The organism is Wenzhouxiangella sp. XN79A (genome assembly GCF_012272825.1).
GTDB lineage: Bacteria > Pseudomonadota > Gammaproteobacteria > Xanthomonadales > Wenzhouxiangellaceae.
Map to the genome: position 1 here is coordinate 1 of NZ_JAAWWS010000132.1, position 57,671 is coordinate 57,671.

Annotated in this window: 34 protein-coding genes (1 of these 34 running past the window's edge); 11 read left to right on the forward strand and 23 right to left on the reverse strand. The window is 67.8% G+C overall.

Annotated features, from left to right (window positions below; genetic code table 11):
• The 3 genes from HFP89_RS03085 to HFP89_RS03095 form a co-directional block, all read right to left on the reverse strand.
• Positions 1–335, reverse strand: a 335-nt coding sequence (locus HFP89_RS03085) for a DUF1566 domain-containing protein (RefSeq protein ID WP_168716180.1), incomplete at its 3' end; no start/stop codon positions are given.
• Entirely contained in the window at positions 332–1,789 is a 1,458-nt protein-coding gene (locus HFP89_RS03090; RefSeq protein ID WP_168716181.1) for a DUF1566 domain-containing protein, read from the reverse strand. The genes HFP89_RS03085 and HFP89_RS03090, both read right to left, overlap by 4 nt.
• Positions 1,786–11,457 carry a putative Ig domain-containing protein gene (locus HFP89_RS03095; protein ID WP_168716182.1) on the reverse strand — a complete coding sequence of 3,224 codons (9,672 nt, stop codon included), beginning with the start codon at positions 11,455–11,457 and terminating at the stop codon, positions 1,786–1,788. The genes HFP89_RS03090 and HFP89_RS03095 overlap by 4 nt, the downstream gene beginning before the upstream one ends.
• Positions 11,458–12,800: 1,343 nt before the next feature.
• Between HFP89_RS03095 and HFP89_RS03100 the strand changes: the two genes are divergently transcribed.
• Positions 12,801–14,081: an NADH:flavin oxidoreductase/NADH oxidase family protein gene (locus tag HFP89_RS03100; RefSeq protein WP_168716183.1), complete on the forward strand. Its 1,281-nt coding sequence runs from the start codon at positions 12,801–12,803 to the stop codon at positions 14,079–14,081.
• Between the two features lie 12 nt (positions 14,082–14,093).
• Here the strand turns inward: HFP89_RS03100 and HFP89_RS03105 are convergent, their stop codons facing one another.
• The 6 genes from HFP89_RS03105 to HFP89_RS03130 all read right to left on the reverse strand — a co-directional run bounded on the left by HFP89_RS03105 (position 14,094) and on the right by HFP89_RS03130 (position 21,936).
• On the reverse strand, positions 14,094–15,107 hold the full coding sequence (locus HFP89_RS03105; protein WP_168716184.1) for a TauD/TfdA family dioxygenase: 1,014 nt from the start codon (positions 15,105–15,107) through the stop codon (positions 14,094–14,096).
• A 129-nt stretch (positions 15,108–15,236) separates the two neighbouring features.
• The gene (locus HFP89_RS03110; protein ID WP_168716185.1) at positions 15,237–16,574 is read right to left on the reverse strand and encodes an FAD-binding oxidoreductase; all 1,338 of its coding nucleotides are present in this window, start codon (positions 16,572–16,574) and stop codon (positions 15,237–15,239) included.
• On the reverse strand, positions 16,571–17,701 hold the full coding sequence (gene cfa / locus HFP89_RS03115) for a cyclopropane fatty acyl phospholipid synthase (RefSeq protein WP_168716186.1): 1,131 nt from the start codon (positions 17,699–17,701) through the stop codon (positions 16,571–16,573). The genes HFP89_RS03110 and cfa overlap by 4 nt, the downstream gene beginning before the upstream one ends.
• Positions 17,702–18,233: 532 nt before the next feature.
• On the reverse strand, positions 18,234–18,650 hold the full coding sequence (locus tag HFP89_RS03120; RefSeq protein ID WP_168716187.1) for an IPTL-CTERM sorting domain-containing protein: 417 nt from the start codon (positions 18,648–18,650) through the stop codon (positions 18,234–18,236).
• Positions 18,602–18,985, reverse strand: coding sequence for a hypothetical protein (locus HFP89_RS03125; protein WP_168716188.1), 384 nt, complete (start codon positions 18,983–18,985; stop codon positions 18,602–18,604). Before HFP89_RS03125 ends, HFP89_RS03120 begins: the two co-directional genes overlap by 49 nt.
• Positions 18,986–19,140: 155 nt before the next feature.
• Entirely contained in the window at positions 19,141–21,936 is a 2,796-nt protein-coding gene (locus tag HFP89_RS03130; RefSeq protein ID WP_168716189.1) for a TonB-dependent receptor, read from the reverse strand.
• 268 nt (positions 21,937–22,204) lie between these two features.
• Between HFP89_RS03130 and HFP89_RS03135 the strand changes: the two genes are divergently transcribed.
• Positions 22,205–23,515 (forward strand): alkaline phosphatase PhoX, encoded by a 1,311-nt coding sequence (locus tag HFP89_RS03135; protein ID WP_168716214.1) that lies wholly within the window; start codon positions 22,205–22,207, stop codon positions 23,513–23,515.
• Between the two features lie 4 nt (positions 23,516–23,519).
• Entirely contained in the window at positions 23,520–25,811 is a 2,292-nt protein-coding gene (locus HFP89_RS03140; RefSeq protein ID WP_168716190.1) for a hypothetical protein, read from the forward strand.
• A 64-nt stretch (positions 25,812–25,875) separates the two neighbouring features.
• On the opposite strand, the gene HFP89_RS03145 is transcribed toward HFP89_RS03140, so the two are convergent.
• From HFP89_RS03145 to HFP89_RS03170, 6 genes are all read right to left on the reverse strand, one after another.
• Positions 25,876–31,884, reverse strand: a complete 6,009-nt coding sequence (locus tag HFP89_RS03145) for a choice-of-anchor D domain-containing protein (protein WP_168716191.1) — start codon at positions 31,882–31,884, stop codon at positions 25,876–25,878.
• Positions 31,885–32,086: 202 nt separating this feature from the next.
• Positions 32,087–32,758, reverse strand: coding sequence for a hypothetical protein (locus HFP89_RS03150; RefSeq protein ID WP_168716192.1), 672 nt, complete (start codon positions 32,756–32,758; stop codon positions 32,087–32,089).
• The gene (locus HFP89_RS03155; protein ID WP_168716193.1) at positions 32,759–33,274 is read right to left on the reverse strand and encodes a hypothetical protein; all 516 of its coding nucleotides are present in this window, start codon (positions 33,272–33,274) and stop codon (positions 32,759–32,761) included.
• Between the two features lie 458 nt (positions 33,275–33,732).
• Complete coding sequence (locus HFP89_RS03160; RefSeq protein WP_168716194.1) at positions 33,733–34,314, reverse strand: hypothetical protein; 582 nt, start codon at positions 34,312–34,314, stop codon at positions 33,733–33,735.
• 137 nt (positions 34,315–34,451) lie between these two features.
• Positions 34,452–34,799 (reverse strand): DUF6122 family protein, encoded by a 348-nt coding sequence (locus HFP89_RS03165; protein WP_346775179.1) that lies wholly within the window; start codon positions 34,797–34,799, stop codon positions 34,452–34,454.
• Positions 34,800–34,852: 53 nt separating this feature from the next.
• Complete coding sequence (locus HFP89_RS03170) at positions 34,853–35,812, reverse strand: SDR family NAD(P)-dependent oxidoreductase (RefSeq protein WP_168716195.1); 960 nt, start codon at positions 35,810–35,812, stop codon at positions 34,853–34,855.
• A gap of 160 nt (positions 35,813–35,972) precedes the next feature.
• On the opposite strand from HFP89_RS03170, the gene HFP89_RS03175 reads away from it, so the two are divergent.
• Positions 35,973–36,128, forward strand: a complete 156-nt coding sequence (locus HFP89_RS03175) for a hypothetical protein (protein WP_168716196.1) — start codon at positions 35,973–35,975, stop codon at positions 36,126–36,128.
• 608 nt (positions 36,129–36,736) lie between these two features.
• Here HFP89_RS03175 and HFP89_RS03180 read toward each other — a convergent pair.
• Positions 36,737–38,554 (reverse strand): tetratricopeptide repeat protein, encoded by a 1,818-nt coding sequence (locus HFP89_RS03180; RefSeq protein WP_168716197.1) that lies wholly within the window; start codon positions 38,552–38,554, stop codon positions 36,737–36,739.
• Positions 38,555–39,064: 510 nt separating this feature from the next.
• On the opposite strand from HFP89_RS03180, the gene HFP89_RS03185 reads away from it, so the two are divergent.
• A complete protein-coding gene (locus HFP89_RS03185) occupies positions 39,065–39,637 on the forward strand; it encodes a hypothetical protein (protein WP_168716198.1) in 573 nt (190 codons plus the stop codon).
• Positions 39,638–40,501: 864 nt separating this feature from the next.
• Here HFP89_RS03185 and HFP89_RS03190 read toward each other — a convergent pair.
• Both HFP89_RS03190 and HFP89_RS03195 read right to left on the reverse strand, forming a co-directional pair.
• Positions 40,502–41,587 carry an endonuclease/exonuclease/phosphatase family protein gene (locus HFP89_RS03190; RefSeq protein WP_168716199.1) on the reverse strand — a complete coding sequence of 362 codons (1,086 nt, stop codon included), beginning with the start codon at positions 41,585–41,587 and terminating at the stop codon, positions 40,502–40,504.
• Positions 41,588–41,888: 301 nt separating this feature from the next.
• Complete coding sequence (locus HFP89_RS03195; RefSeq protein WP_168716200.1) at positions 41,889–42,611, reverse strand: Crp/Fnr family transcriptional regulator; 723 nt, start codon at positions 42,609–42,611, stop codon at positions 41,889–41,891.
• A 159-nt stretch (positions 42,612–42,770) separates the two neighbouring features.
• On the opposite strand from HFP89_RS03195, the gene HFP89_RS15770 reads away from it, so the two are divergent.
• From HFP89_RS15770 to HFP89_RS03215, 5 genes are all read left to right on the forward strand, one after another.
• A complete protein-coding gene (locus tag HFP89_RS15770) occupies positions 42,771–42,959 on the forward strand; it encodes a hypothetical protein (protein WP_206212201.1) in 189 nt (62 codons plus the stop codon).
• A 44-nt stretch (positions 42,960–43,003) separates the two neighbouring features.
• Entirely contained in the window at positions 43,004–43,570 is a 567-nt protein-coding gene (locus HFP89_RS15920) for a transporter (RefSeq protein WP_240955905.1), read from the forward strand.
• Between the two features lie 20 nt (positions 43,571–43,590).
• Positions 43,591–45,462 carry an amidohydrolase gene (locus tag HFP89_RS03205; protein ID WP_168716201.1) on the forward strand — a complete coding sequence of 624 codons (1,872 nt, stop codon included), beginning with the start codon at positions 43,591–43,593 and terminating at the stop codon, positions 45,460–45,462.
• A 456-nt stretch (positions 45,463–45,918) separates the two neighbouring features.
• Entirely contained in the window at positions 45,919–46,467 is a 549-nt protein-coding gene (locus tag HFP89_RS03210; RefSeq protein WP_168716202.1) for a histidine phosphatase family protein, read from the forward strand.
• 593 nt (positions 46,468–47,060) lie between these two features.
• Positions 47,061–47,495 (forward strand): SRPBCC family protein, encoded by a 435-nt coding sequence (locus HFP89_RS03215; RefSeq protein ID WP_168716203.1) that lies wholly within the window; start codon positions 47,061–47,063, stop codon positions 47,493–47,495.
• A gap of 196 nt (positions 47,496–47,691) precedes the next feature.
• Here HFP89_RS03215 and HFP89_RS03220 read toward each other — a convergent pair whose 3' ends face one another.
• Both HFP89_RS03220 and HFP89_RS03225 read right to left on the reverse strand, forming a co-directional pair.
• Positions 47,692–49,437 (reverse strand): amidohydrolase, encoded by a 1,746-nt coding sequence (locus HFP89_RS03220; RefSeq protein ID WP_168716204.1) that lies wholly within the window; start codon positions 49,435–49,437, stop codon positions 47,692–47,694.
• 232 nt (positions 49,438–49,669) lie between these two features.
• Entirely contained in the window at positions 49,670–49,873 is a 204-nt protein-coding gene (locus tag HFP89_RS03225) for a hypothetical protein (RefSeq protein ID WP_168716205.1), read from the reverse strand.
• 554 nt (positions 49,874–50,427) lie between these two features.
• Here HFP89_RS03225 and HFP89_RS03230 point away from each other — a divergent pair.
• Complete coding sequence (locus HFP89_RS03230; RefSeq protein WP_168716206.1) at positions 50,428–51,945, forward strand: hypothetical protein; 1,518 nt, start codon at positions 50,428–50,430, stop codon at positions 51,943–51,945.
• Positions 51,946–52,409: 464 nt separating this feature from the next.
• Here the strand turns inward: HFP89_RS03230 and HFP89_RS03235 are convergent, their stop codons facing one another.
• The 3 genes from HFP89_RS03235 to HFP89_RS03245 all read right to left on the reverse strand — a co-directional run.
• Entirely contained in the window at positions 52,410–54,749 is a 2,340-nt protein-coding gene (locus HFP89_RS03235; protein ID WP_168716207.1) for a choice-of-anchor D domain-containing protein, read from the reverse strand.
• A 91-nt stretch (positions 54,750–54,840) separates the two neighbouring features.
• The gene (locus tag HFP89_RS03240; RefSeq protein ID WP_168716208.1) at positions 54,841–57,525 is read right to left on the reverse strand and encodes a serine/threonine-protein kinase; all 2,685 of its coding nucleotides are present in this window, start codon (positions 57,523–57,525) and stop codon (positions 54,841–54,843) included.
• Positions 57,518–57,671: the end of an ECF-type sigma factor gene (locus HFP89_RS03245; RefSeq protein ID WP_168716209.1), read on the reverse strand. The gene runs 434 nt beyond the window's last position; 154 of the gene's 588 nt are visible here — the last part of the coding sequence; its start codon lies beyond the right edge, outside the window; it ends in the stop codon at positions 57,518–57,520. The genes HFP89_RS03240 and HFP89_RS03245 overlap by 8 nt, the downstream gene beginning before the upstream one ends.

Genomic DNA, 57,671 nt, shown 5'->3' on the forward strand with positions numbered 1-57,671 from the left:
GCCAGCTCGTTGCGGTTCGGCACGCGCCAGTCGTCGAAGCCGGCCTGTTCGTGCGCCTCGGCCGCGGCCAGCGCCGCCGACCAGCTCAGCCGGGTCGCGGTCCCGGTGCAGGTCGTCCCGTCCCAACTCTGGCCCAGGGCGCAGCGCTGCCAGACGCGCCGGCTCGGGGTGTGGAGGACCGTGCCGTCGGCCTGTTCGCGGAAGTCCTCGCTCGGCGTGCTGGCCGGCACGAAGCCGTTCTCGTTGCCGCCGGCGCACTGGGCGAGGGCCGTCGGAGTCAGCGCCGCTGCAGCGAGCAGCAGTCCGAACTGCAGGGTCTTGTGGATGGTCATCATGGAATCTCCCGCACCAGCCGGACCTTCTGCCCGGTCGATTTCAGTTCCACCACCGCCGCGCCGTCGACGAAGTCCACCACCCAGGCCGAATCGGGCTGCGCGGCCATCGGCGTGTCGGTCCAGTAGGTCCCGTCGGTGAACGGGAAGTGGCCGATCGCGATCGCCGGATCGCGCTGGCCGGCGTGGACCAGGCCGGCCAGTTCCTCGCGGGTCGGCATCCGCCAGTTGCCCGAACCGCACAGGGCCGCGTCGTTGATCGCCTGCACCTTGCCTTCCGTATCGCAAGGCGCGCCGGCGCAGGTCCCGCCGTCGGCCGTACCGGCCAGGCCGCCGTCGGTCTGGCCGTCGGTCTCCAGCCAGCTCCAGCTGTGGCCGAAGTGGCGCGGATCGGACGGGTCGTCGACGTGGACTTCCCACATCAGGCCGCTGTGGTTATCGGCGACGCAGGTCCATTCCGTCGCCGAGGCCGGCAGGATCTCGCCGTCCGGGCCGATCCTGGTGAAGTCGAAGCCGGCGGGGCCGGAATCCAGCTTCTCGAGGATGCCGGCGCTGGCCTCGGCATCGCGGCCGGACTCGGCGTCCTGGCCCGGCAGGCCGGCGACCTCGCAGGCCCCGTCGACGCTGCCGGCACAGGCCGTGATGCCCGTGTCGCCCACCTGGCCCAGCGCGCAGCGCGGGATCGTACCCACGCCCCGGCGCGCTTCGAAGCCGCCGCGGAACAACTCGCAGGCGTCGGCGTTCAGCGGCCCGGGCGGATCGGGCGGCGGCTGCTTTTGCTCGACTTCCAGCACCACGTCGTCGATCGCAACCAAGGTCGTGGTATCGCTGGAGGCACCGACCAGCGCGGCGCTCAGGGTCAGCGCCTCGCCGGCGCCGATGCCGTCCAGCGGGATGCGCAGCGTAGCGCCGTTCAAGGTCACCCCCGGACCAAGGTTGAAGCCGCCCGGCACGGCGCTGGCGTTGGCCGCCGCCGAGGCGTCGGCCCGGAACGTGGCCGCGCGGCTTACGCCGGCGGCGCCCAGGACGTGAATATCGAAGCTTTCCGGGATGAAGCCGCCGTCGGAGGCGAACTGCGGCAGCTCGGCGAGCCGGAGCCGGAGCGCGACCACGCCGGCCGGCGCGTCGAAGGTCTGCGACAGACCGGCATGGAACGCCCCGCCCTTGACGATCCGCGCCGCGCCGCCGACCACCTCGACCGTGCCGGGCGGCGTGGCCGGATCGGGCGAGACTTCGACGGTCCACTCGGCCAGGCCGTTGGCGAAATCGCCGTTGGGCAGCGGTTGGTCGACGATGACGACGGTATCGGCGAGCGCCGGTGTCGCGCTCAGTGCCCAGAGCAGAGCAGCGATGGCTCGGGTCGACGCCGCAGCGCCGATGGCGTGATCGTTTCCGGACCGCCGGGTTCGATGGAACCTGCCGGACCGCGGCGCATTGAATCGTTCGATCGAGATCATTGTGCAAGCCCCGGTGCATTTCCCACTCCGCAGGGGAGCAACAACTTCGCGGCTATTTCTCCGCCCGCTTCCCTATCCTTGTTCGAGTTGCTCGTCGGCGCCGGCAGCAGCGAGAACGGATCGGCCGGCGCAACCTGCGCCCCTTGCAGCGCCTCCGCGACGTCTTCCAGCACCTCCTCGATGTTCTGACCCAGCGGATAAAAACTGATGACCTGACCGATGGCGCCACAGACCACGGAAACGTATTCGACCAGCGCCGACTCCCCGCGCGGATCGACGAACTGCAGCGGGTTGTTTTCCGCGTAGCGGTAATGGAACGGCCGCAGCGGATCTTCGGAGGTGAATCGACCGATGGCGGCGTCGTAGACGCGGGCACGATAGTCCCCGAGCCCGCCGGGCAGATCGAAATCGCGGCCGGTGAAGCGGATCGGATCATCGAGCGTCGGCGCTGGACCCCGGACCTGGCGTCCGAAGGGATCGTAGCCGTACTCGGCGAGCGGCTGGCCCTGCGCGTCGGTTTCCATCCACACGGTACCGACGTGATCGGTCAGTAGCCAGCGAAGCTGGCCGGCCCGCTCGACGGCGAACGGTCGATCGAGGACGCGACCGTGCAATCTGCGCCAGACCGGGTTGCCGACGTCATCGATCGCCACGACCGGATTCTCCGAGTCGTGCAGGTAGTTGCGAACGACACCGTCGTGCTCGGCACGCACGCGCCAGCCGGTCAGCGCGTACACATAGCTGGCGTTGGAAATCGGCTGACCCATGGCGTCCTCGGCGGTGATCGACTGCAATCGATCCAGGGGCGAGTAGGTGAATTCGAGCCGTTCGCCGGTGCCGAGATGCTCGCGCGATTCCAGCTGACCCGACGGCGTGTAGCTGTAGACGTGCGTTCCATCGGCCAGCAAGCGATGTCCCGCACCGCCTTCCCGGTAGGCGAGCGCCGCCGGTCCCGGGTCGTTCGGACGCGACAGCCAGTTGCCGACGCCGTCGTAGATCGTCTCGCCGCTCGGCAGACCGCTGGCCACCGGGTGCTGTTCGTCGATCAGCCGTCCCGCACCGTCCCACGCATAGCTGTGCAACCCGTCCGGCCCGTTCATGCCGGTGACCTGGCCCAGCGCGTTGCGGGTGAAGTCCAGTCGCAGGAGGATCGAATCGTCCGGGCGCCGGTGCGTGACTGCGCTCGGTCCCGAAGGACAGCTGGCGCAGTCGTACTCGTAGGTCGTCACCGGGCCCGGCTGCGTGCCGGCGAGGTCGGCGTAGCGGCGAACGACGAGCGGGTCGCCGGAACCCGTCGCCTCGATGTCGACCCGCTTATCCAGCACGCCGACCCCGCTCTGGCGGATCGAGACGAGCCGGTCGATGCCGTCGTACTCGTATTCGGTGATTCCGCCGGCCGAGTCCTCGACCCGGACCACGTTGCCGTTGCCGTCGTAGTCGTAGCCCAGCCACCAGGTCGGCGTGCCCGGCGCGCTGTGTTCGACGCGTGCGATCCGCCCGGCGAGGTCGTACTCGAAGTTCAGCTGGCTGTCGAGCGATGCGACCGACGTCACCCGGTTCAGGTCGTCGTAGGTCCACGTCGCGACCGTGCCCTGCCCGGGCCGCCGCTCCTCCACGAGCCGGTTGTCGGCGTCATAGATCAGTTCGCGAACCGTCCCGTTGCGGTCGGTGGCGCGCGTGACCTGGCCGAAAGCGTTGTACTCGAACAGCGTCGCGTTGCCCGTGGAATCGACTTCCTCGGCGATCAGGCCGTAGCTGTTGTAGACGAAGGACCGTTCCTGCAGCTCGGCATCGACGATGCGGGTCAGGAGCCCGTCGGCATCGTATTCGAAGCGGCGCACCTGGCCCAGCGGGTCGGTTTCGCTCAGCACGCGGCAGCTCGCGTCGTACTCCCGGGTGAAGCAATTGCCGAGCGGATCGCATTGTTCGATCCAGTCGCTGTCACAGTCGCCGTAGGCCCAGGTCCATTCGGAGCCGTCGGGCAGCACGCGACGGACCTCGTTTCCGTTCTCGTCGCGCTCGCGCGTGGTGATCCCGCCGTCGCGGTCCCGGTACTCGACTTCGTCACCGCGCTCGTCGTAGGTCCAGCGTTGTTCGAGAAAGTTCACCGCATCGAGGTAGTCGTGTTGCACGACCAGCCGGCCGGCGTCGTCGAAGAACCGGTCGGTGCGGAAGCCCCGCGCATCGAACAGCGATTCGACGCCGGATTGGGCGAAGTCGAACAGCACGCAGCCGTCCAGCGTGGCCGGATCGCCCGTCGGCGGACAGTGCGCGACCATCCGACCCCGGTCGTCGTAGATCATCTGCGCCATCGGGTCGCCGTTGGCGTCGCGGGAGGCGGTCACGTGGTGGGGGAAGTCGGGGTCGTCGTAGGCGTAACTCGACGAGCCGCCGGCGGCGTCGACGACCCCGGTCAGGTTGCCCAGCGCGTCGTAGCTGTAGCTCACCCGGGCCAGTTCGGTGCTGCCGTCCTCGTCGATCAGGACGATGTCGGTGATTCGGCCGTCGACGTCGCGCAGGTAGTCGACGCGTGCGCCCCAGCTGCTCTGCCAGCCGTCGGCGTCCACGCCGAGCACTCCGCCCTGCGGATCGCGCACTTCGAGCAGACCTTCGGCCTCGCTGATGCGGTAGACCATACCCTCCTCGGTCTCCAGCTCGTAGATCGTCGGGTTGTACGGGATCAGGTAGTTGGCGTAGCCCCCGCCGAGGGAGAACACCACGTCCGGCCAGTCGATCGCCCGCAGCGTATCGGTCACGCCCGAATCGGGTTCGTAGCTCACGTCGAACTGGAACGCCGCCGGAAAGCCCTTCGATTCCGCGGTGAAGGTGAATCCGACGCGCTCGCCGTTCGGCTTGGTCACGACCACGCGCGTCTCGTCGTTGAAGGCCTCGCCACCGAGGAAGGGACCGCCGAACGAATCCGCGGCGCTGTCCTCGACCGCCGCCGACAGCGCCAGTCGCCAGCCGGGACCGAAGTTGCCGTCGCTGCGGCCCAGCGGACCGGCATCGAGGCTGTCGTAGGATCGACCGATGACCAGCGGGAAGGCGCCCAGCTGCCAGACCAGGTCGCGCATCGTGAACGCGACCTGCCCGGGCTTGGCGCCCGTGCCGGCCGCCAGCGGAATGCGCAGGCCGCCGGTCTGCGCGCCGTCGCTGGCGACCACGTCGATCTCGTAGTCGCCGGCCTGCAGGACCGTCGGATCGAAGACCGCGACCTCGCCGGCGGTGACCGGACCGCTGCCGCTGTTCAGCACGACCGCGTCCTCGCCGTCCTTGCGGCGCAGCGTCACGTCCCAGGTCAGCACCGCCGGGGTGTTGTCGTCGATGTCGACGACGATCGGCACCGGCGCGTCGTGGACCGAGCCCACTGCCGGCGAGATCAGGGTCACCACCGGCGCCTGCTCGTCGTTGCAGTCGGCGACGACCAGCGTCTCGTTGGCCTGCGCGGTCTGGCCGCTGGGGTCGGTGGCCACGGCCACGGCGGCGAACTGGCCGGCGTCTTCGGGCGTCCACAGGTGGCAGCGCGACGAGTCCAGCGCGCGCGGCTGGCCGGCGATGTCCAGGGTGACGCTGCTCAGACCGACATCGTCGGCGGCGTCGACGCAGACCGTGACCGGCTCGGCCCGGCAGGCCGGGTCGCGCAGCATCCGGACACCCACCTCGGGCGGCTGGACGTCGTCCAGCAGATCGATCGTGAAGTTCAGCTCGTCGCGGCCGCCCCAGCCGTCGGTGACTTCGAGCGACACCGGGTAGCTGCCGGGCACGGCATCGGTGGTGGTCCAGTGCAGCCAGCCGAGACCGGCGTGCAGCGTCATGCCGGCCGGGCCGTCGAGCAGCCGCCAGGTCGGCGCGTCGCCGTCGGCGTCGGTGGCCAGCATGCGCACGCTGTAGAAGGCACCGAAGGTGACCGAGGTCGGCGGCACCGTGTCGATGACCGGATCGGAATTGGCGACACGGACCCGCACGACGAAGGCCTGGCTGGCAATGGCACCTTCCGGGTCGGCGGCCTGGACGACCACGTCGGCGTCGCCGGCCTGGCCCGCGCCCGGCGTCCAGGCGACCTGACCGGTGTCCGGATCGATGGTCATGCCGGCCGGCGCCGTGGGCAAGGACCAGGTCAACGGTTCGAACTCGGGATCGACGGCTTCGGCGGCGTAGGTGTACGGCGAGCCGATCCGGGCCGCGGAATCCGGCGCACTGATCATGTACGGCGGTTGATTGGGCAGCTGTGGCAGCACTTCGAGATCGAAGCGCTGCAGCGCGACCTGGCCGCCGGCATCGATCGCCTGCAGCTCGATCACGTGGCTGCCGAGGTCGCCGCCGCCGGGCACCCAGGTCAGGGTCCGGCCGGCCGGATCCAGCGTCATGCCGGCCGGTGCCTGCTGCAGGCTGACCGTCGGTGTGGATTGATCGAAGGTGGTCACGCGCCACGGATAGCGGTACTGGACACCCACCGCTGCGAAGGTCTGCGGCACGCTGGAAAAGGCCGGGCCCGGCACGGTCGTCGCCGGCTCGCCGACGAACAGCGTCCAGGCCTGGGTGGCCCGGCCGCCGCGGCCGTCGTCGGCCACCAGCACCAGGCTGTGCTGGCCCGGTGCCGTCGACGCCCATTCGACGAGACCGCTGGCCGGGTCGACGGTCACGCCGGCCGGCGCGGCCTGCAGGCTGAAGCTCAGCGCGTCGCCGTCGAGGTCGTCGGCCTCGGCCGCGTAGACGTAGGCCGCGCCGATCGGCCGCTGGGTTTCCGGAGACGACAGGAACACGGGCGGGCGGTTGAAGGCCGCGTCCTCGACCCTGACCACGAAACCCTGGCGGGCGGTCGCGCCGCGGCCGTCATCGGCTTCGATCACCACGTCGAAGCTGCCGGTCGATGCCGGCGTCCACTCGAGCCGCGTGCCGTTCAGCGCCATGCCGGCCGGTCCGGCGGCAAGGGTCAGCGAAACCGGGTCGCCGTTGCCGTCGGCGGTGGCGATTTCGTAGACCCACGACTGGCCCTGGGTGGCGCGCCCGTCCGGGATGCTGGTGAAGTACGGCGGCTGGTTGATCGGCGCCAGCAAGCGCGGCGTGAAGTCGATCGGCCGACGATTCGGGTTGCTGAAGGCCAGCGGGCGGACCGCGGACAACGCCCCGGCCTCGAGCACCTCGCCGCCGGGCACCATCACCACGTAGGGCTCGCCGGCCGGAGTGAAGCCGTCACCGGCCAGCAGGCCGACCGCCGGATCGACGTCGTTGCCGACGGTCATCAACACCGGCCCCGGCACGGACGGCCCGTCGTTGAAGACCTGCACGTCGACGAGCAGGCGCTCGCTGCTTCGGTCGTGCGTGGTGGCCGAGAAGCGCGCCTCGAGCAGCACGGAGGCATCGGCCAGGTCGGCCCAGGGGTCGGCCGCGTCGCCGCCGCCCTCGAGCACCAGCGTCGTGACCGCCTCGGCGCAGCGATCGGCCGCGCGCAGCTCGAAGCTGTTCGAGCCGGACGCCAGTTCGACCGCGCTGAAGAACGAGCCCGAGGCATCGAACAGGTCGACCGGTTCGCCGTCGAGGGTCACGGTGAGCAGCGGCTGACCGGCCGCTACCGGCAACACCCGGCCGCTGATCACCAGCGGCGCGTCGGCGGGCAGCACCGCGCGAGCAGCCGGCGACAGGTCGGCAAAGCCCGGCGGGACGGGGTTGCCGTCGAGGTCGAGCACGCAGTCCGGATCGCGGTTCGGGGTCTGGGTGCGGTAGGTGTTGTGCAGTTCCCAGGAGTTTTCCTCCGTGAACGGCACGCCCCAGTCGCCTTCGATGTTGTTGATGTGGTAGTTGTGCTGGTTCCAGACCGGACGCGCATCGACCCAGCGGCCCGTGTGGCCGAACACGAACAGGCCGTTGCGCCCGGCGACCACGACCTCGGCCTGGCCGTCACCGTCGACATCGCCCAGCGTCGGATAGTCGAGCACCGTGCCGGAACCGGTGAAGGGCTCGTTGTAGAGCCGCTCCCCGTCCGGCCCGTTGAACAGCAGCAGACCATCGACGGCGCCGTTCCAGAGAATCTCCCAGGCGCCGTTGCCGGTCAGGTCCTGGGCCGCGACACCGGAGGCCGAGGCGCTGCTGTCGGCGACGTTCTGTTCCCAGACCAGGCTGCCGGCGCGGTCCAGGACCATCAGCAGGTGGTTGCTGACGACCAACCCGGACAGGATCGCCGAGGCCGTGACCAGGTTCGGCTCGCCGTCGCCGGTGACATCGGCCACGGTGACGGGACTCGGCCGATACAGGTCCGTGCGGTTCGTCGGATAGCGCCACAGCAGCGTGCCGTCGTCGGTCAGCGCTTCGATCACATGGCCCCAGTTGATGATGACCTCGGCCCGGCCGTCCTCGTCGAGGTCGGCCACCGCCGGCGCGCCGAAGGCCCGGGTGCCGCCGAGGATCGCAATCGGATCGGGAAGTTCGCGCGTCCAGGCCACGGTGCCGCCGGCCTGCAGGTCGATCACCTTCAGGATCAGGCCCTGGGCCACGATCAGGTCGAGCACGCCGTCGCCGGTCAGGTCGGCCAGCACCGGGACTGTCGGCGTCGGCCCCGGCAGCGGATCGCTCCAGGTCACGTCGCCCAGGTGATCGAGCACGTAGAGGGCATCGTCCTGGGCCGCGATCACGATTTCCGGCTCGGGATCCTGGTCCAGATTGGCGACCGTCGGCCCGCCCCACCCCAGGTCCTCGCCGGCGTTGTAGGACACGATCGCGGGGTTGCTCCAGAACAGCTGGCCGTCGTGGTGGAAGGCAAAGGTGCCGTCGCGTCCGACCACGACGATCTCGGCGTCACCGTCCCCGTCGAGGTCGGCGAGCGCCGGTTCCGCGGCAGGCCCGACCAGGTCGCTGGTCCAGAGGATCGGCGAACCGCCGCCGGCGTCCTGGCCGTCGCCGCGATAGACGTAGAGGCGACCGTTCAGACCGGGAGCGACCAGCTCCACCGTGCCGTCGCCGTCGAGGTCGCCGATGCCGACGGTCGAGACGAAGCCGCTACCGTTCGCACCCGGCAGCACTTCCTGCGCCGTGGTGTCGAACCACTCGACGTTCGGCGTATGGCCGAAGGTATCGGGCGGATCGACGTTGAAGGCGTCCAGCCAGGCCACATCGCCGCCGCTCGACGACAGGGCCACCTGCACGCTGTGTGCGCCTTCGGCCAGGCCGGTGAAATGCAGCGCGCGGGGCTGGCCGCGGAACGGCGCGATCGGTGCCAGGTCGAACAGGCCCTGCTCGACGCCGTCGATCACGACCCGGATCGTGGTGTTGTCGCGCTCGTAGGCCAGCACCGTCAGCGCGGTGCCGGTGAAGTTGAACCAGGCATTGGTCTCGACGTTGACGAAGGGCAACAGCACGTCGTCGTCGCGGGCGTACTCGTCGTCGAGTTCGCGCCACCAGCGCCGGTCGCTGAGGGTCAGCAGGCCGGGCGGCGCGGCATCGAGGTTCGCATCGACCCATCCGTCGGCCACCGGCGTGCCGCTCCAGACATCGATGAAGTCGGGCATCACCGCGCCGTCGACGACGACGGCCTCGGCCGTGTGCGCACCGGGGACGAGACCGTCGAAGACGAAGGTCTTCGATTCGTTGACCCCGCCGGAGGTATCGAACACGCCCTGCGATACGCCGTCGATGAAGATCTCGACCGTGCCGCTGGTGTCGGAACTGCGGAAGCCCAGGGCGACCCACCGCCCGTCGAAGTCGAGCTGCATCCGGTCGCCGGGCGTGCTGCTGCTGGCGTGGTACGTGCGGCTGGCCTGGTTGCGCGATCCCTCCGACCAGCTCTGCGGCATGGAGCGGTACGGCTGGTCGTTGTAGCGGATCGCCGGGTGGTTTTCCTCGAAGCGGACGATCGCAGGCGCCGGCGGCGGCGGATCGGACGGCCCGGTCGCAGGCGTTGTGACGGCATCGAAGGTGGACGTATCTCCGCGGACCTGGCTGATCTCCAGCACGTGCGGCCCCGGGCCGAGACCGTCGAAGGAGAATGCGCGCGGGCCCTCGTTCTGGGCGTAGAGATCCGCGACCGCCACCGACGCGCCGTTGATCCGGATGTCGACGTCCTGGTAGGTGAAGCGGGTCCGGCCCTGCCAGGTCACCGAATCACCGGTGAACGCGAACCACGCCGTGGTGCCGTTCGCGATCCCGGTCTGGAGGAACGCACCCCCGCTGGCGTCGGCCGCGCTCGCCCGGCTCCAGCCACGGCCGAGCGACACCCGGGCGTCGTCGTCCTCGAAGGTGCCCTCGGCCAGCGGAAGGCCGTCCCAGACCTCGAAGAAGTCCAGCGCCACCCGCGTCCCGCTCGATGCCGGCGATGCACTGCCCAGCACGGTGATGGTGACGGTGTGCGGTCCTGGACCGAGGTCGCGGTAGTAGCGGCTCAGCGTGTCGGTGTAGCGGGTATAGAGATCCAGCGTGTCGACCATGACGCCGTCGATCGCGATCTCGGCCTGGCCGCCGAAGCGGTCGGTCAGAAAGCCCAGTCCCAGCCACTCGCCGTCGAAGTCGAACGCGATCTCGTCGCCCGCCGCGGCCGAGTAGACCACCTCGCCGGCGCTGGCGCGGCTCGAGGTGAGGTCGGCGGTCGTGACCCAGTCCTGGCTGGCCCGGATCAGCGGGCCGCCGTCGTAGCGAAGCGCCGGATGGTCGGCTTCGAAGCGCTGGATGCCGGTGATCGGAGCGTTCGGATCGATGAATGGCGCCGTCCCCGGCGTAGTGATCCGATCGATGGTCGCTTCGTCCTGGTAGGCGGCGATCTCGAGCACGTGATGGCCCGGCCCGAACCCTTCGTAGGAAAAGACGCGCGGCTCGGAGTTGCTGGCGAACACCCCCGGCTCGAAGAGATCGATGATGTCCAGCGGTTCCCCATCGACGTACAGCTGAACACGTCCGCCATTGCTGTTGACCAGGGCGTGCAGGCTGAAGGAATCGCCGGAGAACGGGAACCAGGCCGTTCCGAAACTCGAACGCAGATAGCTGCCGCCGCTGGCGCCGGCGTAGTTGACCGACGTCCAGGCATCGCTGATCAACAGGCGCGGGTCGGTCTCCTCGAAGTCCCCGTCCGGCAGCAGCGAGCCGTCGCCGGAGTCCGCGTAATCCAGCTTGACGAAGGCACTGGCGGCGAACGGGTTCGCCGTGCCGGTCACGGTCAGCCCGATGCTGTGGACCCCGGCGGCCAGGCCGTCGAAGCGCAGCCGGACCGAGCGTTCCTGGCGCCGGTACAGGTCGAACGTTCCCTGGCTGACGCCGTCGATCGTGATCTCCACCTCGCCGCCGAGCCGGTCGCCGATGAAGCCGAGGCTGACCCAGGTGCCGGTGAAGGTGAACTGGGCCGTCGCGCCGGCCGTGTTGCTCTGGGTGAAACTGCCGCCGCTGGCCCGGCTGAGCGATCCGGCCGACCAGCTGCCCGTGTAGGTCCAGTCGAGCGCGTCCTGCTCGGCGCGCGCGAAGGCCGGCGCAAGCCCGCCGCGCGGTCCGGACGTCCGGGACGGCACCGTCGTCCCGGTTTCCGCCGAATCCGGCCCGGGCTCGGACGGGACGACCGCTGCCCCGTCGTCGACGCCTCGCGTCGCTGCCCCCGCATCGGGGGCGTCCGCGGTCGGCAGCAAGGGCAGGCCGGAGTCCGGCGCAAGGCCGTGGGCCAGGGAAGCGCCCATCAACAGGAGAAGGCCGATCACGCGGCCCGCGACGGGACGGAACGAACTGGATTGCTGCGATCGACGCGACATGCCGGAAATCTCTGCGGAGCCGGGGGTTCTCCTGGCTATACGCGGTCGATCGTCGCAACCCTTCATTCTTTTTCCTGACTACGTAGCAGACTCAGCCAGCGATCGGCAGGAACCTTCGGGCGGCCTGATACCCTCCTTCTGAACCGCAATCAGGCCAGGGCAGCTGATCCGGTCGAACTTGAATACAGAAGCGAGCGCATCCGGGCCGATCGGACTGCCCGATTCGCCTCTCGGACATGTGCATTCATTTGCGGCTTCAGTCAGGAGCAAGGATTCGAAAGAAAAGCGCTCCGTAGCTGGGCTTCTACAGCAAAGTCAAAGGCGTTTCGCCGCTGGCTGCGCCAGCTGATGCGAGGTACTTTTGTCGCCACAAAAGTACCCAAAAAGGCTGCGCGAACATCGCCGCCCGGGCTGCGCCCGGGTCCCCTCCGGTGCTCACGGCTGGCGGGAATCGCCGAACTCGCTGCAGTCGCTGCGCTCCCTCCGCTCAGACATGCGGCGCTTCTTCTTCCGCCATCCGCTCCGCGCCTCCGGCGGCGCTGACGGCGGGGCAAGTCAAAGGCCAACCTCAGCCACCCAAAGGACATTGCTCCACTCCAACACTTACGACTCGATCCGAGTTGTTGCTTTCGATCGAAATCAAGATCCATCCGCGCCACCGAACTAAGCAATGGCCGAGTGGCTTCGGCTGTGGGTTCGGTTTTGACTTTGAAGACCTCAAGGGCGCCGAGAAGCGCAGGGGCGAGTGGAGAAGGGCCGCTGCATGTCTGAGCGGAAGGAGCGCAGCGACTGCAGGGAGTTCAGCGGACCCCACTCGCACCGAGCATCGCAGGGAACCCGGCCGCAGGCCGGGCGCCATTGCGGGAAAGGAGTTTTTGGTTACTTTTGTCGACACAAAAGTAACTCGCATCAGCCTGCGAAGCAGGCGGCGAAACGCTTTTGACTCTCCTGAACCCTAAGCTCACTCAGCCAACGATCAGAAGGGCCTGCGGGGCGGCCCGAAACTCTCCTTCTGAACCACAAAAGAAGTCAGCGCCGCTGATTCGATCAAGTGGAAGCCCCGATCGTGCGCATCCGGGCCGATCAGACTGCCCGATTCGCATCTCGGACACTTACGTTCATTTGCGGCTTCAATCAGGAACTGATTTTTCGGAAGAAAGGCGCTCCATAGCTGAGTTTCCAGCGTAACCAGGTTCTTTTTTCGACCGCCGGGACGGCCGGGGAGCGACTTGCAACTTGCCCGCATCTGCGGTTCACTCGGTTCGGTCCCGCTTGCTCCCAAGACTTCGCCGATGCGACTCACCGAGCCCCTGACCCTGCCCTGCGGCCTGACCGCGCCGAACCGCATTGCCAAGGCGGCGATGACGGAGGGCCTGGCCGAGCCCGGCGGAGTGGCCGGAGAGCGCATCGCCCGCTGCTACCGGACCTGGGCCACCGGCGGCGCCGGACTGCTGATCACCGGCAACATCATGGTCGACGGCCGCTACCGCGAACGGCCGGCCAATGTCGTCGTCGACGGCGAGCAGGACGAGCGGCAGCGCGCCGGTCTTTCGGCCTTCGCCGAGGCTGCGAAGTCGGCCGGCGGGCTGGCCATCGCCCAGATCTCCCATGCCGGTCGCCAGTCGCCGAAATCGATCGCCCCCGAACCGGTCGGCCCTTCGGCGGTGAAGGTCAAGCTGCCCGGCGGACTGTTCGGCACGCCGCGCGCGTTGACCGACGACGAGATCCTCGACGTCATCGACCGCTTCGCGATCACGGCCTCCGAACTGTGCCGGGCCGGCTTCGACGGCGTGCAGGTGCATTCGGCCCACGGCTACCTGCTGTCGGAATTCCTGAATCCGCGCGTCAACCGTCGCGACGACCGCTGGGGCGGGTCGCTGGACAACCGCGCGCGGCTGCTGCTCGAGACCGTGCGCGCGGTGCGCGACGCGATCGGCCCCGACAAGGCGCTGTCGATCAAGCTGAACTCGTCGGATTTCCAGCAGGGCGGCTTCTCCTTCGACGATTGTCTTGCCGTCGTCGGTCGGCTGCACGGCGAGGGCGTCGACCTGCTCGAGATCTCCGGCGGCAACTACGAGCAGCCGCGGATGATGGGCCTGGACGGGCTCGAACCGGTGTTCGACGAGGACGTGCGCGAGTCGACCCGGGCCCGCGAGGCCTACTTCATGGCCTACGCGGAACGAATCCTCGAATCGGCCCGGATGCCGGTGATGGTGACCGGCGGCTTCCGCACCCGCGCCGCGATGAACGAGGCCCTCGAAGCGGGCGTGGCGATGATCGGCCTCGCCCGGCCGCTGTGCGTCGACCCCGATGCCCCCGGCCGCCTGCTTGCCGGATCGATCGAAGCGCTACCGGCCTACGAGAAAACGCTGCGCCTCGGCCCCGGCTGGCTCGGCCCGCACTCGCCGATCGACACGATCAAGGCCGCGAATGGTTTTGGCGCGATGGCCTTCTTCTACCGCAACATCATCGCGATCGGCGACGGCGAACCGACCCGCGAGCGGATGAACCTGCTCGGCGCGCTGGTCCGCCACCAGCTGCAGGAGGCGGCGGACGCGAAGCGCTTCGGTTGAGCCCGGATCGGGTCAGTTCTGCATCGGAATCGACTCGTCCCACCGGAAGCCCACGCCGCCGGCCTGCCAGACGCCGGAACCGAAGGGGCTGGGTCGGGAAATGTCGATGAACTGCGGCAGGCCGAAGCCGGGCGCCAGGTCGGCGACGCCGCGCACGGTGCTGCGGTGCATGATCCGCAGCCCCTGCTCCTCGACCGGCCGGTGGGCGTCCGGCGACGCGCGGTGGGCCACGGCGAGGTTGTCGATGAAGACGCAGTCGTTGGCCTCGTATTCGTAGGCGATCGCGTAGCCGTCGTCCAGCCCGGCGTCCAGCAGGTCGCGGTACTCGAGGCACAGGGCTTGCAGCTCGTCGGCGTCGAGCAGCCGGAAGCCGTCGTCCTCGGGTCGATGCTCGATGACGGCCCCGGTCATGCCGAGATGCAGCCACAGACAGCGGCGCTTCGAGATCGGGTGGACGTGCACGGCCGGATGGACCACGCCGGAGGCGGAGTTGACCGACGACAGGCGGCACCAGAATTCCTGCCGCTCCGGCGGCAGCGCATCGAAGGCCGCGCCCTGGTGGGCAAAGTACGTGCCGCCGCCCTTTTCCGCCGGCCGGACGATGTGGTAGCCGGAGTGGGAGAAGGTGGCGGGAAGGAAGCTGCCGTCGTTGTGCCACTGCGGGCCCACGCCCGGAATGCCTCGTTGCGGATCGTTCGACAGCCGGAACAGGTGCGGATTGCCGCCCGGCGTGGCCGGGTGGACCCCGTGCGTGCTGTGCAGCTCGCGCCCGCCCCACCAGCAGCTGGCGCGCAGGAAGGTGTCTGCGGGCAGCGGCTGCTCGCGCTTGAAGACCAGGAAGCCGCGTGCGGCCATTTCCTGCTCGAGCGCGGCAACGACCTCGACCGGCGGCGAATCGGCCGAAAGGTCGATCCCGCGGACGGCCGCGCCGATCGGATCGAGCGCTTCGATCCTGGCGCCGGCGCGCTCGACCCGGGCTGCGCGTTCGGGGTCGATCGGCGCGACGGCTGCGGACAAGGGGCTCATGGTCGACCCTCGGATGCACGCACGCCCCCGCTCGGAACCCTGCCGGGTTTTACTCGTTCTTTCATCGGCTTGAGCGTAACGCAGGCAGGGCACGCGGACCGTTCACACCCCGCGCAGGCCGATCCCCGGCTACCCCTGCCGGACCGCCTTCTCGTACAGGCCGGGAAACCGGCCCTCGGGATCGCACTCGGCCTTCAGCCGGCGATAGGCCTGCCGATCGAAGATCGACCAGAAGGTCGCCTCGTCGTAGGTGCTGCGCGAATACAGGCTCTTCTTGCCGCCGTGCTTCGCGACCAGCGCTTCGACCCGGGCGTTGTAGTGCCCGTCGGGCCGGGTCGAGCGCACCATGTCCCAGAAGCCGAAGTTGATGTACGCGGTGTCCGGGTCGAGCCGGAACAGCGACGTCGAATCGTTCGGCACGACGAACGGGCACAGCCAGACCGGGCGGATGCCGATCTCGGCCTCGAAGTCGGCCAGGAAGGCCGCGGCGTTGGCGACCGGGATGTCGACGTCCTGGATCACCGACTCGGTGCGCGGCCGGACGTGCTGCAGCAGCGACAGCGGAAAGCGGCGGCTGGCCCGCATGATCTTCTGGTAGGTCACGCTGTTCAGTCGCTTGCGCCCGAGCAGCAGGCGGACCGGCTTGAGCTGTGCGCCGACGTTCCTGCTGCACCAGAACCAGTCGGTGTCCCAGCGCCAGAGGAAGTCGTGGACGGTCAGCAGGTCCTCGTCGCGCTCGCGCAGGCTCTTCCAGTAGATCTTCATCCAGGTGTAGTCGCTGGGCGAGGTGCGGCTCGGCAGGTGTTCGAGGTAATGCGCACGACTGAGCACGAAGTCGCCGGGGCCGAAGCAGACACCCTCGAGGTAGTCGCAGGTCGGCCGGGCGCACTCGGCGGCCATCGCCTCGAAGATCGGCTCGGCGCTCGAATACCGGCGGTACTCGAGTCGCACCCAGGGCTGCACCGGGACCAGGTCCAGCGTCACCCGGGTCGCGTACCCGAGGCTGCCGTAGGAGTTCGGAAACCCGTGGAACAACGCCGCTCGCTGCTCGCGCGAGCAGGTCAGCACGCGGCCGTCGGCGACCAGCACATCGAGCTCGCGGACCGTGTCGTGGACCAGGCCGTAGCGGAATCCGCTGGACTCGATGGCCACGCCGCTGACCGCACCGCCGACGGTGATGCTCCTGAGTTCCGGCACGATCGCCGGGGCCAGGCCGAGCGGCAGCGTTGCATCGACCAGGTCGGCATAGGGAACCATGCCCTCGACCTCCGCGGACCGGTTCTCCGCGTCGATCGCCAGCACGTGGTCGAGGCCGGCGACGTCGAGCTCGGTCCGGTCGCCGTCCTCGCGCGGGCGGAACAGGTTGCTGGTGCGCTTGCGCAGCCGGACCGGGCCGGACGACGCCGCCAGCGCGGCGGCCAGCCCGGCCACCCGTCGATCGTGCGCGGTCCGCGCGTCGTCGCTCACCGGACCGGCACGTAGCGCGCGATGTCGCCGTGGCTGAACACCATCTGCCAGAGCTGCAGCCCCCGGGCCCGGAACGCCCCGGCGCAGCTGTAGAGGTAGTACCGCCACATCCGATCGAAGCGTTCGTCCAGGTCTTCGGCGTCCTTCAGCGCCGGCCACGCCGCCGTGTAGTTCGCCGCCCAGGCCATCAGCGTGCGGTCGTAGTCGGGGCCGAAGTTGTGCCAGTCCTCCAGCACCAGCCGGCCTTCCTTGGCCGCGGTCAACTGCGCTTCCGAGGGAATCACGCCGCCGGGGAAGATGTACGTCCGGATCCAGCGGTCGGCCGAGCTGCGGCTGGTATTGCCGCCGATGGTGTGGACCAGCGCCAGGCCCTCGGACGCCAGGCAGGCGCGAACCAACTCGAAGAAGCCGCGGTAGTTCTTCGGCCCGACGTGCTCCATCAGCCCGACGCTGACGACCCGGTCGTAGGTCGCTCCGTCCTCGGCGGCGTCACGGTAGTCCTGCTGCCGGATCTCCACCGGCAGGCCCGAGCAGAGATTGCGTCCGTACTCGACCTGGCGTCGGCTGATGTTGTAGCTCACCACCTCGCAGCCGCGATCGGCGGCCAGGAAGCGCGCCAGCTCGCCGAATCCACCGCCCAGTTCGAGCACCCGCATGCCGGGCTCGAGGTGCAGCTTGTCGGCGACCAGCGCCAGCTTGGCCCGCTGCGCATCGTCGAGGGAGGACTTCGCACCGTCGATCCCGTAGTAGGCGCAGGTGTACTGCATGGTCGGGCCGAGCATCGCCTCGTAGAGACGGTTCGACAGGTCGTAGTGCTGCTCGGCGACGCGCCGGGAGCGCCGCCGATTCTGCGGATTGGCGAACCGGGCGAGCACGAACTGTGCCCAGAGCGACGGGGTGCGAAGCGCGCGATCGGCGCGGATGCGCAACAGACGGTCGAAGAACTCGTCGAGCCGCTCGACCTCCCACCATCCGTCCATGTAGGCCTCGCCGGCGCCCAGCGAGCCGTCGGCCATCACCCGGCCGAACAACCGCTCGTCGTGGAGCCGCAGGTCCCACGGGCGATCGCCGCCGATCCGGATGTCGGCGTCGCCCAGCAACGCTTCGATGGTCCGTCGAGCGGACACGGCAATCCTCAAGCTCCCGATGTCGCGGGCCCGACGGTGCCCCGTCACCGCCGCAGGCCCTTGGCTACAGACCCTAAACGCAGCCCTCGCCGGCCGTCAAGACAGCCCCGTTGGGCCGGCCGGGCGGTCCGGGCGGATTCGAACAGCCACCACAGCGACCCGAACGGCGACCCGACACCCATTCGTCACCAGCAGCGAGGGTGTCCGGAACCGGAGAAACAACGGGAGAAACCGCAGCGAGAAACCGGACACCCACTCCAGCGCCTGGTTCGCCTGGGTGACCGGTTTGCTCGGTTTGCTTGTTCGAAGGCACCAACGCCACGCCCGGCCATTTCCTGCTCCAGCGCCGCGACGACCTCTGCCGCCGGCGCGGCGGTGGCCAGCTCAGCGCCCGGGACCGAAGCCCCGGTCGGATCGAGCGCCTGGTAGGCCACGCGGAACGTTCGCGGCAGGCACACCGGCGCCCATCAGGTGACCGCGATCGATCCGCAGGTCGGAATGGCGCACGCTCCAGGACGCGAGGGGCGTGTCGCTACCCTGCCGCGCGGGTCGCGCGCCGACGGACCACAACGGCCGCAACCAGCCCCAGCCCCAACACCAGCAGGACGAGGGAAACGGGCGACAGCGTCGGCACCGGCACGGACCGCATGCCCTGGCTGACCACCAGATCGTCCGCACTCATCAGTCCGCCGATGAAAAACACGACTTCATAGCTGCCCGGAGCGAAGTCGATCGTCGTGGTGTAGGACTGCTGCGCCCAGGTCAGCGCGTCGGGATCGAAACCGTCACGAAACTCCGACCAGGCGAGAAAATTGCCGTCGAGGTCGTTGAACTGGACCGCTGTCTGATAGACATTCGTGCCCGGCCGCGGATCCGTGAGTTCGTTGTTCGCCCACCAGCTCACTTCGAGCGGACCGGACCCGGTCGTGGTGATGATCTGGCTGAGCAAGATATTGCCCCCCCGCCGACGATGATTTCGCCGTCGATCGCCGCGTTTCCGGGCACCGTTGGATGGCTTTCGTGGACCAGGTAGGTGTTCCCCCCGAGCAGGTCGACCCAGTCATCGGGCACACCGGACGAAAAGCCGCTCGTCGGGGGCGGCGGGCTGGTCCGGTTCTCGAACGAACCGTTGACGACGAGATTGGCGGATGCCTGGGCGACGGCATGGCCGGCCAGCATGAGGATGAACAGCGCCAGCCCTGATCGGGCGACGAGGGATGATGCGTGGTGAAGCATTGGAGAGCCCCTTGCGTCGAAAATCCCATTGTGGTTCTTGAACTGCATCGCAAATCTAACCGAACCGTCGAGATCGGAAACCCGTCGGCCGGTCCGGTCGCCCGATTCGACGTCGATCCGGGCGACCGATCGGGGCCGGGCCTGCCAGACGCCCCGCTGCGCCGGCGGCGCAGCGGGGCGGTCGATTTCCCGTTCCGGCGCGATCAGAACCGCAGGCGCAGGCCGAACTCCCAGGTCCGGCCGAATTCGTCGAACTGCCGGGCGAAGCGCTCGTCGCCATAGAACGCGTAGTACGGCTCGTCGGTGATGTTCTGGACGCTCAGCAGGGCCGCGATGTTTTCGGTGATCTGGTACTCGGAGGTGAAGTCCAGTCGGGTTTCTTCCCGCACGATCTCGTCCTGGCTCGGATCTTCGGGATCGTTGATCGAGTCGAGATACTCGCCGCGATGGTTCAGGGCCAGGCGCATCGACAGGCCGGCCTTGTCGTAGCCCAGCGCGACATTGGCAATGTGGTCGGACTGGAACGGCAACCGGATCGAGGAATCGCGGCCGGGCAGGTCGGCCTCGGAGTCGACGTAGGTGTAGTTGGCGATCAGCAGCAGGCCGTCCCACGGCCCGGGCAGGAAACTGAACTCCTGCACGTAGCTCAACTCGATCCCGAACAGCTCGGCGTCGCCGCCGTTGATGACCGACTCGACTTCGTCGAAGTCCGCGAAGATGCCCTCGCCCGCCACGTCCGTTCGCACGAAGAAGTCGGTGATGTCCTTGTAGAACACGCCGATCGACGCCGCGCCGAGGACTTCGCCGGCGTAGTAGCTGAGCTCGAGGTCGAAGTTGTTCGAATAGAACGGGTCGAGGTCCGGGTTGCCGACTTCGGCGACCCGCTCGCCGCCCTCGATCTCGACGACCTGGCGGGCGCCGGCGTCTTCGAAGCCGGGGCGGGTCATCGTACGGGTGAACGAGCCGCGCAGCTGCAGGTTGTCGGAGAGGTTGAAGCGCGCCTGCAGGTTCGGGAACAAGTCGGTGTAGTCGTTCTCGCCGGAGAACGGTTCGATGACCGGATCACCATCATTGAAGTCCTCGTCGACCACCGCACGGAAGCCGTCCTGCTCGATATCGGTGGTCTCGACGCGCAGGCCGCCGAGCAGGTCCAGCCGGCCCAGGGTCGCTTCGGCCATGACGTAGGCGGCGTAGATGTCTTCTTCCAGGCTGTAGTCCTCGCCCTCGCTGTCGAGCAGGAAGTCGGCCGGGTCGATACCGAAGTTCGATCCGTTGGCGGCGAAGAACTCGCGCAGGCGGCGGGTGTCGATCCACGGCCCGAACCGACCCAGCGAGTAATCGCGCTGGCCGGTGCCGGCCAGGTCGGCCAGCGTGTAGTCGGCGTCGAAGTCGACGAAGTTGCTGTTGTTGGCGTCGTTGGACTTTTCCCGGAAGCGCGCCTTGGCGCCGAACTGGATGCGCCCCGGGTTGTTGCCCCAGAACAGGTCGCGACCGAGATCGAGCCGCAGCGAGATCTCGTCTTCTTCGACCCGGTCGCTTTCCAGCTCCACCAGGTCCAGCTCGTAGGCGCTCGGGTCGTCGAGCGCGGCCAGGTCGGTGCCGAACAGGTTCGGGGCCCGGCGGCCTTCGCTGCCGGTGAAGTCGTAGCCGATGTCCAGGCCTTCGGCGATCAGCGCCGTGCCCAGCGAGAACGGTTCCGAGGTGCTGGCTTCGGCGTAGCCGGCCTGGTACTCCAGCTCCCAGGCATCGAAGATGTTGCTGCCGCCCGCGCTGATCGCCAGGATCTCGCGGGTGGCGGTGGTTTCCTTGCCGCGTCGCTCGACCTCACCGTCGCTGAACAAGCCCCCGTTCTCGGTAATCTCGATCGGCGTGGCGTCTTCGAAGATGTACTCGTGCTCCAGTTCGATTTCGTTGTCGGCGAACTCGCTGTAGAGCGTGCGCAGGTAGTACTCGGAAAACGCCGTCGGGCGGTAGTCGAAGTTCAGCACCGCACCGGTGCGCTCCCGACTCAGGCGATAGTCGCGCTGCTCGGCGGCCTCGGGCACGCGCAGGATCTGTCCCGACGGCGCCTCGAACTCCGGCCAGTCACCGGCCTCGACGTTGTCGACCTCGAAGCGGCGATCGAAATAGGTCAACGAGCCCGACACGGCCAGGTTGTCGACGCCGTCGCCGACGCTGAACAGACGGGTGCCGGTCACGCCGAGACGCGGGCCGACTTCATCGGCCTTGCCGTTGTAGCTGCCTTCGACATTGAAGCGGATGGAGTTGCCGAGATCGAAGGCGCTGAGCGTACTGATTTCGATGTTGCCGCCCACGGCGTCGGCATCCTGGTCGGGCGTCAGGGATTTCGAGACCTCGACGCTTTCGACCAGGTCGGCCGACAGCACGTCGAGGTTGACCGCCCGGCTGTCGTCTTCCGGGCCGGGAATCCGCAGGCCGTTGATCGTGGTGGTATTGAAGTTGGCATTGGCGCCGCGGATGGTGATGAAGCGCCCTTCGCCCTGGTCGCGCTGCAGCGACAATCCCGACACGCGCTGCAGCGCTTCGGCCACGTTGTTGTCCGGAAACTGGCCGATCGCATCGGCGGTGATCACGTTGATGTTGTTGACGGCCGAACGCTCGCGCGACAGCGACGCGCTCTGGATTGCCCGCTGCCCGATGACCATGACCGGGTCGAGCTCGACGGCCAGCAGCACCGCGACATCGGTGGTTTCTCCCGCCTCGACGGCGACCCGCATCGTCTCGGCCGCGGCGCCGACGTATTCGACGCGGAGTTCATAGTCGCCCGCCGGGAGCAACGAGAACCGGAATCGGCCATCGCGGTTGGTCGAGGTCCGCCGGTCGGTGCCGACGATCTCGACCGTGGCACCCTCGAAGCGGACGCTTTGGTCGGAATTGACCACCGTTCCGGTGAGTGTGCCGGTAGCCGGTTGTGCCTGTACGGCCAGAGGAATCAGGAGCGCTGCCGTCAGGGCAACAAGTACACGGATCGAATGCATGGGTCTGCCTGCAGGAGTCGGGATCGGCTCCACGCTAGGGCGCGCGTGTTTCCTGTCGGTGACCTGACCGTGACGGAAACATTGCAGCGGCCATTCCTGCAGTTCGTCATCCGGGTGTCATCCCTTCATCGCACCCTGATCGTGCAATGATTGCCTGCACCGCCCGATCGCTCTTCGCCGCCCATCGACGTCTGCCGACTCGCGCATCGATGGCGCAGGATCACGGGGATCGAGCCGCCGACACCCTTCATCACCGCATCGAACCGTCATGAAACGATTCCGTACCGCGCTCCCCGCCGATCCGCACCGCCGCCGCCTGCTTCGCGACGGCCTGTTCGCCGCCGGCGTGCTCGCCGTCGGCCCCGGCCTGTGGGGCACCACGACGCAGGGCTCGCCGCGAGCCGCGGTTCCACTGGGCATGAGACCTCGGGTCAGCAACATTCCGAACCTGGCCGGAACACTTCACGAAGTGCCGGTCGCGAACGATCCGCAGACCCGGATGCTGGTTCCGCGCGGGTTCACGGTGCGCCAGGTCGCGCGCACCGGCGAACGACCGGTACCGACCTCGGACTATGTCTGGCACGCCGACCCGGACGGCGGCGCGACCTTCGCGATGGACGACGGCGGTTGGGTGTACGTGTCCAACGCCGAGGTCAGCGGCTGGCGCCAGGGCGGCGTGGGCGCGCTTCGGTTCGACGCCGACGGTGAGGTGGTCGACGCCTACCCCATCTGCACCGGCACCACCAACAACTGCGCCGGCGGGCCGACGCCCTGGGGCACCTGGCTGACCTGCGAAGAGATCGACGAGGGGCTGGTCTACGAATGCGATCCGAGCGGCCAGCAGCTGGCCGTGCCCGCGCCGGCGCTCGGCGTGTTCAAGCACGAGGCCGCGGCGGTCGACCCGGTCCACCGCCACATCTACCTCACCGAAGACGTTCCCGACGGAAATTTCTACCGCTTCGTGCCCGATCGCTATCCGGCCGGCGGGCGCGCGGACCTTCGCTCCGGCCGACTGGAAGTGGCGGTGGTGACCGGCGACGATCCGCAGGCCACCCGTCCGGTCGAGTGGCGCGAAGTTCCGAACCCCACGCCCCGGCTGCATGCCGGCAACGGCATGGGCGTCGATGTGCCGACGCGCCACCAGGTGCCCGAGGCCGAGGCCTTCGACGGCGGCGAGGGCTGCTGGTGGCATGACGGCATGGTCTACTTCACGACCAAGGGCGACAACCGCGTATGGGCGCTGGACACCCGGCGCAACACGCTCGACCTGGTCTACGACAAGCACAGCGACCGGGCCTTCAACCCGGGCATCGACGATGTCGACAACCTGACCGTCTCGGCCGGCGGCGACATTCTGGTGGCCGAGGACGGCAGCGAGATGCGGCTGGTCGTGGTCGGCCCGGATGTCCGGCCGTTCGAGCTGGTCAACGTGATCGGCCAGCGGGAGTCCGAGATCTGCGGACCGGCCTTCAGCCCCGACGGCGAACGGCTCTACTTCAGCTCGCAGAACGGCTGGGCGGGCGACCACAGCGACGGCCGCATCTACGAGCTCCGCGGCCCGTTCTTCATCGAGGCCTGACTCCATGCCGGCGTTCGCTTCACAGCGCAGGACCCCGCGGCGTGCCGGTGTCGCGCTGACCGGACTGATCGCGCTTTCGCTGTCGGGCTGCGCCGAGCAGCAAGCGGATCCGCCGCCTGCCGAAGCCCCGGCGGCCGTCGACAGCGACCGGCAGACCGCCTTTCGCGTCCGCGCGGACGCAACGGCCGGGCTGAACAAGGATGGCGGCTGGGCCGCAGGCCTCGATCAGGTGGCCGAAGTGACCGTCGACCGTCCGTTCCGGCTGCGGTTCGAGGTCGCGGCCGGCGACGATGCCGGGACGCGCCGGTACCGCCTGGAATCGCGCCGCAACGGCGGACCATGGCAGGCGGTGACGGCCGAGGATTTCCCCTATCCGTACAAGTTCGAGGAACTGACCGCAGACCCGGCCCGGGAATCCTTGCGCATCGAGCGCGGTTCGGCCGAGGCGATTTCGATCACGACCGATGAGGCGGCCGCGTACTGGCGCATCGACGCCGGCCCCGAGGGGGTTCTGGCCTGGGCGCAGTACGACATCCACTGGACGCCGACCGAGATCGCCGCTGAATTCCGACTTCCCGACGCCGAAATGGCCGGCGCTGCGGTGGTCTTCGATCGCGACGTCGAAGGTGGCTCCACGCGCGTCGAACTGCTGACGCCCGACCGACTGCGCGTGGTGCGGCGCCAGGCCGGCGAGGACATCGTGCTGACCGAGCGCGCTGCGGTACTGGATCCGGGGTCCTGGCAGGAGCTCAAGCTCCTCATCGACGGCCGCGATCTGGTCGTCGAACTCGATGACGCAGAGGTGCTGCAGCACGCGCTGGAGCGGCCGACGAGGCCGCGTCTCGGCGTGTACGTGCCGGCCGGGCGGGCTGCCGAGCTCGGACCGCTGACGCTGGAAACCGACGCCGCATCGCCGCGCACCAGCATCCTTCGCGCCGACGGGTTTCGCCACGGTGACTCGACGAACGATCTGCTGCCCGGCTCCGGCCAGCCGTTCACCGGCGGCGCCGGGATCAGCTTCGCCGAGCGCACGCCGGCCTGGGACGCCGATGGCGGACACGGCGAGTGGTCGTTCCCGCTGGTGATCCGGCGCTTTGCCGACGAAGCCGCGCTGAACGAGCATGGAGATCGGTTCGACTACCGGCTGGTCGACGAACAGGGCGAGCCGGTTCCGGCCGAGGTCACCGCTTCGGTGCGCGTGCGGGTACCGGACGGCCATCTGGGGGGCACCTTCGTGGAAACCCCGATGCGGCTCGGCCCCTGGCAGGCCGGCAACGGCGAGCTGTATTTCGTGCTGGAACCCTCGGAAACCTGGAACCGGATGATGGTCGTGAAATCGAGCGACCACGGCCGAAGCTGGCGCGAGGTCGACGGCCCGAACCGGCCGCAGACCGGCGACCTGGAAGGCTTCGCCTCGGTCCGGGTGGGCAGCCGGATCCACATGCTGCACCAGACCTCCGAGGCGGTCCTCTACCACGCGTTCGACACCGCCGATCACCCCGAGCAGCCGGATCGCTGGGCCGTCCGCGACGAACGGGTCGACGCCCCGCCGGAACCGCCGACCCAGGTGGCCGATCTCGCCGTGCGGCCCGACGGGCGGATTCTCGCCGTCTACGGCGCTGGCGAGGAACTCCGCGTGGCCGTCCGCCGGCCCGACGGGGCGTGGTCCGAACCGCACACGATCGCTGAACCGTCCGGCGCGACTCTCTCCGGGCCCAGTCTGCTTCTCGGCGCCAACGGCATCGCCCACCTGGCCTACACCGCCAGCGACGGCAGCGCCCGGTATCGCCGGATCGGGGCCGACGACGCGATCGGCAAGCCGGTCCGGTTCGCCGCCGACCTGGCCACCGGCGAGCAGGACGTCGGTGCGATCCTGCCGCTCGTTGCTCTGCCCGAGCCGGAGGCACTCAGCCTGATCTGGCGCAGCGCCGACGGCCGGCTGCGCGAACGTCGCGTCGATGCCGGTGGCCGGTGGAGCGATCCGGTGAACGTGTCCGACCGGATCGTCGTCCAGAGCGCGGTCGACTCCGACCAGGTCGGCGCGGATGCCGTTGCCGACGGCGATACCGTCCATCTGCTGTTCATCGAAGACGGGACCGGCCGCCTGTTCCACAGTGCCCGCTCGAGCGGCGACTGGACCGAGCCGCGTGTCGTGGTCACCGATGCCGACGTCCAGTGGGTTCGCGGCTCGATCATCGAAGCGGCCGACGGCGAGCGGGTCTACGGCTTCGTCTACGACGCCGGTTCCAACGGCGGTTCGGGCCGGAACCGCTTCGCGACCCTTTCGCTGCGCTGAACCCGCGCGGCGGCCTCGTCGCCTCGATTCAGATCTCGATCCGGCCGCGCGCGGATCCGACCGTTCAGTCCTCGAACCCGTCGGCGAACAGCACGCCGCTGGTGCCGCGCAGGGCCACCGACTTCGTGCCCTCGGGGTCGTTCGACGGCAGCTGCAGCCGGGCGGTCTTGATGCCGGCGATGTCGGGCGCGAAACGCAGGTCGAGCGTACAGCTGCCGGTCGGCGCGATGGCCTGGCCGCTGCAGCTGTCGCCGGTGATCTCGAAATCCGCTGCGGCCGATCCCGAAACCGCGATGGCGCCGATGGTCAGCACGATCTCGCCGGTGTTGGTCACCACGATGGCCTGGGGGCTCGACGTGTTGCCGGGCTCCACGTCGCCGAAGCTCAGCGCGGCAGCCGACAGCGACAGCGCCGGCGGCGCCAGCTCGGGCACGAACTCGAGCGCACCGATGTCGCAGTCGGCAAAGCCGTCGTTGTCGCCGTCGACCGGGCGCCCGGTGCCGATCGCGTCCGTCGGCGGACAGTTCGGCCCGAGCATGGCGTCGATCGCCGGACTGTCCTCGCGCGGCGCGATGAACGGCAGTGCGGCACCGGCGAAGCGGATCGGCTGCAGATCGGCATCACGATCGGCGATCACGAGGTCGGCCGCCGTCGGAGTCGATCCGCAGCCGGTCGGGTCGCCGAACAGGTTGTCGCCACCGGAGATGAGCTGCCCCGGCGCTTCGACGGCACAGTTGATCGGCACGGCCAGCGCGCCCGGTGGACGGTAGTTGCCGGCCAGCACCGAGCCGGTGATCGTGACCTGCGCTCCGTTCCGGACCGTCAGCGCACCGCCGGTGACGCCGCTGGCCGAGCCGGTATCGCCGGAGTTGCCGGTGATCGTGACGTGGTTCAGCGTGTAGTCGGATCCCCCGAGATACAGCCCGCCGCCCTGGTTGCCGGTAATGGTCACGTTCTCGAAGATGCCGGAACTCGAGCCCTGCGCCCAGACCGCCCCGCCGCTGACCGCGCGATTGTTGTCGAACACCGTGTCGCGGATATCGATCCCGTTGTTGGCGATGATCGCGCCGCCGACGAAGCCGTCGGCCACACCGCCGGTGAACCGGGACCGGCGCACGACCAGGTCGCCCGGCCACGCCCTCACGCGGCCGCGCGACACGGTCAGGTTTTCGATGCGCAGGGTCACGTCGACGTCGCCAACGCTCAACGCGGTCCCACCGTCGCTGCCGTCGATGATGCTGTTGGCCGCCCCGGTGCCGACCAGCACCAGGTCGTCCGTGACCTCGATCGAGGTCCCTGCGTCCAGCGTATAGACCCCGGTACCGATCGACACCACCCGCAAGCCGGGCTGGGCGTTGGCTTCCTCGATCGCCGCGCGCAGCGTGCACACGCCGTCCTCGCTCCGGCAGAGGCCGTCGCCGGGATCGGTGTCGGACTTGTCGAGGAAGGCATCGGCGAGCGCGTCGACGTAGAGGTCGGCCGGCGGCACAACGCTGATCACGTGCGAGACCTCGTTGTCGGGATGGACGTCGGTCTCGTTGGCCGAGGCGCGCGCGGTGAACGGCAACAGCGTGCCCGGTACGGCCGAGCCGTCGATCCGGGCGGTGATCTCGACACTGCCGGGGAAGCCCGGATTCAGCGTGCCGACGTCGCAGGTCACCTGCAGACCGTCCAGCACGCAGCCCGCGCCGGAGACCGTGATCGATCCGGGTGCCAGGCCTTCGGGCAGGTCGACGAGCAGTTCGACGCCGGTCGCGGTGGTCGGCGGTCCGGCGGCCGGGGGCTCGTTCAGTGCGCGGAACAGGATGCTGACGAGCTGGTTCGGCAGCGCCCGCTCGGTCGACGGCAGCGCCGACATGACCAGGTCCAGGCCGTCGATCGCGGTGACCGGGAAGCTGCCGCAGCCGGTCAGCGAGTCGGAGGTGGTGGTTTCGCTGCCGTCGTCGCCGGTCACCCGGTCGTCGAGGCAGAGTTCAACGGTGTAGGTGCCCGGCGCCGAGTAGATGTGCTCACCCGTGATGGTGCCGACGCCGCTACCGGACTGGCCGACTTCCGGGCCACCGCCGTCGGTCGCGGTCTCGGATTCGACCGTGCCATCGCCCCAGTCGACGGTCAGCCGGTGCTGCTCATCGGGATCGGGATCGACGAATTCCCCATTCAGTCGGTAGACGAAGCCGACGCCGACCGTGGCTGGATCCGGTACCCGGACCTCGGCCGCGTCGTTGACTTCGGCCACGGTCACCGAGATGGCTTCGGCGCTGGACGCGAACACGCCGTCATCGGCGACGAAAGTGAACTCATCTTCGCCGAAGAAGTCCGGATCCGGGTTATAGGTGGCCTGGTTGCCCGAAATCTGCACGGACCCGTGTCGGGGCAGCGTGGCGACCGAGAAGCTCAGCGTATCGAGCGGATCCGGATCGCTGCCGTCCAGCGTGATCGCCGCCGGCGTATCCTCCTCGAGCACCACGGCAATCCCCGGTGTGGCGAACGGCGGACGGAAGTTGCGCACCACGCCGATCTCGACCGCGGCCGGCGCCGAGCGGATCGGTCGTCCGGTGGCAGGATCGCGCACGCCGTCGCTGACCTTGAACGAGAAACCGTCGATGCAGTCGTCGGGGTTGTCGCAGGCAAAGTCGTTGTCGGACTGGTACTCGAGATCGGCATAGTCCGGCCCGACCTCGATGAACGGCGTCACCAGCGAGATGTGCAGCAGGTTGGTATCCCGGTCCAGCACGTAGAACCGGCTGGAGTTGACCGTCACGTTGTTCGGCGTACCGAAGTCGCCGAGCACGAAACAACTGCCGTCGCAGGTCGAGCGCGCCTCGCCGGCGAAGAATCCGTCGGGCGAGAAACGCTGGATCCGGCTGTTGCCCACGTCGGCAACGTAGATCGTGCCGCGCTTATCGATGTCGAGCGCGGGGGAGCCACGGAGCTGGCCCGGACGGCAGCCCCAGCTCGGCCAACCGTTGATGCTTACCGCGCCGCAGATCGCCTGCTCGCCCGCCTGAAAAGCTTCGTCCACGGCGCAGGTGTCGTCCGTGCACGAGAAACCCAGGCTCCGATGGTTGCCGACGTCGCAGACCGCCTGGTCGCCCGGAGCCAGGTCGATGTCACAGCGGCCCAACCAGCCCTCCAGCATTCCTGGATAGGCCAGTCCGTCGTCGGCGATATAGGACGGGGAATAGCGGTACAAGCGGCTGTAGCGACCGGCGACGACGCGGCCGTCCGGATCGATCTGCAGCGCCGAGGCCGAACTTCCGGAGCCGAGACCGTCGTCGTTCAGGGCGCCGAGGTAGGCAGGGGTGGTCGTGCAGTTGACCGAGCAATCGAACTCCGGCGGCAGCGTGCCGTCCAGCACGTGGATCACCGCGTAATCGCTCATCACGTAGAGCAGGTTGTTGGCATCGATCGCGCCGCTGTCGGCCCAATTGAGGGTCGAGCCGCCACCGGGCTGCTGCAGCGTGACGGGGACCCCGTTCCGGTCGCGCAGGTTGGCAAGGCGATAGCTGACGAGAAGATTCAGATCGAGGTCACGGACCTGCATCAATGACTGGCCGCCGCTGCCGTGCGAGGTCAGGAACAGGCGCTGCTGATTGGGGTCGAGGACCACGTCTTCGAGGTCGTCGCGCGCGTCGACCGCTGCCAGCAGGTCGCCCGCGTTGTCGAAGATCGCGAGCCGCGCGTCCCGCTGGAAGGTGGCCGGCGCTCCGCCGCTGCAGTCGATGTAGCCGCGATCGACCACGTAGGTCCGGCCGTCGTCGAGGCTGTCGAGGTAACGCGGCTGGGACGGGAAATCGAGGTGAAAGTTGCGATCGTCGCCATCACCATTGGTACAGATGGCCAGGACCTCGTCATCGGTCAGGCTCTGCTCGACGCGGAAGTCCTCGACGAAGTACGGATACAGCGGAGCGATGAAGAAGCCATCGGTCGGCGCTTCGTCGATATGGAACCGGAGCGGATCACCGTCCGGGTCGCTGGCCTGCAGCCGGATCGGGGTCGGCTCGAACGAGACGGCCTCGACGCGGTTGGCCCCGGTCTGTGCGATCGGGCTCGGCGCCAGGTTCGAGGCCTTGACGTTGACGATCTGCGTTGCGCTGTCGCTGTTGCCCGAGGCGTCGGTGACGGTCCAGTTCACGAAGCTCAGACCGAAGCCGATCGGCAGCACCGCGTCGTTGACCACGGTCGGGTTCAAATCGACGAAATCGAACACCAGCGGCTGGCCCAGCGCGCTGACCGAACCGGTATCGACTTCGACGATATCGTCCGGCGGCACGATCACCGGCGGCCGGGTATCGACCACCTCGACCCGCATCGTGGTCGTGACTTCATTTCGCTGCAGCGCCAGGTTCGGGCCCGGATCGCGAGCCGTCCACGTAATGTCGAACGCGTTCGACTGCGCCGTCGTGCTGACCGGCCAGAAACTCCGCAAGGCCTCGTCCGGATAGCTGGCCGAGAACGACACGCGCCGGCCGCAGGCATCGGCCAGCGCGTACATCGAGCGCAGCAGCGGCTCGTAACGCAGCCGCGACACGCCGCCGGCCTCGTCGGCCTCGATCGTCACCTCGATGGTCTGGTTCGGCGGCGCACCGACCAGCACGGCGGTGACCCGCGCGTCGGAGAACGGCTGCGGCGTGACCGTCGGCGGGATCTCGTCGTAGACACGGATCAGCTGGAACACGTCGCGATGGTTGTCGATCCGCCAGCCGGAGAAGAACACCGTGTCGTTGGCGATCAGGATCGATTCCCGGATCACGTTGATCAGCAGACCCTTCCACGGCTGCCCCTTGGCGCCCGGCGGTATGCCCGGGATCAGCGGCGCGAACAGGTCCAGCGCCGACATCCGCGCATTGACCCGCCAGCGCAGCAGTCGCTCACCGATCGGGAACGACAGCTCGCGGCCTTCCGCGTACGGACACTCGTACATCGGCCCGGTACCGTCGAGCTGGCTGAACCGCACCGATCCGTCGTCGCGGCAGTCCTCGTAGATCCGGTCAGTGGCTTCGAACGACCCGGTCTCGGCCCAGAAGCCCAGGTCCAGGCTGGGCGAGACCGCGGGGGTCGAGGTGTTGTACAGCAGGGCGACATCGACCTCGGTGTTGTGGTGAAACGCCGTCGGCGAGCCCAGCTCGCCCCAGTTGCTGTTGTAGCCGAGGCTGACCCCGAGCACGTTCTCGTAGGTCGAGGCCATGTGCGGCTGCTCGAACGTGGCCTCGCAGACGCCGGCCGGAACCCGGATGACCCGGTCGGGCGGCGGCTCGATGAACGTCAGGCACCACTTCAGCGCCAGGTTGGTGGCATAGGCCGTGCCCTGGGCCAGCACGCCGGCACCGGGGACCAGCGACGCGCCGAAGGCCGCGTTGTGCGCGATCCCCAGCGGCGTCTGGCAGAGAATCGCGAAGTCGTTTCCGGTGCCGCCCCGAGTGGCCTTGGCCGATGCCGGTTCCGCCCAGGCCGCGTCCAGCGTGAACCCGGACCTGCCCTGGGGTGCATGCGCCAGGCGCAGCTCGACCCGGTCGAAGGGTTCACGGGCGCGCAGTCCGATCACGCCGTCGACCGCGCGCACCCGACCCGAGCGCGTGGCATCGTCCAGCGAGAACAGCGCCGAGCCCAGCGCGTGTTCGCCGCGGTAGGCGGTCATGGAGACGACGGCATCGATCCGCTCGGCGTCGACGCGCAGCACGACCGATGCGCTGGGGCCGGCCATTTCGAGAACGACAGGATCCGAGCCGATCCGGAGCCGACCGTTGCGGGTCGGCAGGGCCTCGACCGAATCGGCCCGGAAGATCGCCTCGCCCTCGGCCGACCGACCGCTCTTCGCGCCCTCGCCCATCAGGTCGACGAAGACGGCCTGGTTCGGCACCTCGACCAGCGGCTCGACGATGGGTTCATGGATGGGCCCAACGATCGGCCCAACGATCGGCCCAACGGTCGGTCCAGCGGTCGGTCCGGGCCGGACCTCGCTGCGGCCGAGCGCCGGACCGGCGAGGACGCCGAGCGCCAGGACCGACAACACAAGGAACCGCAGGAGCGAGCGTCGGTTCACGACGAGGTTCAGGGCGTGGCTCGGGCGCATGGCCGGGCTCCGGGACGATCGATGCCGTCATCGTCGCGGGCAGGCCCTCGCAGCGGAATGGCCGGCGGTTGCAGATTCATGCCCGTTGGTTGCGGATGCCCGAAACCAGTGGTCCAACCGGGACCTGCCGCGCCGGTAGAACGAAAATCGCCCGGCCGGGGCCGGGCGAAGAACGGAGAGATCGTGGCTGGAGATCGACGGCTCAGCGCGGCTCGATGATCACCGAGTTGTGGTTTCGGCCGCGCTTGCTGTTGAAATTGATCACGGTGCTCTTCGGGCCCGCCGGCTGATCGGAAAACTGCAGCACCAGGGCGCCGACGCCGTCGTCGTAGAACAACTGGCCGATCTGCTCGTGCGCTTCTTCCAGCGGCGGCTGCGGGAAGTGGCCCGCCTCGCCGATGAACTGGACCATCACCGGCCGGATTCCGGCTGTGCTTTCGAACGGCGGAATCCGGATGTCGTTCGTCCCGGGATGGTCCGGGTCGGGCTTCATGATGTCCGCCAGCTGCGCTGCAGTCAGTGCGGTTCCGGCAGTCTGGTAGTCGGCATGTCCGAACGGACCGACGTTGCCGTTGGCGTCGGTGGGTCCGATCCAGCCCTGCACCTGGCCGTCCTCGCCGTGCGGAATCCGGATGACCACGTAGGACTCGGCATAGGCGGCGTTCAGCAGATCGATGTTCTGCAGGAACATCGGCAGCAGCGTTTCGTTGAAGGCCGTGTTGTGGTCGTTCGAAATCGAAGCCGCGCTTCCGGAGATCTGGACCTGGTCCGGCCGCTGCCAGGACCCGCTGATGACCCCGACCGCGCCGAGCAGGTCGTCGGCGCCGGTCTCCACTTCACGCTCGGCGAGCATCTGGAAGGCCACGCCGCTCAACTACCCATGACCGATGAAGGTCTTCCCGTCGATCGTCAGGTTTCCGGCGATCACGCCGTCCGACCCCACCAGGACGTCCAACATCGCTTTGCCGTCCAGGCTGGAGAACTGCCACGCCGTCCCCGGTGGACCGCCGGACGGCGGGGTGGTTGCCGGCGGCGATTCGGCCGTGACCGACTGGGTCAGGTTCGCCGTGTGCTGGCCCAGTGTTGCGCTGGAACCGGAAGCAACGCTGACCACCAGGTCGATCCCCGTCATGCTGGGCGCGGTGCCGGCGATATGTCCGGAAACCGCAATGAAATCGGCCGGCCCCGGCTCGCCGGGGGTGCGGCCGGCGAGATGCAGCGCCGAGACCTTCCTGGCGCTGATGTTGCCGCCGTTCTCGGCTTCCCACAGGCCATGGACCGAGTAGGTGATGCCGCCGGTCTCAACCGTTCCCCAGACCTTGCCGGTGCTGCTGTCCTCGGCGAGGTTGACGGTCACGGAACTGGTTTCGTCGGTGAAACTCCAGTGCATATCGGTACTCCCTGTCAGGTGTTCGTTTCGGGGACTGCGCCGGTCGAGCGACCTCTGCACAGTTCGATGTCGATCCACTCGATCACCCTGCGCGCGCCTGCGCGTTCGAGCTTCGAGTCGTTCCAGCACCCGCCGTCAGGTGCGCTTGCTCCCTCGAGCGAGGAGCCCGGGGTAGACAATCCGAACGTGCCGTCACGGCACGGAACCGAGGCCAGGGAATCCGCAGTCGTCCGGCCCGAGCCCCCTTGAGCCGACCGACCTCACGTTTCCGAACGCCAACCGTGAAGTGAGTATAGGCATCGACGACGCCGGAATACAACGAGCGCCGGTCGGTCTCTCGCCCGGACCATCGACTCCGGCCGCCCATGCCGTCCAGCGCCCGGTGGACGAACAGGCCTGTCGGGGCATGCGGAAGGCCGACCGGGACAGGTTCCCTGCAGGGCCTGGCCAGAGGTCCCTCAGGGCAGCGTCGTCAGCGGGATGGTGATGATCGGCAGGCCCAGCGAGTCGGTCCGGATGCGGGCCTGCAGCGGTTCTTCGAGGCGCTCCTCGCCGAGGTAGTAGTACAGCTCGGCGATGCCGTGGAACTGCTCCAGCGTCAGCAGATCGATCTCCGCCGACTCGTCCACGCCCGGCACGAAGCCCAGCGGGAGATAGAACCCGCGACGGTCGCGGTCGGTGCCGAGCGAGGTGTAGAACACGGTGAGTACCCGCTCGGCCGAGGCATCCCCGACCACCCGGGCATCGAAGCGCGTGGCCAGCTCCATCGCCAGCCGCTCGTCGGCGTAGTTCCGAAGCGCCTCGTCGCCGACGAAGTGCGAATCGATCCGGACCCGCTGCCCGGCGAGATCGGCGAAGCCCTCCTCCGGCAAGGCCTGGGCCAGCTCATCGATGGCGTAGCTGACCAGCCGCTGGGCGGTCGAGCCGGCCAGCGAATCCTGGACCTGGCGCGAGCCGCAGGCCGTCAGCAGCGTGAGCATCAGCAGCGACGCGATCGCATGCCGGAACGGTGCACGAGATTCGGAGAAGACGGTAACCATGACTGGAACCCATCGGTTCAAGAGAACCCATCAGGCTAACGAATCTTCGTGAGTGCGGTCCGGGTTTCGCAGCCCGGCCGCAGCGACCCGGCCCGGTTCCGCGGCGCGCGCTCGCGCGCAGATCGCCCTCCGGACCTTCACATCCCGAGACAGTCGATCCCGTCCAGCGCCATGTGGATCAGCAGCCCGAGCCCGACCAGGTGAACGATGCGAGCGTTGGGTCGAAGCGCCCGTCGGTCCGGCTCACGCCCGAACATCAACGGGAGCAGGAACAGGCCCGCATACACGACGATCGCCGGCAGCGTGTGCAGCGGATGAAAGCCGATCGAGCAGCGCTCGGGATCGTAGATCGGGGTGGCCAGCAGGTGATCGCCGTCCACGACCATGGTGGCGACCAGGATCAACCAGGCACTGCGCCAGCGCGGGCGCTGGAACGCCAGCGCCGCCAGCAGCGGAACGACGAAATGGAGCGCGATATGCAGCACCGAAGACCCTTGGCCGGAACCGGACGGCGAATCCGATTCGCGACCCCTCCCGCTCAGCCGTCGCCTTCGGCCATGGCCTGTCGGAGCATCGCGGCCAGCTCGTCGGCGCTGTAGCTGTACGGACCCCATTGATTGAGCTGGACCAGCTGCTCGATCTTGGTCCGGATGGTCATGGCCTGCTCGTCGGCGCTCGGCACCACCATGTAGCGACGCAGCGGTTCATCGTCGAACAGCGCGTGCATGAAGGCCGCCGTGACCTCGTCGGGAAGCTTGTAGGAGAGCTCCCGCGCTTCGGTCCGTTCGTACTCTTCGCGCATTTCCGGCGTGATGACGCCGCCTTCGGCAACAACGCGGGCCTGCCGACGCTGGACGCTGTTGCGGCGGATGCGGGTCTGGTAGTTGCCCGGCTGGATCACGCTGACCGACACTCCGTGCGGCGCCATTTCGCCGGCCAGCGCGTCGGTGAAGGCCTCGATCCAGTGCTTGCTGCCGCTGTAGGCGCTGCCGCCCGGCCATGACAGCGTGCCGGCAATCGAACCGGTGGTCGCGATCCGTCCGTTCGACGCCATCACCAGTGGGGCGAACGCCCGGGTGACCCGGTAGACCCCTTCGACGTTGACGTCGTAGACCAGCGTCTGGACCTCGACCGGCGTGTCGACGACCGGGCCACCGTCGCCGATGCCGGCGTTGTTGACCAGCGCATACAGACCGGTCCCCCGTTCCTCGATCAACGCCACCACCGCGTCGATCTCGTCGGGCTTCGTCACGTCCAGCCGCACCGCGGTGATGTTCTCGATCGCGTTGAGCGCATCGAGATCCTCCTGCTTGCGCGCGCCGGCATAGACGTGGTGGCCGGCCTCGGCCAGCGCTTCGGCCAGGTGGCGACCGATGCCCGTACTGGCCCCCGTGACCAGCACCGACTTCTGCCCGCGGTCGTCGGCCAGGCCTGAAGACGGAAACCAGGGCAGCGCGAGGACGGCCAGGACGACCAGCGGCATGAACAAGCGATTCATCGGAGCGGTTCCTTGTTGGGAGACAACGGTCCGACACTGTACTACCGGACGTTCGCATTGTCGTCGTCAAGCGGAATCATTCCGCGTTCCGGCAGTCCAAGCTGCGCAAGCGTGGGCAATGCCGCTCTCCCCGAGCCGTGTGCGCCGCGCGGAGACGACCATGAGCAAGGGCAGAGACACCCAGAGTCGCGAAGGCAAGAAGAAACCCGCAAGGACACTGAAGGAAAAGCGCGCCGACAAGGCCGCCAAACGAGACGGCACGTCCAGTTCGGACAGCATCCACAAGGCGCTGGGGGACAAACCGAAGTCACACTAGCGTACCCCGCCACTCATTGTGTAACGCATAGCGAGTCGGAGAGCGTTTGGCTGCAAGGCCTGTCGCAGGGAATGGCAGCGTCCTTTCCAGGCGACAGAACGCCGCAGAGGAATGTTCCCCGGCTGGCCCTTCTAAGGAGCGCGCCTGAACCGACATTGCGGCCTTGCGTCCCTAGTGGGCCATTCACTGCGGACCGCGCCTTGCACTGTCGATTCAGGCGCACGCCATACGTCACACAATGAGTGGCGGGGGTTCACTAGAGCGCCACGATTCTCGCGACGAACTGGCCGTCCGGTCGATCGCGGCCGACCACGACGCGGAAGACCGTTCGATCATGGCCGTGATCGCGACCGACGCCCGGATCGGGTCGCGCAACCGCGAGCGCATGGCCAGGCCCTGCACGGCTGGGTATCGCCCGCACCGTCGGCTACATGAGCAACGGCTCCGGCGACTTCGTCGTCGCGTTTTCGGTCGCCGGCCGGATTCGATACGCCGACCCCGAGCCGGTGCGCCAGCGTCCTCGGACGTCCAGCGATCACACCGGCGCGGCGATTCCAGTGCGGACGAAAAGCAGGGACGTTGTTCGGGCACCCGGGCGGTGCCGCCGCTCAATCGCGGATCGGGAAAGCCTCTGGAGGGAACTCGGCTGCATCGACCGCGATCAGATGCCCCGGCCAGTCCGGACGATTCTTGAGCGGCACCAGCAGGTGCCGACCCTCGACCCAGTTCTGAAGAAAAGCGGTCGACATCGGCGTAGCCTTGGCGTGCCACTGCTCGGCAGCCGCGGTGACTTCCCGCACCGCGGCATCATGATCGCCCCGGACGGCGAGCACTTCCGCCAGCTTCAGGCGCGCCGGAACGTCATCGGCGTTTCGCAGGATATCCATCGCTCCAGACGCGTCGCCACCCAGCGCGGACAAGGCCAGGGCCTCGCAATGGGCTCGAATCAGCGGATCCTCGATTACTCCGCTTTCGGCCAGGGCCTCCTCCGGGCGGTTCTGCGCGAGGCGGATCAGCGCCCGGATCTCGCGTATCCGGTCGACTCTCGGGTCCCCGGCCATCATGGGCAGAATCCGCTCGGTTTCGGACCACGCCCGCTCCGGTTGGCCGGCGCGCAGAAGGTACAGGGCGAGATTGCTTCGCCAGACCGTGGCCAGCGGGTCGAGCTGCAGCGCCTCATCCAGCAGGCGGATGGCGTCGTCGAGCCTCTCCCGACGCGCGAGCTTGCCAGCCTCCATTGCCAGCAGCGTCGGGTTCGAGGGGTCGTTTGCGCGCGCCCGATCGAAAAGCTCGACGGCGAGTTCCGGGTGCCCGAGCCGGCGCATGGCCGAAGCGAGGCGCAGCAAAGCTTCGGCGTTCCGGGGATCCAGCGAAATGGCCGTTTCCGCGGTCCGGCGAACGCCCTCCAGACCGGCCCGTAGCGACTCTTCGGACGGGTTTCTGTCGGCCATTGCACCCTCCATGGTCGACAGCCAGCGAGCCGACGCCAGTGCCGCCCATCCATCGACGAAACCGGGTTGGGCCTCCAGCACGCGCTCGAGCATGGAGACGGCCGTTTCGAGATCGCCCGAAAGTCTGCGGTGGATCAAGAGGCGGGCATACAGGTAGTCGACGAAGGCTTCTGCCGATTCCGGCCGTACCGGTGCTTCGCCATCCCGCAGCACTCCGGTCTCGAGGCCGAGCTCCTGCGCGACGGCTTCGGCCAGACTGCGCTCGATAACGGCCAGATCCGAGATCTCGATGTCCCAGCGACGCGACCACAACGCGCTTGCCGATTCGGCCTCGACCAATCGGGCGCTGACGATGATGCGTGGGCCGTCCTGGCGCACGCTCCCTTCGACGAAGTGGGTCACGCCGAGACGGGACGCGATCTGCTCGGCATCCAGCGCCAGCGCACCGACAGCGAACGAACTCGAACGCGCGATGACCTGGATCGGAAGCGTGTAGGCGAGCTTCGAGATCATCGCGTCGGCGACGCCTTCGGCGATGTGCCGCTGGGAGCCGTCAGCGCTCAGGTCGGCGAACGGAAGCACCGCAATCGCGGGTTGTATCGCGTCCACCGCCGGCGCCCCGCGCTGCGAAAGCGGGCCGTGCCACCACAACAGCGCGATGGCGGCCAGAAACGCCGCCATCAGAAGCGGCCGCCACAGGTGGTGGCTTGGGCCCTGTTCGGCCCCGGGCGAGATGCCGATCTCGACGATCGGGACGGCTTCCAACTCCAGCCGGTATCCCCGGCGGGGAAGGGTCTTGATCGCATCCCGGTAGCCCGGTTCGCCCGATGCGCCTTCCAGGTGGCCGCGCAGGCAGTAGACGCAGCGCGAAATCACGTCATCGCCGACGAAGTCCGATTTCCAGACGCGCTCGAGCAGACTGTCGCGCGCCACGACCGAGCCGGCATCCGCAGCCAGTTCGACCATGACGGCCATGACCTTGGGATCGACCTGCTCGGTTCCGGCCGGCCCCTCGATTCGGCCTTCGACGGGGAATACCGAGACGACCCCCACCCGAAAGGGTGTGGTTCCGAAGTCGCCCGGCCCGCCTCTGTGCTGATTCATCTGCCGTCCGTATCGATCGGGAATGCCTGACTGGGGCAAACCAAGCATATGCCAACCCGGAGCCGGGAGCGAGCGGGATCGGAAGACGAATATCAGATCGATATCAAGTGTTGATCAGGCAGGCAGCGGCCCCGGCAATGGACTCTTTTCGAGGGCAGATCACCCGTTTCGCCGCACGGCTTCTACCCGGCGAGTGTTCGAACGTTTCAACACCGACAAAAGAGGAAGATACCGATGAAACCCCCATCATTTCCATTTTCGTTACCGGCATTGCTGCTTGTAATCTTCACGGCCGGCTTCAGCTCCCAGGCCCTCGGCCAGAACCCATCCTGCGTCCTGTTCGGGATGCTGGGAATACCCTGTCCGAGCGACCCACCGGTCGTGGGCCCGCCCGGCGAGCCGCCCAACACCGCGGACATCGGCATGGTCAGCCATGCCCCGGTGGTCTGGCTGGTGCCGCCCGCCGACATCGAGCCGTTCGCACCGGTTCAGGGCGCGTCTTCGACCCTGCACCGCAACAGCCACGGCGTCACCGGCAGCATGAACACCAGCGGCATGCTGCCGGAGAGCGCCTACACGTTCTGGTGGGTGGTCTTCAACAACCCCGAACACTGCGCCAGCGTCCCGTGCAGCCCGGACGACCTGTTCAATCCCGACGTCGCTGCAGGACTGTTCGGCGGCAGCGGCCAGGTGACCGATGCCTACGGCCGGGCGCATTTCCAGGCTCACGTGTTCAAGGGCGAAGAGCCGGGACTGGATCGTCCCTTTGCCGATCTCGGGCTGGTGGCCGGCCTTATCGATCCGTTCAAGGCCGAGATCCACCTGGTGACTCGTAATCATGGGCCGGCCTCGGCATTGCTTCCCGAGGAGCTGGAAGCGGCGCTGAACACGTATGTCGCCGGCTGCGACAGGTTCGAGTGCTTCGACGAACAGGCGGGCGTTCATTTCCCCTGAGTTCAGCTTTCCCTGAATTCAGAGTTCCGCGTGCCGGGCTCATCACCGGCGTGCACCGATCCGTCGATCTCGCTCAGCACGTCGAGCATGACCTCCCCGAAGGCGGCCCCTGTGCCGCCTTCGGGCGCACCTGTCCGCGGCGGTCGATGTCCAGGTCTCCGACAACCTCCCCGAGTCGATTCCCCGAATGCGCCGGTCACTGGCTGGCCGGCTGACCGGACGCGAAGCCCCTCGACCGCTCTTCGTCGGATTTGCACGACTTCCAACGCGGATAGCGGACATCCCTGCCCGGAAACGATCGAGCCTCTGCCGTACCGTTCGTCCTTCTGCATTCGGCGTCGAACCGGTGGATGAGCGCCGGATCATGTCTGCGGCACGCTCGACTGGACCATCGTCCGGCGCGTGGTACTGACGGGCGGCGCCTGCGGAAACGACACCATCCGAACCGATCCCGCAGCGTTCAGCATGGGGATGATCTCGAGAGCCTTTGTGGCCGATTCCCCGGTCTCCGAGATCGAGGATTCGAACCACCTCCATCAGGCGCCGGTGCCAGCACGCATTATTCATGAATCGCCGCGATGATTGCGCCGGGAATTGTTCGCACAGGGGATTTTCCGACCGAGCGGACTACCATGCTCTATTTCCGAGCGAGGACGATTCGCTGTGCGGACAAGGACCAGGCAAGGGCACGAGCTCATTCATGAATAATGCGGGCGAGACGGACGGGTCGGATCGACAAGCCCAGGCAAGCAGGACTCCGACCCTTGATTCGTTTCGCCCCCCTGGTTCGTGCCTGCTTGCGGTTCGCGTGATGGTCCCGTCCCGTTCGATCGATCGGCGCAACGCGCTCCGATCGTCCGCGATTCAGGGGCGGTAGACGAGCACCATCACGATCGGCAGGTGGTCGGACACGCCTTCCCGGGCGTCCGGATCGAAGCGTTTCGGCGTGCCGTCGGCATGCAGCTGATCCGCGTAGCCGGTGACGACATCGATCGCGTCGACGTCCAGCGTCCAGCGGTGAGACGACGAGGGTGAGAACAGCACCATGTCGAGGAACGACCAGCTCTCGCCGCGCTGCCAGTAGTTCGTACCCCGGCACTTCGTGCAACCGACCTCGTGCGCGACGGTCCAGTAGGGCCGGACCATCTCGTCCATGATGGTGGTGTCGTCCATTTCTCGTTTCGGCGTATTGAAATCGCCGGCGGCGAAGACCGGCCGGTCCTCGGGCACGCGGGCGCGCAGCTGGTTGAGGTGCTCGTAGGCAATCCAGCGCATTTCCATCGGGTGGAACGGCGCCGGAAAATGCACCGAGTAGCCGGTCAGGACCGTTCCATCGGGCAATTCGAAATTCGCTTCGAGAATGCCGCGCGTGTCCGGCGCCCGATCGGGAAAGGCCGACATGTCGATGGGGTGCAGCACCGGCTCGCCGACCACCGGCAGCCGGGAGAGAAACGCCACGTCGATGCCGCGGTCATCGAGCCCTTCGATCAGCACCGGCAGGCGATAGCCGGCCGGCTGCAGGTGCTCACGCCGCAGCCGGTCGAGCACAGCGATGTTCTCGACTTCCTGCAGCGCGATGATGTCCGGCCCCCGGCCGTCGTTGTAGGCCAGGATGGTGGCGGCAAGCTGCTCGAGCTTGAAGGCAAGCGCATCTTCGCTCCAGTCCAGGTACAGGCAGTCTTCCCGCCAGCGATCGACTTCGATCAACTCGCAGGCCGCCACGTGCTCCGGGTCGGCTTTCACGCTCGCCGGCAGGTAGGTCGCATCGTTCTTGCCGGGATCATCCGCCGTATCGAACAGGTTCTCGACGTTGAACGCCATGATGCTCACGCTCGGCCACTCGTAGGCCTGCGATTCCGGCCGTGCGGCGTCGGCGGACGGGTCGACGCCCGGCCCGGAAGCGCAGGCGGCGAGCACGAGAAGCAGAGACAGGGCGTAGAGTCGTTTCATGGGGGTTCCCGGGCCACGAGGATCGGAGGTCGAAAAACAGCGATCGATGGCCCTCGATTCTAAGCCCCGCGCAGCGACGGTGGGCCGACCTTCGCCATCGAGGCGCACTTCGCCAGGGCCGACATCCGGGCTCATTGCATCCTGGAGGTCGGAGCTCCGGCTTCGGCTGATTCGGCGGCTGCCAGGGCGACCCGGGGTCCACGCGATTGCCTCCAGCACAATGGCTCGTGGACAAGGAGTGCACGCAGCAGATGGGGCCTGCAGACCCTGATTCAGGACTGCGCAGGTGTCGGAACGCCGATCATTCCGGCGCTGTCTGGAGCCATTGGCGCAAAGCGGTCGGTTCGGTCACGATGATCCTGCCGTAGCGGAAGCTGACAAAGCCCTCCGTTTCCAGCTCCTTCAGATACTGCGCCACCGTGCTGCGCGAACAGTTGCTCAGCAGGGCGAGGTTGCCATGCGTCAGGTCCAGTTCGACGACGTCCTGGTCCAGCACAGGACCGTCGCGGCAGCCGGCCACGCGCAGCAGGGCCGCGGCCACTCGTCGCTTGGGCGAGGCCCCGATCAGGTCGTTGATGGCAGTGAAGGCGAACACGGTGGCATTGGCCAGGGCGAGCGCGAAGAATTTCCACAAACGAGGATCACTGTGCAGGAGGTTGTCGAGGGCCTGTGCCGGAACCCACATGCACTGGCTCGGACGCGTTGCGTATACCGCTGCCAGTCTCGGTCGTTCCAGGACGTGCGCAAGCTCACCGAACCAGATGCCCGGGCGCAGCTGATGAATCAATTGAGGACCTTCCTCCTGGGGAGCGACTTCGAATCCGAAGCAACCGCTGACGACACCATAGATGCCGTTGGGGCAGTCACCGATGTTGTACACGCGCTTGCCTCGATCGAACAGGGGCAGAAGGCGAGCGCTCGCCAGAAGGGATTCGCGCAAGTCGTCCGGGAACTCCCGTAGCCAGTAACTGGTGGCGAGAAACGCCCTGGCCTCGTTGGCCGAGACCTCGATCGGATCCGTCATCCTGCGAATGTCCGAATCAGACATTCCGAATCGAACGTCGGTGCTAGCATCGCTGAGCGTCTCGGGGCAGCACACTGCGGAAATGTTGCGTTGGCCTGCCGGTGAACCGAACGAAATCCACCAGCGCAACGCGCGCGATTCATCGGGAGTATCCAGAAAATGGCTCGTTTTCCATTGATACTGGCAGGAGGGCTGATTTCGCTTTCCGGGGCGGTTCTCGCTCAGGATAGTGCCGAAGACCTGGCCAGGCAACTGGCCAATCCGGTCGCCGCCCTGATCAGCGTACCGTTCCAGCTCAACTACGACGGTGATATCGGGCCACTTGATGAGGTGAGCGATGGAGCCTGAATATCCAGCCGGTGATTCCCGTTTCGATCAACGACGATTGGAACATGATCTCGCGCACGATCGTGCCGCTGATCGATCAGAAGGACATCTTTCCGGACGCCGGCAGCCAGAGTGGGCTCGGGGACGTTCTGCAGATCGTCTTCTTCTCGCCGAAAGAGCCGACGGCGAACGGCTGGATCTGGGGTGTCGGCCCGGCTTTCCTGCTGCCCACGGCCACCGACGACCTGCTTGGGACCGAAAAGTGGTCTCTGGGGCCTTCCGTGGTCGCGCTGCGCCAGCGCGGCCCCTGGACGTACGGCGGTCTGGCCAACCACATCACATCGGTCGCCGGCGCCAGTGATCGAGCCGATATCAACGCTTCGTTCATGCAGCCTTTCCTGTCCTACACCACCCCGGACGCCTGGACCTTCACGCTCCAGACCGAGGCGACCTACGACTGGGAGGGCGAGGAATGGTCGGTGCCGATCAGTGCGGTGGCGACCAAGGTGACGAACATCGGCTCGCAGCTCTTCAGCGCCGGTGTGGGCCTGAAGTACTGGGCCGATGCGCCGGACGGCGCGCCGGGCGGGCTGGGCGTGCGGTTCGTCTTCACGCTGCTGTTTCCGAAATGAATCCACGGACGAGGAAGACCATGAACGCGTTTCTTTCGAACTTGCTGATCTCCGCCCTTGTGCTGTCCTCGGCGACTGTTTCCGCGGCCGAAGTGGCCGATACGATCTATCACAACGGTCCCATTCTGACCCTCGATGACGATCTGCCGCTGGCCGAGGCGGTGGCCGTCAAGGACGGACGCATTCTTGCCGTCGGTGCGGCCTCGGACGTTCTTCCTCTGTCCGGCGACAACACCCGGCTGATGGACCTCGAAGGCAGAACGCTGGTGCCCGGCTTCGTGGAATCACACGGTCATACCTACATGATGGGTCTGCAGGCAGCCACCGCCAATCTGCTGCCACCGCCGGACGGCAACGGCGCCGATGTTGCGGCCCTGCAGCGTTTGTTGAGCGACTGGACCGAGCAGAACGCAGGTGTCGTCGAGCGCGTCGGATGGATCATCGGTTTCGGCTATGACGATTCGCAGCTGACCGAACAGCGTCACCCGACCCGCCAGGAACTCGATGCGGTGTCGACCGACTACCCGGTGATCATCATTCACCAGTCCGGCCATCTGGGAGTCGCCAATACCAGGGCACTGGAGCTGGCGGAGGTGACGGCCGAAACGCCCGATCCGCCGGGGGGCGTGTTCCGGCGCGAGGCGGACGGCAGTCAGCCCAACGGTGTGATGGAAGAGTATGCGTTCTTCTACCTGCTCTCGAAGCTGGCGGCCAACTTCGACCAGCAGATCAATGAAACCCTGGTGGTCGAGGGTGCACGCCTGGCCGCTTCGTTCGGCTACACCACCCTGCAGGAAGGACGGTCGAACCTCGAGGCCGTGGACGCCATGCGCCAGGTTGCCGCCAACGGTGGGCTCGAGGTCGACCTGGTCACCTATCCCGACGTCCTGCTGGTCGAAGACGTTGCGCCTTCCTTGAACTACAGCGGACGTTTCCGGGTCGGTGGTGTCAAGCTGACCATCGACGGCTCGCCGCAGGGCAAGACGGCGTTCCTGAGTGAGCCCTATTTCGTGGTCCCGGAGGGTCAGCCCGAGGACTATCGCGGCTATGCTGCGATCGACGCCGAGACGGTCACGAACGCCATCGACAAGGCCTATGCCAACGGCTGGCAGATCCTTACCCACGCCAACGGCGATGCCGCCATCGATATGCTCATCGAAGCGGTCCGGAACGCCAGGCAAAAGTATCCGGATGCCGATGTCCGTCCGGTTCTGATTCACGGCCAGACCGTACGCAAGGACCAGGTCGCTGCACTCGACGAGCTCGGCATCTTCCCCTCGCTGTTTCCGATGCACACCTTCTACTGGGGCGACTGGCACCGGGAGTCGGTACTGGGTCCCGAGCGCGCCGACAACATCTCGCCGACCGGCTGGGTGCTCGAGCGCGGCATGATGTTCGGCAGCCATACCGATGCACCGGTGGCGCTGCCGGATTCCATGCGCGTGCTGTCGTCGACGGTGACCCGGCGGTCGCGCACCGGCGACATCCTCGGCCCCATCCACCGAGTCACGGTAGAGGACGGTCTCAAGGCCCTGAGCCTGTGGCCGGCATGGCAGCATTTCGAAGAAGACCGCAAGGGCAGCATCACCGCCGGCAAGCTGGCTGATTTCGCCGTACTCTCGGACAATCCGATGACGGTCCCGGAAGACGACATTGCAGCCATCCGGGTCCTGCGTACGATCAAGGAAGATGAAGTGGTCTACAGCCGACCGGCCGAGCAGGTGGCCACGGTTTCATCGGCCCTTTTCGGGGTCGTGCCGGTTGCCCATTCCGCCGCGGCCATCCCCGGCGTTCAGGATGTCCACGGGGACGGTTGCTTCAATCGGGGTCTGAGCGTGCTGTACACGGCGCTGACCAGCAACAGCCGTAGAACCGCCGGCGCTGTGCGGTAAAGCCCTGAACAGGCGAAGGCGGGCCTGCCACCGGTCGTATTCCTACGTCGGGCCGGCCCACCGAGAGAGACAGCCAGGCCCTGGTTGCCGACCCTTCCGCTGAGCGCGTCCGAGTGCATGGCGGCCCGGCCGGAAGCGCCGAAGCGCACGCAATGCTCGATGCAGGACCTGATTCCGGCGCTTCACGGACCACCGGTTCACGGGTCGCTTGCCTCGGGGCACTCCAGTCCGGAGAACGTGAACCGGCGCCCTGCAAGGCGCGACGGCAGCGCCTAGACGCCTCCAGAGTTCCCGTTACACGGGCTCCAGCAGCCGATGATCGAAGAGCGCGCCCTCGAGCCCGGGTGTCCGACAGCTCACGACACCTCGGGCCCTGCGGCTCTCGCCCAGATCGATCCAGAAACCTGTGCCAGTGGACCTGATGCCGGGACCGGGGCACCGACCGGGCGGACTAGAATGATCGAAAACGATGCAACGCCGATCATGCGAATCCTCCTTCTCCGACACGCCAAATCCTCCTGGGACACGCCCGGATTACGGGACCACGATCGTCCGCTGGCACGACGTGGGGAGCGAGCGGCACCGGCGATGGGCGCCTACCTTGCTGGCACGGACCTGCGTGTGCGCCGGATCGTCACCTCCACCGCAGCCCGGGCCGAGTCCACCGCGCGTCTGTTCCGGGAGGCCTTCGACCCTGGGATCCCGATGACGAGCCGTCGCGACCTCTACCACGCCGACGTCGGGAATCTGCTGACCATTGCCCTGGAAGAGGCGGACGGGGACGACGATGCGCGGATTCTGCTGGTCGGCCACAACCCGGGCATGCACGAGCTCGCGCTCTTCCTCTGCGGTGAAGGCGATCCCGAGGAGATCGCCCGTCTGCAAACGAAGTTCCCGACCGGCGCGCTGGCCGAATTCGACCTACCCGGGCGGGCGACGGGTGAAATCCAGCCCGACAGCGGACGACTGCTGCGCTTCGTACGACCCAAGGACCTGCCGGGATGAGGGCATGCCGACGTCAGGGTACCGGCGCGACTTCGCTTGCCAGAAGCAGCGGTGAACACGAGTCCGGTCTGGAATCCGTGGTCATCTGCCGACGTTCCCGAGCACTGCCGGTGTACCCCGTCATTAATCCTGTGACATTCAGAGCATGACCGAGTCGACAGTGCAAGACGCAACCCGCAGCGAACGGCAAGCCCTTTACTCGGGTCGGAACGTCGGGTCGGAACGCCGCACTGTCGACTCGGACGCACTCCCGAAGGGCGAGTCCGCTTTTCATGACCGCTTTTCATGAGCGCTTTTCATGAGCGCTTTTCATGAGCGATCGTGATGACAAGCGTGGTGACAAGCGCGCTCATCTGGGGCGTCAGGGCGCTTGGAAAGGCTCTACGCAATGTCGGTTCAGGCGCGCTCCTTGAAGGGCGAGTCGGAGAGCATTCATCTGCGGCGTTCTGTCGCCTGGAAAGGACGCTGCCGTTCCCGGCGAGACAGGCCTTGCAGCCAAATGCTCTCCGACTCGCTATACGTTACACAATGAGCATGAGTGGCGGGGCACACTAGACCGACCGCTCTTCGCTGCCGGCCGGACGGGAGCCTTCATGCAGACCATCGACATCACCGAAACCATCGCGCTGCCGATCGACCGGGCCTTCGAGCTACTGGCCGACCACGCCGACTACCATCGTTTTCCCGGAATCACTCGGTCCGAACTGCTGCAGGAAGGCACGCCGGCGCCCAACGGACTCGGCGCGCTGCGACGTGTGGCGCTGGGCCGGGTCGTACTGGATGAGGAAATCACCGGCTTCGAGCCGCCGGACCGGCTGGCCTACCGGGTCATCGCCTCGAAACCCGTCGAGGTGGTGCACGAAGGCGGGGTAATCGAACTGACCGAAGTCCCCGAGGGCACCCGCATCCGCTGGCGCTCGACCTTCGAACTGAAGATTCCGCTGGTCGGCGGGCTCGTCACTCGGCGCGCGGCGCGGCAGTTCGAGCGGGGGTTCCGGAAGGTGCTGCGCGCGCTGCCCGAACTCTAGCCCGCATTATTCATGAATGAGCTCGCGCCCTTGCCTGGTCCTTGTCCGCACAGCGAATCGTCCTCGCTCGGAAATACAGCAGGGTATTCCGCTCGGTCGGAAAATCCCCTGTGCGAACGATTCCCGGCGCAATCATCGCGGCGATTCATGAATAATGCGGGCGAGTGGGCCACAGACTTACAGCTCCGCCGAGCCCTCAGTCCGCTCGATAGCGGACCTCGCCTTCAACGAGCGTCATCTCCACCTGCAGCCCGGCCAGTTCATCCTCGCTGACGGTCAGCGGGTTGGCGTTCAGCACCGCGATGTCGGCGCGCTTGCCCGGCGTCAGGCTGCCCAGCTCGTCTTCGTCGAAGACCGCTTCGGCACAGCCCAGGGTGTAGGAGTACAGCGCCTCCATCCGGCCCATGGATTGCTCCGGAAAGAACTGCTCGCCGTTGGCCATGCGCCGGGTCACCGACGAGGTGTAGGAGGCAATCGGGGAGATCGATTCCACGGGCACGTCGGTGCCGTTGCAGATCGTGGCCTCGGCATCCAGCAGCGCACGCCAGACGTAGGCGCGGCGCTGGGCGCGCGCTTCACCGAGGCGCTGGGGCACCCAGGGGCCGTCGGAGGTGGCGTGTACGCCCTGCATGGACGCGATCACCCCCAGCGCGGCAAAGCGCGGGACTTCATCGGGGTGCAGGGTCTGGGCGTGCTCGATGCGCCAGCGCAGGTCCTCATCGGCCCGCGCACCCAGCAGTTCTTCGTAGAGATCCAGGACCACCCGATTGGCGCGATCCCCGATCGCGTGGGTGTTGAGCTGGAAACCGTTCTCGAGCGCGATCCCCGCCGTCTCGCGGAGATTTTCCAGCGAGGTCTGCGGCAGGCCGGAGGTCTCGGGCTTGTCGGTGTAGGGCTCCAGCAGCCAGGCGCCGTGGGTGCCCAGCGCGCCGTCGATGTTGCGCTTGAGCGCACGCACGGTCAGGAACCCGTTGCCATGTCCGATCATCCTGTAGTCCGCGACCCGCGCCCGCAGGTCCTCGTTGGTTTCGTGCCGGACGGCCACGTGCAGCCGAACGGGCAGCCGGCCGGCTTCGGCCAGCGCCTTGAGCCGGTCGATGTCGGCGAAGTTCGTGCCCATGTCGTGGAAGCTGGTCACGCCGTGTCGCAGCGCTTCCTCGCCGGCCAGTTCGACCTGGCGCTCGAACCGGGCCTGCCGTTCGGCATCGCTAAGGCCCGCCTCGGCGGCCACCAGTCGGGCGCGCACCGGGTCCTGGGCGGCCTGCCGCAGAAAGCCGGTGGCCTCGCCGTTGTCGTCGCGAACGATGGTCCCGCCGTCCGGATCGGGCGTGTCTTCGTCGATGCCGGCCAGTGCCAGGGCCGCTGCGTTGGCATAGGCGCCGTGGCCGCTGGCGTGGAACAGCACCACCGGATTGTCGGGGCTCACTGCGCTCAGGCTGCGGTGATGCGGGATGCCGTCGAACAGCGGCAGGTCCGTGTCGCCCCAGCGTTCCTGGTGCCAGCCGCGGCCGACGATCCACTCGCCCGGCTCGGCCCCGGCGGCCGCCTCGGCCACCATGGCCACGATCTCCTCGAAGCTTCGCGTCGGCATCAGGTCCAGAATCATCAGGGCCTGACCCAGGCCCAGGAAATGGCCGTGGCCTTCGATAAAGCCCGGAATCGCCACGCGCCCGGCCAGGTCGATGACCTCGGTCAGCTCACCGGCATGTGCAGCGATTTCATCGGCGCTGCCCACGGCCAGAATGCGCCCGTCCTTGATCGCGATCGCCTCGGCTTCGGGCCGATCGCCATCGACCGTGATGACCGTTCCACCGGTCAGGATGCGGTCGGCGACTTCGGTCTCGGCCGGCGTTTCGGTCGCAGGACCCGAGTCCTCCGCCGGCTGGCAGGCCGCAAGCGTCAGGCAGAACAGACTGAGGAGAAACAAACGGATCGAGGTCATAGGAGGGTCCGGAACAGGCGTCGAGCGTCGACGCGAAAGTAGCACATCTCTTGCCTGGGCAGTTCTCATCGCAAGAACCCCCCCCGGAGAAGGCCCGGGATTCCGCGCATGGGTGTCCGGACGCTCTCGATATCCCGTGCCGCATGCTTTCGGGCGTTTTCGAGACGCCCGGCTACCACCCAAGATCCGCGCTCTTCCTGACCGACGTCGCCGCCGACCGGCGGCTCGAGTTTCAGCAGGACTCGCGCGAACCGGGCCCGCTCATGGTGCGCGTGCGTTCGGTCTGGACGCCGATCAGCGCCCAGCGATCGCCATCCATCCGGTAGGCCATGATCGAGTCCACTTCCGGCGTGTTGGCCCGTTCCGGGCCTTCATGAAGCAGCGAAGAGACCCCGAGTTCGAGCACTTCGCCGCGACGGACGGAACTACGAATCACCGTCGAGTCGAGCGGGCCGTACTCAACCGACCCGGCGTCAGGCGCAGCAGCACCCCCGAAGAAAATACCGGCCGGTGAGGTCGGACACGATCTGCTGATTGTCCGGCACCGAACCCGGGGCAGCGTGGAGCTCGTGAAACGCTGCGCTCACTCTACCGACACCCAGTGCGCGATGCACGGCCCGACCCCTCTGTTCCTGACCCCTCTGGTCCTGGAGGGGCCGGAGAAAAGGGGCCGGAATCTGCCTTGGGCAATTGCCCAGGGAACGCGTTTCCAGTAGATTCCCTCTGGTCTCGGCCCGAAGAGATCGATGCCTGGGATACACTCGAATCAGCGGTGGCCCGCTGATTCGATGCAGACAACGCACTGGTGCCCCGGCGTGATTCCGGCGGGTGAATGCCGGATCCCCGGGCGCAATCGATCCCAGGGTTGCCCAGCACGAGATCGCAGGGGCGCCCGTTTCCCCGACGCTTCGATCCGCCAGAACCCGGTAGCCGCGAATCGGATTTCCGGCCGTCCAGCTGTTCGCTGTTGCCAGAGGAATAGTCGACAAGATGTTCAATTCCGAGAAGACTCCTGCCGTCGAGGCCGTCAAGAGCGCGGCTTCCACCGGCGCCCTGATCTTCTCCATCGTCATCATTGCGGGGTTGATCTTCACCGGGCAGACGAGTCTTGCCCAGGACATTCACCCTGTCTTCGTCGTCATCGTGCTGACGCTGGCGGTGGTCTGGCTGTCGATCGTCGAAGGAGGTCAGGCATCCCTGGTCGGCCTCGCACCGGTCAGCCACGATCTCTACGCCGAGTCCCACAGGATTGCGCACAAAAGCTGCGTCGACGCCCACAGCGGCGATTCACTCGACCGCTATCTCCTGGGCCGTCAGTTCATGGTCGTGTTCATCGTCTTTGCCATCAACATCGCCGGAGGACCTGTCAGCGGCGCCGAGCTCTGGGGCTTCCCCCAGTGGCTACTCAGCATATTCCTCGGCGTCGGACTGGCCATGATTCTGTTCACCACCATGTGCGGTCAGCTGAATTCGCAGGTCAATGCCTCTCACTGCATGCTCGATTATCTGAACACCTGGCCGAACTATTTCACGTTCCGGGTGGCCAAGGCCATCGAGTTTTCCGGCATCGTTCATGCGTCGTACATCATCCAGATCATCGTCGCCAGCCTTGCCGGAAAGAAGACCGGACTCAGAGAGCGGCCGCGGTCCGATCTCCAGGATCTCTTCTTCTACTTCCGCTGCTTCATGTCGCTCGTCCTGTTGATCTTCGCCTTCGTCATCACGCTGGCCGCCCTGTTCGAAGGCAAGACGACGATGTGGGAGAGCGTCCCCAACGTTGCGGCCGTGGTTGTCTTCTTCCTTCTGATGTGCGTGGTCGGACTACTGGAGGGCATGCAGATTGCGTTTTTCGCAGTCTCCAAGCTGCCCGAAGATGAGCGTGGCGATAACGTCTGGGCGAAGAAGACCTGTCGATTGCTCTTCCGCGGAGACGCGCACAATCTCTCGGCCTTCATGATCGGCCGCCAGCTCTGTGTCGTGTCGTGCATGTTCTTCATTGCGCGGGTGACCTCCTTCGACATCGATCCCGGCGCCGGCGATGCCACGTTGTGGGGGATCCCCGCCTGGGCGCAGATATTCCTCAATACCGGCTTCCTCGGCGCTCTGATCACCACGATTCTTGCATCGATCGCATGGCAGCTCGTGGCTTCGGCATTCCCCATCGCCTTCCTCTCCAATCCCTTCACCTACGTGCTGCTTCGCCTCTGTCTTGCCCTGAAGGCCACCGGCATATGCAACGGAGCCTACGTCATCGCGTGGATTCACCGGAAGATCGCCGGGTTCCAGCGCGACGAGGTGTACATCGGAACCGCCGAAGAACGTCGCGCCAGGGCCAAGGCCGACAACCTGGACAAGATCCGAACCGGCACCGGGCACCTGCTGAAGCTGCCAGCATTCGTGGAGGACGCCCCCGAGTCCCTGAAAGAACTCGCCCGAAACGATACCGAAGTCCAGGAATACATCTCTTCGATTCACAAACAGGCCGATATCGAAAGCTCGAAGCCCTGACAACGATCCCGGATGCCTATACTTCTTTTCGGGCCAGGGTCCAGGGCATGGAGAACGATTTCTACCAACGATCCGGCGCCAAGAATCCCCTGTCCAGCGTTCTGGCCACAAGGATCGTCCGCATCGGCGCCGCCGGCGACGAATCGCGCCCAGGGAACCTCTGAACAAATCTGCACGGGCGCGACGGAGCGCTTGTCATGACGATCGGCGGGATCACCCGGCCTGGCTTCGAGGCGCGTGGTTTTGTGATTCCAAATGAGCGAGTCCGATTCTCAGACTGTGCCTGACCAATTGATTCGTGCAATTGATTCTGCTCGGGAAGCGGAAACAATTCTTCCAGGGACGCGCGATGCGCGTCGTGCAGGCCATCGATCCGCCGGATCGCGTTGGGCGAAGCGTAGCGGGTCTTCGACCGGTTCAGTGGCCGGACCGGGGCGAGACGGCTGGCCCGTTCACCGTCGCGTTCACCGAATCTCGGCCTCGAACCCGCTGAAGAACACCACGTCGCTGGTCCCGCGCAGCATCAGGCGGTCCGGGCTGGCGGCGGCGTTGGAGTCGACGATCAGCGTGGCCTCACGCAGCCCGGGCGCCGTCGGTGCGTAGCGGAGGTCGATCGCACAGCTCTCGCCGCCGTCGAGCGCCGCGCCGGTGCAGCCGTCGGCCAGCAGCGAGAAGTCGGCCGCGTGGGCGCCGCCCAGGGTCAGCGCGGCGATCTCCAGCGGGCCGATGCCGATATTCTCGACAAGCAGCGAGCGGATGGCCTGCTGGCCCGCTTCGACATCCCCGAAATCCAGCGGCGCATCGGAAAAACCGACCACCGGCGCCGGCAGGCCTTCACCGGCCAGAGAAATCGAGTCGGGGCTGGTCGTTGACGTGCCGATGAGCTGCAGCGGGCCGCCGATCGGACCCACGGCCTGCGGCGAGAAGCGCAGCGTCAGCGTGCAGGCGCCGTCGACCGCGATCCGGATCGGCAGCGGGCCGCAGCTGCCGCCGACGACCGAGAACGAGGGGTCCGGCAGCGCGATGCTGTCGATCGACACCAGGCCGGTGCCCGGGTTGGAGAGCGTGACGGTCTGTGTGCCGCTGGTCGCGCCGACCTCCCAGGCGCCGAAGTCGATGGCCGCAGCGCTGAAGTCCAGCAGCGGCGTGCCGGTGACGCGGCCGTAGACCAGGTAGGCCTGGCCGGCGTCGACCCGGCCGGACGGCGCGGCGTTCGGCGCGCCGCTCAGCAGGTCGGCCACGCCGTCGTCGTCGACGTCGCCGGCCGACCAGACCGCCCATCCGTTGGCCTCGTTCTCGAATTCACCGATCAGGGCGAGGCCGTCGCTGCCGTCCAGGTCGGCCACGGCGATGCGCGCCGGGAACGCCGTGCGGCGCCCGAACACCACGTAGCTCCGACCCGTCTCGCCGGCCACCGGGCCGGTGCCGCGGATCGCGCCGGCCAGCAGATCGTCGACGCCGTCGCCGTTGACGTCGCCGAGGCGGCCGACGCGCCGACCGAGGCGATCGTTGTCCGCCTCGCCGTCGATCGTGAAGCCGTTGCTGCCGTCGAGTCCGGCCAGGCTCATCGGCGAGGTAAACCCGCCCGCGCGCCCGAACACGACGTGAGCGGTGCCGGCCCGGAAGATGCCGCCCGGGTCTGCGACGAAAGCGCCGATGATCACGTCGTCGAAGCCGTCGTCGTTGACGTCGCCGGCCCCGCTGGCCGAAATGCCGGACCGGTCCTGAGCCACCGCGCCGTCGAAGCGCACGCCGTTCGACCCGTTCAGGCCCGACAGGTCGAAATCCAGCGGAAACGAGGAAGCCCCGAACACCAGGTAGGTCCGGCCCGCGTCGTCCAGCCCGCCGGCGGACGCCGAGCTGGCTCCGACCACGAAATCGTCGAAGCCGTCGCCGTTGACGTCGCCCGCGCCGGCGATGGCATCGCCGAGGTTGTCGCCGGCGGCTTCGCCGTCGAACCGGAAGCCGGAACCGGCATCGAGGGTCTGCAGGTCCAGCACCGCCGGAAACGACGGTCGACCGTAGATCACATAGCCCCGACCGGACCACGCCCCGTTGGCACCGCCGTCGACCGCGGCCAGGCCGACGTCGTCGAACCCATCGCCGTTGATGTCGCCGAGCAGAGCGACCTCGTCACCGAGAAAGTCCCGCGACTGCGCGCCATCGATCCGGACGCCGTTGCTCCCGTCCAGGTCGGCCAGCGAGAACCGCGCCGGCCACGCGCCCGCCCGGCCGAACACCACGTAGGCACTGCCGGCGGCGTCGCGACCGTCCGGGTCCGCGGTGTAGGCCCCGATGACCAGGTCGGCGAAGCCGTCACCGTTGACGTCACCGTCCAGCGCGACCGCGCTGCCCGCGCGATCGAATTCCGATACGCCGTCCAGCGCGAAGCCGTTGCTGCCGTCCAGGTCGGCGGGCGAGAACGAGCCGGGCAGGCCGCCGGCAGTGCCGAAGACCAGATAGACGGTGCCGGCGGACGACTGGCCGTTCGGATCGGCCCGGTCGGCGCCGATCACGAAGTCGTCGATGCCGTCGCCGTTGAAGTCGCCTGCGCCGCCGACCGACCAGCCAAGCTTGTCCTCGGCCGCCACGCCCTCGACGATGACCCCGTCGCCGCCATCGAGCAGGCCCAGCTGGATTTCAGGCGGAAAGGCCTGGGCGAGAATCGCGGCGGGGACGGCCAACAGCACCATCGCCAGCAGCGCGGCGGCGAGCCGCGCCGGAGACACCCGCTCGGGCGCGACGAGAGGACGATCGCCGACCCCGGCGGCAACGCTGGCGGCAAGCACGTGATCCGTGTTCATGGGTGCAGTCCATTCAGTAGGGCCTCACCCGGAGAAAACGCAAACCGGCGGCGCCGGCGACAATGAATTTCCCGCGACGACGGCCGGCCGGCTACGGGCAGTCCAGCGCCGGCCGGTCGACGAGACAGTCCAGCAGCGCGAGCGACGGTGCTTCGGGCGCCAGCGCGGCGCGCAGCCGCGGTCCGGCCTGCTCGATCCGGCGCTCGGCGGCCGTGCTGCGCCCTTCGATGAGATCGAGTCGCGCGACCTCCAGCGCCAGCATGGCCGCGCGTGGATGGTCGGCGCCCAGCGCGCGCCGGTAGTCTTCGGCGAGTTCGAGGTACTCGGAGCGCGCCGCGGCGTGGTCGCCGGTGCGGCGAAGCAGCTCGGCCCGCCGCGCGCGGGCGCGGAACGCGGCGGCACTGCGCGCCGGGGCCGTGTCCAGGACGGCCTGGATCAGCGCCTCCACCTCGCCGCGCCGGACGGAGTCGTCGGGCCGGCCGACCCAGCCGATCCAGGACCGGAGGAGGCGACTTCGCAGGGTATCGACGTGGTCGCCGCCGAGCACCCGGCCGCGCGCTTCGGCCGCGCGATCGGCCAGCGCCGACGCCTCGTCGAGCTGCCCGCGCTCGAGCAGCAGCGCGGCCAGGTTGTGGCGGGCCCGCAGGCTGGCCGGATGGTCGGGCCCGAAGCGCGCCTCGCGCAGACGCAGGGCTTCGCGCAGCGGCGGTTCGGCCTGGGCCAGTGCGCCCCGGTCCTGGTGGGCCGCGGCCAGGTTGTTGAGCAGCAGGTAGCGCTCGGGGCGGGTCTCGGTCTTCGCGTCCAGCTCCAGCGCGCGCGTGTACAGCTCGATCGCCCGTAGGAAGTCGCCGGCATCGTGGACGGCGTTGGCGCGTTCATTGAAGTCACGGGCCAGCACCGGGTTGTCTTCGCCGAACAACCGGATCCGTCGTGCCAGCAGTTCGTCGAGCACCTCGCCGACGCGCGCGTACTCGCCGGCCGAACGGGCGAATACCGCGACGTTGTGCAGGCCCAGCAGCAGCGAGGGATGGTCCGACGACAGCCGGCCGCGCTTGCGCGCCAGCGATCGCTCGGCCAGGACCAGCGCAGCGGTCGCGTCGCCCCGCTCGTTCTCGACGATCGCGAGGTTCAACTCCGAGGCGGCCAGGTCGAGGGGGGTGCCCAGCCGTTCGCGGACATCGATGACGTCGAGCAGCACGCGGCGCGCCTCGTCGGCCCGGCCCGCCTCGGCCGCCCAGACGGCCCAGTCGTTGAGCAGCTCGGCGCGCAGCGCGGGATCGAGATCGGGACGATCCTCGGCCGCGGCGCGCACCAGCGCGGCGTCCCCGGCGAGTTCGTCGAGCGTACCGGCCCGTGCGCCGGCCACCAGCATCTTGCCGCGCGCCTGCAGCGCGGCGTCGGGATCGCCGGCCCGCTCGGCCGCGGCAACGGCGGTGGCGTAGAGCTCGACGGCCCGTGAATAACGATCCAGCGCCAGCCAGACGCTGGCCAGGGTGCTTGCGAAACTCGCCTGCAGCGCCGGCTCGGCCCGAGTGACGGCAAGCTGCGCTCCACCGCGCTCGAGCACCTCGATGACCGTCACCTCGTCGCCGCCGGTCGACTCCGGACGCGCCGACTCCAGCAGTTCGGTCAGAAAGGACAGGGTCTGTTCGGCCCGCGCGGCCTCGAGGCGGGCGCGTTCCGACTCGACGACGATCCACCAGAGCATGACCGCCGACAGCAGCAGGACCAGGCCGGTCACGGCGACGCCGGCGCGGTGATGCGTGACGAAGCGCCAGGCCCGGTAGATCGCCCGCCCGCGCAAGGCCTCGACCGGGCGCCCGTCGCGCCAGCGCTCCAGGTCGGCGGCCAGCGCGTCGGCACCGGCGTAGCGATCGGCCGGTCGTTCGGCGGTCGCGCGGTCGACGATCGCGGCGGGCTCGCGGGCCAGCGGCCGGTCGCCGGCGGTCAGTACGGTCTCGATCAAGCGGCCGAGACTGAAGACGTCGCTGCGCGTCGAGATCGCGCGGCCCTCGACCTGTTCGGGGCTCGAGTAGTCCGGCGTGTAGTAGCGCGTGCGCGTCTGCCCGTCGTCGGCCGCGCCGGGCTCGGTCAGCCGCGCGATACCGAAGTCGAGCAGCTTCGGCTCGCCGCTGCGGGTGACCAGCACGTTGGCGGGTTTGATATCGCGGTGGATGACCAGGTGTTCGTGGGCAAACTCCACCGCGCGGATCACGCGAAGGAGCAAGTCGATGCGCTGCATCTGCGACAGGCCGCGCTCGGCACACCAGGCGTCGATCGGCACGCCGTCGATGTGCTCCATGGCCAGCCACGGCTCGCCGTCGGCGGTCGTGCCGCCGTCGAGCAGCGTGCAGATGGCGGGGTGGCGAAGCTCGGCCAGGATCTGGCGTTCGGTCCGCAGTCGCTCGAGTCGGTCCGGGTCGGGAAAGCCGCGGATCAGCTTGACCGCGGCGCGCTGGCGGTACTCGTCGTCGGCGCGCTCGGCCAGGAACACCGTGCCCATGCCGCCGCTGCCGATTTCCTCGATCAGTCGCCAGGCGCCCAGCCGACGACCGGCGCCCGCCCGTTCGCGCTCGAAGGCCGCGGCGCTTTCCCGTACGGCCCTGTGCAGCGGGTCGAGGTCGTCGGCGTCGGCCGCCAGCAGGCCACGGAGCCGCTCGAGCAGCTCGGCGTCGTCGGCGCAGGCCCGACGTATCCAGGCGTCCCGCTCGTCGGCAGGGACGTCCAGCGCCCCGTCGAACAGGCGCAGCAGCCGTTGCTCGCGCACCTCATCCATCGGCCAGGCGCTGCTTCAGCCAGGCCCGACCGACCCGGAGGTCGCGCTGCACCGTGCGCTCGGACACCTGCAGGTGCTCGGCGATTTCGCCGCTGTCGAGATCGCCGAAATAGTGCAGATCGACCGCTTCGGCGGCGCGCGGGTTC

What these genes read in the sequence shown, in the direction of transcription:
- HFP89_RS03090 (WP_168716181.1), bottom strand. Translation starts at nt 1,789, where the DNA reads ATGATCTCGATCGAACGATTCAATGCGCCGCGGTCCGGCAGGTTCCAT.
- HFP89_RS03100 (WP_168716183.1), top strand. Translation starts at nt 12,801, where the DNA reads ATGCGACTCACCGAGCCCCTGACCCTGCCCTGCGGCCTGACCGCGCCG.
- HFP89_RS03105 (WP_168716184.1), bottom strand. Translation starts at nt 15,107, where the DNA reads ATGAGCCCCTTGTCCGCAGCCGTCGCGCCGATCGACCCCGAACGCGCA.
- HFP89_RS03125 (WP_168716188.1), bottom strand. Translation starts at nt 18,985, where the DNA reads ATGCAGTTCAAGAACCACAATGGGATTTTCGACGCAAGGGGCTCTCCA.
- HFP89_RS03130 (WP_168716189.1), bottom strand. Translation starts at nt 21,936, where the DNA reads ATGCATTCGATCCGTGTACTTGTTGCCCTGACGGCAGCGCTCCTGATT.
- HFP89_RS03135 (WP_168716214.1), top strand. Translation starts at nt 22,205, where the DNA reads ATGAAACGATTCCGTACCGCGCTCCCCGCCGATCCGCACCGCCGCCGC.
- HFP89_RS03140 (WP_168716190.1), top strand. Translation starts at nt 23,520, where the DNA reads ATGCCGGCGTTCGCTTCACAGCGCAGGACCCCGCGGCGTGCCGGTGTC.
- HFP89_RS03145 (WP_168716191.1), bottom strand. Translation starts at nt 31,884, where the DNA reads ATGCGCCCGAGCCACGCCCTGAACCTCGTCGTGAACCGACGCTCGCTC.
- HFP89_RS03155 (WP_168716193.1), bottom strand. Translation starts at nt 33,274, where the DNA reads ATGCACTGGAGTTTCACCGACGAAACCAGTTCCGTGACCGTCAACCTC.
- HFP89_RS03160 (WP_168716194.1), bottom strand. Translation starts at nt 34,314, where the DNA reads ATGGTTACCGTCTTCTCCGAATCTCGTGCACCGTTCCGGCATGCGATC.
- HFP89_RS03170 (WP_168716195.1), bottom strand. Translation starts at nt 35,812, where the DNA reads ATGAATCGCTTGTTCATGCCGCTGGTCGTCCTGGCCGTCCTCGCGCTG.
- HFP89_RS03175 (WP_168716196.1), top strand. Translation starts at nt 35,973, where the DNA reads ATGAGCAAGGGCAGAGACACCCAGAGTCGCGAAGGCAAGAAGAAACCC.
- HFP89_RS03180 (WP_168716197.1), bottom strand. Translation starts at nt 38,554, where the DNA reads ATGGCCGTCATGGTCGAACTGGCTGCGGATGCCGGCTCGGTCGTGGCG.
- HFP89_RS03190 (WP_168716199.1), bottom strand. Translation starts at nt 41,587, where the DNA reads ATGAAACGACTCTACGCCCTGTCTCTGCTTCTCGTGCTCGCCGCCTGC.
- HFP89_RS03195 (WP_168716200.1), bottom strand. Translation starts at nt 42,611, where the DNA reads ATGACGGATCCGATCGAGGTCTCGGCCAACGAGGCCAGGGCGTTTCTC.
- HFP89_RS15770 (WP_206212201.1), top strand. Translation starts at nt 42,771, where the DNA reads ATGGCTCGTTTTCCATTGATACTGGCAGGAGGGCTGATTTCGCTTTCC.
- HFP89_RS15920 (WP_240955905.1), top strand. Translation starts at nt 43,004, where the DNA reads ATGATCTCGCGCACGATCGTGCCGCTGATCGATCAGAAGGACATCTTT.
- HFP89_RS03205 (WP_168716201.1), top strand. Translation starts at nt 43,591, where the DNA reads ATGAACGCGTTTCTTTCGAACTTGCTGATCTCCGCCCTTGTGCTGTCC.
- HFP89_RS03210 (WP_168716202.1), top strand. Translation starts at nt 45,919, where the DNA reads ATGATCGAAAACGATGCAACGCCGATCATGCGAATCCTCCTTCTCCGA.
- HFP89_RS03215 (WP_168716203.1), top strand. Translation starts at nt 47,061, where the DNA reads ATGCAGACCATCGACATCACCGAAACCATCGCGCTGCCGATCGACCGG.
- HFP89_RS03220 (WP_168716204.1), bottom strand. Translation starts at nt 49,437, where the DNA reads ATGACCTCGATCCGTTTGTTTCTCCTCAGTCTGTTCTGCCTGACGCTT.
- HFP89_RS03230 (WP_168716206.1), top strand. Translation starts at nt 50,428, where the DNA reads ATGTTCAATTCCGAGAAGACTCCTGCCGTCGAGGCCGTCAAGAGCGCG.
- HFP89_RS03235 (WP_168716207.1), bottom strand. Translation starts at nt 54,749, where the DNA reads ATGAACACGGATCACGTGCTTGCCGCCAGCGTTGCCGCCGGGGTCGGC.
- HFP89_RS03240 (WP_168716208.1), bottom strand. Translation starts at nt 57,525, where the DNA reads ATGGATGAGGTGCGCGAGCAACGGCTGCTGCGCCTGTTCGACGGGGCG.